The organism is Umezawaea sp., assembly GCF_057122925.1.
Genome location: NZ_DBNGPQ010000113.1, coordinates 1 through 52,596 on the forward strand (window position 1 = coordinate 1; position 52,596 = coordinate 52,596).

General features: G+C 72.3%; 35 protein-coding genes. 12 read left to right on the top strand and 23 right to left on the bottom strand.

Going from position 1 to position 52,596, the window contains the following annotated elements; all coding sequences use genetic code 11:
* Nucleotides 1-299: 299 nt before the first annotated feature.
* Together AC156L_RS26085 and AC156L_RS26090 are read right to left on the bottom strand one after the other, a co-directional pair.
* Complete coding sequence (locus tag AC156L_RS26085) at nucleotides 300-3,107, bottom strand: AfsR/SARP family transcriptional regulator (RefSeq protein ID WP_330876114.1); 2,808 nt, start codon at nucleotides 3,105-3,107, stop codon at nucleotides 300-302.
* A 79-nt stretch (nucleotides 3,108-3,186) separates the two neighbouring features.
* Nucleotides 3,187-4,119: an AraC family transcriptional regulator gene (locus tag AC156L_RS26090; RefSeq protein ID WP_330876115.1), complete on the bottom strand. Its 933-nt coding sequence runs from the start codon at nucleotides 4,117-4,119 to the stop codon at nucleotides 3,187-3,189.
* 115 nt (nucleotides 4,120-4,234) lie between these two features.
* On the opposite strand from AC156L_RS26090, the gene AC156L_RS26095 reads away from it, so the two are divergent.
* The 3 genes from AC156L_RS26095 to AC156L_RS26105 are packed head-to-tail and all read left to right on the top strand — an operon-like array spanning nucleotide 4,235 to nucleotide 7,973.
* Entirely contained in the window at nucleotides 4,235-4,756 is a 522-nt protein-coding gene (locus AC156L_RS26095) for a (2Fe-2S)-binding protein (protein WP_330876116.1), read from the top strand.
* Nucleotides 4,753-5,739, top strand: a complete 987-nt coding sequence (locus AC156L_RS26100; protein ID WP_330876117.1) for an FAD binding domain-containing protein — start codon at nucleotides 4,753-4,755, stop codon at nucleotides 5,737-5,739. The genes AC156L_RS26095 and AC156L_RS26100 overlap by 4 nt, the downstream gene beginning before the upstream one ends.
* Entirely contained in the window at nucleotides 5,736-7,973 is a 2,238-nt protein-coding gene (locus AC156L_RS26105) for a xanthine dehydrogenase family protein molybdopterin-binding subunit (protein ID WP_330876118.1), read from the top strand. Before AC156L_RS26100 ends, AC156L_RS26105 begins: the two co-directional genes overlap by 4 nt.
* A gap of 555 nt (nucleotides 7,974-8,528) precedes the next feature.
* Here AC156L_RS26105 and AC156L_RS26110 read toward each other — a convergent pair.
* The 4 genes from AC156L_RS26110 to AC156L_RS26125 all read right to left on the bottom strand — a co-directional run bounded on the left by AC156L_RS26110 (nucleotide 8,529) and on the right by AC156L_RS26125 (nucleotide 11,363).
* The gene (locus tag AC156L_RS26110; protein WP_330876119.1) at nucleotides 8,529-8,963 is read right to left on the bottom strand and encodes a VOC family protein; all 435 of its coding nucleotides are present in this window, start codon (nucleotides 8,961-8,963) and stop codon (nucleotides 8,529-8,531) included.
* Nucleotides 8,964-9,277: 314 nt separating this feature from the next.
* Entirely contained in the window at nucleotides 9,278-9,964 is a 687-nt protein-coding gene (locus tag AC156L_RS26115; RefSeq protein ID WP_330876120.1) for an SDR family NAD(P)-dependent oxidoreductase, read from the bottom strand.
* Nucleotides 9,965-10,109: 145 nt separating this feature from the next.
* Entirely contained in the window at nucleotides 10,110-10,718 is a 609-nt protein-coding gene (locus AC156L_RS26120) for a TetR/AcrR family transcriptional regulator (RefSeq protein WP_330876121.1), read from the bottom strand.
* A 9-nt stretch (nucleotides 10,719-10,727) separates the two neighbouring features.
* On the bottom strand, nucleotides 10,728-11,363 hold the full coding sequence (locus tag AC156L_RS26125; protein ID WP_330876122.1) for a TetR/AcrR family transcriptional regulator: 636 nt from the start codon (nucleotides 11,361-11,363) through the stop codon (nucleotides 10,728-10,730).
* Nucleotides 11,364-11,412: 49 nt separating this feature from the next.
* Here AC156L_RS26125 and AC156L_RS26130 point away from each other — a divergent pair, with 49 nt between their 5' ends.
* The 5 genes from AC156L_RS26130 to AC156L_RS26150 all read left to right on the top strand — a co-directional run bounded on the left by AC156L_RS26130 (nucleotide 11,413) and on the right by AC156L_RS26150 (nucleotide 17,042).
* On the top strand, nucleotides 11,413-12,369 hold the full coding sequence (locus AC156L_RS26130; protein WP_330876123.1) for a quinone oxidoreductase family protein: 957 nt from the start codon (nucleotides 11,413-11,415) through the stop codon (nucleotides 12,367-12,369).
* Between the two features lie 89 nt (nucleotides 12,370-12,458).
* Nucleotides 12,459-13,520 (top strand): hypothetical protein, encoded by a 1,062-nt coding sequence (locus tag AC156L_RS26135; protein ID WP_330876124.1) that lies wholly within the window; start codon nucleotides 12,459-12,461, stop codon nucleotides 13,518-13,520.
* A gap of 57 nt (nucleotides 13,521-13,577) precedes the next feature.
* Nucleotides 13,578-14,249 carry an AIM24 family protein gene (locus tag AC156L_RS26140; RefSeq protein WP_330876125.1) on the top strand — a complete coding sequence of 224 codons (672 nt, stop codon included), beginning with the start codon at nucleotides 13,578-13,580 and terminating at the stop codon, nucleotides 14,247-14,249.
* A 279-nt stretch (nucleotides 14,250-14,528) separates the two neighbouring features.
* The gene (locus AC156L_RS26145) at nucleotides 14,529-14,984 is read left to right on the top strand and encodes an SRPBCC family protein (RefSeq protein WP_330876126.1); all 456 of its coding nucleotides are present in this window, start codon (nucleotides 14,529-14,531) and stop codon (nucleotides 14,982-14,984) included.
* A gap of 276 nt (nucleotides 14,985-15,260) precedes the next feature.
* On the top strand, nucleotides 15,261-17,042 hold the full coding sequence (locus AC156L_RS26150) for a thiamine pyrophosphate-requiring protein (protein ID WP_330876127.1): 1,782 nt from the start codon (nucleotides 15,261-15,263) through the stop codon (nucleotides 17,040-17,042).
* A gap of 87 nt (nucleotides 17,043-17,129) precedes the next feature.
* Here the strand turns inward: AC156L_RS26150 and AC156L_RS26155 are convergent, their stop codons facing one another.
* The 15 genes from AC156L_RS26155 to AC156L_RS26225 form a co-directional block, all read right to left on the bottom strand.
* Complete coding sequence (locus AC156L_RS26155; protein ID WP_330876128.1) at nucleotides 17,130-18,386, bottom strand: glutamate synthase-related protein; 1,257 nt, start codon at nucleotides 18,384-18,386, stop codon at nucleotides 17,130-17,132.
* Nucleotides 18,383-19,366, bottom strand: coding sequence for an asparagine synthetase A (locus AC156L_RS26160; RefSeq protein ID WP_330876129.1), 984 nt, complete (start codon nucleotides 19,364-19,366; stop codon nucleotides 18,383-18,385). The genes AC156L_RS26155 and AC156L_RS26160 overlap by 4 nt, the downstream gene beginning before the upstream one ends.
* Nucleotides 19,367-19,451: 85 nt before the next feature.
* Entirely contained in the window at nucleotides 19,452-20,687 is a 1,236-nt protein-coding gene (locus AC156L_RS26165; protein WP_330876130.1) for an ATP-grasp domain-containing protein, read from the bottom strand.
* A complete protein-coding gene (locus tag AC156L_RS26170) occupies nucleotides 20,684-21,925 on the bottom strand; it encodes a methylaspartate mutase (RefSeq protein WP_330876131.1) in 1,242 nt (413 codons plus the stop codon). Before AC156L_RS26170 ends, AC156L_RS26165 begins: the two co-directional genes overlap by 4 nt.
* A 1-nt stretch (nucleotide 21,926) precedes the next feature.
* Nucleotides 21,927-23,411 (bottom strand): hypothetical protein, encoded by a 1,485-nt coding sequence (locus AC156L_RS26175; protein WP_330876132.1) that lies wholly within the window; start codon nucleotides 23,409-23,411, stop codon nucleotides 21,927-21,929.
* Nucleotides 23,408-24,643, bottom strand: coding sequence for an ATP-grasp domain-containing protein (locus AC156L_RS26180; protein WP_330876133.1), 1,236 nt, complete (start codon nucleotides 24,641-24,643; stop codon nucleotides 23,408-23,410). Before AC156L_RS26180 ends, AC156L_RS26175 begins: the two co-directional genes overlap by 4 nt.
* Entirely contained in the window at nucleotides 24,631-25,086 is a 456-nt protein-coding gene (locus AC156L_RS26185; RefSeq protein WP_330876134.1) for a cobalamin B12-binding domain-containing protein, read from the bottom strand. Before AC156L_RS26185 ends, AC156L_RS26180 begins: the two co-directional genes overlap by 13 nt.
* On the bottom strand, nucleotides 25,083-26,324 hold the full coding sequence (locus AC156L_RS26190) for an MFS transporter (RefSeq protein ID WP_330876135.1): 1,242 nt from the start codon (nucleotides 26,322-26,324) through the stop codon (nucleotides 25,083-25,085). Before AC156L_RS26190 ends, AC156L_RS26185 begins: the two co-directional genes overlap by 4 nt.
* On the bottom strand, nucleotides 26,321-27,385 hold the full coding sequence (locus tag AC156L_RS26195; protein WP_330876136.1) for an LLM class flavin-dependent oxidoreductase: 1,065 nt from the start codon (nucleotides 27,383-27,385) through the stop codon (nucleotides 26,321-26,323). Before AC156L_RS26195 ends, AC156L_RS26190 begins: the two co-directional genes overlap by 4 nt.
* Nucleotides 27,382-28,782 (bottom strand): cation:proton antiporter, encoded by a 1,401-nt coding sequence (locus tag AC156L_RS26200; protein WP_330876137.1) that lies wholly within the window; start codon nucleotides 28,780-28,782, stop codon nucleotides 27,382-27,384. The genes AC156L_RS26195 and AC156L_RS26200 overlap by 4 nt, the downstream gene beginning before the upstream one ends.
* A 37-nt stretch (nucleotides 28,783-28,819) precedes the next feature.
* Complete coding sequence (locus AC156L_RS26205; protein ID WP_330876138.1) at nucleotides 28,820-29,296, bottom strand: PaaI family thioesterase; 477 nt, start codon at nucleotides 29,294-29,296, stop codon at nucleotides 28,820-28,822.
* Complete coding sequence (locus AC156L_RS26210) at nucleotides 29,289-31,844, bottom strand: long-chain-acyl-CoA synthetase (RefSeq protein WP_330876139.1); 2,556 nt, start codon at nucleotides 31,842-31,844, stop codon at nucleotides 29,289-29,291. Before AC156L_RS26210 ends, AC156L_RS26205 begins: the two co-directional genes overlap by 8 nt.
* Nucleotides 31,835-32,743, bottom strand: a complete 909-nt coding sequence (locus AC156L_RS26215; RefSeq protein WP_330876140.1) for an SDR family oxidoreductase — start codon at nucleotides 32,741-32,743, stop codon at nucleotides 31,835-31,837. The genes AC156L_RS26210 and AC156L_RS26215 overlap by 10 nt, the downstream gene beginning before the upstream one ends.
* Before the next feature lie 14 nt (nucleotides 32,744-32,757).
* Complete coding sequence (locus AC156L_RS26220) at nucleotides 32,758-34,329, bottom strand: NAD(P)/FAD-dependent oxidoreductase (RefSeq protein WP_330876141.1); 1,572 nt, start codon at nucleotides 34,327-34,329, stop codon at nucleotides 32,758-32,760.
* Nucleotides 34,330-34,361: 32 nt separating this feature from the next.
* Complete coding sequence (locus AC156L_RS26225; protein WP_330876142.1) at nucleotides 34,362-42,803, bottom strand: SDR family NAD(P)-dependent oxidoreductase; 8,442 nt, start codon at nucleotides 42,801-42,803, stop codon at nucleotides 34,362-34,364.
* Nucleotides 42,804-43,179: 376 nt separating this feature from the next.
* Between AC156L_RS26225 and AC156L_RS26230 the strand changes: the two genes are divergently transcribed.
* The 3 genes from AC156L_RS26230 to AC156L_RS26240 all read left to right on the top strand — a co-directional run bounded on the left by AC156L_RS26230 (nucleotide 43,180) and on the right by AC156L_RS26240 (nucleotide 46,455).
* Nucleotides 43,180-43,764, top strand: coding sequence for a hypothetical protein (locus AC156L_RS26230; protein WP_330876143.1), 585 nt, complete (start codon nucleotides 43,180-43,182; stop codon nucleotides 43,762-43,764).
* A 966-nt stretch (nucleotides 43,765-44,730) separates the two neighbouring features.
* Nucleotides 44,731-45,267 carry a hypothetical protein gene (locus AC156L_RS26235; RefSeq protein WP_330876144.1) on the top strand — a complete coding sequence of 179 codons (537 nt, stop codon included), beginning with the start codon at nucleotides 44,731-44,733 and terminating at the stop codon, nucleotides 45,265-45,267.
* 21 nt (nucleotides 45,268-45,288) lie between these two features.
* A complete protein-coding gene (locus tag AC156L_RS26240) occupies nucleotides 45,289-46,455 on the top strand; it encodes a DUF6545 domain-containing protein (protein ID WP_330876145.1) in 1,167 nt (388 codons plus the stop codon).
* 115 nt (nucleotides 46,456-46,570) lie between these two features.
* Here the strand turns inward: AC156L_RS26240 and AC156L_RS26245 are convergent, their stop codons facing one another.
* Both AC156L_RS26245 and AC156L_RS26250 read right to left on the bottom strand, forming a co-directional pair.
* Nucleotides 46,571-47,674: an acetate/propionate family kinase gene (locus AC156L_RS26245; RefSeq protein ID WP_330876146.1), complete on the bottom strand. Its 1,104-nt coding sequence runs from the start codon at nucleotides 47,672-47,674 to the stop codon at nucleotides 46,571-46,573.
* On the bottom strand, nucleotides 47,671-50,004 hold the full coding sequence (locus tag AC156L_RS26250) for a phosphoketolase family protein (protein WP_330876147.1): 2,334 nt from the start codon (nucleotides 50,002-50,004) through the stop codon (nucleotides 47,671-47,673). The genes AC156L_RS26245 and AC156L_RS26250 overlap by 4 nt, the downstream gene beginning before the upstream one ends.
* A 171-nt stretch (nucleotides 50,005-50,175) precedes the next feature.
* On the opposite strand from AC156L_RS26250, the gene AC156L_RS26255 reads away from it, so the two are divergent.
* Nucleotides 50,176-51,153 (top strand): NmrA/HSCARG family protein, encoded by a 978-nt coding sequence (locus AC156L_RS26255; RefSeq protein WP_330876148.1) that lies wholly within the window; start codon nucleotides 50,176-50,178, stop codon nucleotides 51,151-51,153.
* Nucleotides 51,154-52,596 lie beyond the last annotated feature (1,443 nt).

Below are 52,596 nucleotides of genomic sequence, written 5' to 3' on the forward strand. Positions count from 1 at the left end.
CCGTCACGGACGGCTTCGGCCAGGTAGGGCTCGTCCTCCACGATCAGCACCCGCACGGGCGGATCCTAGGGAGGGCGGCGTATCGCGCGCATATGCGAGCCGGGTCGGGGGTCGTGGACCGGTCCGGGCCCGCGAACCGGGTCGACGCGCCGCCCGCCGGTCCGGATGTGCGAACCGGTGAACGGGCCGCCCACCAGCGCGGACGTGCCAACCCGCCAACCACCAGCCCGGACACGCCAACGGGTCACCGCACCACCGGCCGGTCCACGTGCACGAACCAGCCAGACCAGCCAACCCGATCACCGCACCACCGGCCGGTCCAGGTCGTCGAGCTGCCCGCGCACGCGGTCGGCGTCGGCGTCCTTGCCCTGGTCGCGGTAGAGCGCCGCCGCCTCCTCCCAGGCCGCGCGCGCCTGGTCGTGCTGTCCGAGGGCGGCGTGGGCGTGGCCCAGGTGGTCCAGGGTGCCCGCGACGTAGCGGGTGTCGCCGTGGGTGCGGAACAGGGTGAGGGCCTGCTGGTAGTGGTCGACGGCCTGCCGGTGGTCGCCGGTGCGGTGGGCGATGAGCCCGAGGCTGTCCAGGGTTTCCGCCTCCCCCACGGGGTAGTGGTGCCGCCGGTGCAGGGCGAGGGCGGCGCGGCAGTGGTCTCGGGCGGTGTCGTGGTCGCCGAGGCGGGAGGCGCACCAGCCCACCATGTTGAGCGCGTCGGCCTCCCGCACCGGGTGGTCGCCGGAGCGGAAGAGGTCGAGGGCGTGCCGCGCGTGGTCGAGGGCCTTCCGGTCGTCCCCCCGCGCTCCCCACGCGAGGGAGAGCGCCATGTGGGTGTTCGCCAGCTCGTCCGGGTCCTGGTGGCGCGCGGCCAGGTCGAGGGCCCGCTCCATGTGCTCGACGGCCTCGTCGTGCAGCCCCTGCTGGGAGCAGGCGTGGCCGAGGAACCGGTGGGTGCGGCTGAGGACGGCGGGATCGGGCAGGTGGGCGGCGGCGTCCAGCGCCAACCGCCACGAGGTGAGCGCGTCCCGCCCGTACCCCCGCCGGGCGCGGAAGAGGCCGAGCACGCGGGCGAAGTGCCACACGACGGCGTGGCGGCGCAGGGCGACCGCGGCGTGCTGGGTGGCCACGAGGGTGGGGTGCTCGGCCTCCAGCCAGGCCAGCGCGGACGCGGCGTCGGGCAGCGGGTGCGGGTGGACGCCGGGCGCGGGCGGGTCGAGCCGCACGACCTGGCGGTGGGGGTCCAGCAGCCGGTCGGCGGTGCTCGCGGTGTGCAGGTAGAAGTCCACGACCCGTGTCAGGGCGTTCTCCCGCACGTCGGCGGGCAGCTCGTGGGCGGTGGCGGCGGCGTAGTCGCGGACCAGGTCGTGCATCGCGTACCGGCCGCGCGGCCTGCGCCCGATCAGCGACGCCTCCTCCAGCGCCGACAGCGCCGTGCGCGCGCTGGTCGGGGACAACCTGGTCAGGGACACCACGGCGGGCAGGGTCGTGTCGGTGCCGGGGGCGGTGCCGAGCAGTCCGAACACGGTGCGCTGCTGGTCGGTGAGCCGGTGCAGGGACCAGGACAGCACCGCGGGCAGGCTGGTGTGGGGGTCGTCGGAGTCGAGCGCGTCCAGGCCGAACTCGCGCAGTTCGGCGGCGATGTCGTCCACGAGGCCGGGGTGGGTGCGGATGCGGGCGGCGACCAGGCCGAGGGCGAGGGGGAACCCGCCGCACAGACCGACCAGCTCGGTGATCGCCCGGTCCGCGCCGGGCGTGCGCACGCCGCCGAGCGCGGCCGTGAGCAGGGCTCGGGCCTCGGTCTCGGTGAGCACGTCGACGTGGACGGGGTGGGCGCCGTGCCGGGTGAGGAGCACGGGGAGCCGGTGGCGGCTGGTGATCAGGACGGTGCACGAGTCGCCGCCGGGCAGCAGGGGCACGACCTGGTCGGGGGTGGCGGCGTTGTCCAGCAGGACCAGCATCCGCCTGCCGGTGGTGTGGGTGCGGAAGAGCGCGGCGCGGGCGTCGAGCCCCGGCGGCTGCTGGTCGCGGTCGACGCCCAGGGCGGCGAGGAAGTCGGCGAGCACGTCGGCGGCGTGCTCGGGCTCGCTGGGGCTGAAGCCGCGCAGGTCGACCGAGAGCTGCCCGTCGGGGAAGCGGTGCAGGTTGCGGTGCGCCCAGGTGAGGGCGAGCCAGGTCTTGCCGATGCCTCCGGTGCCGCCGATCGAGGAGATCACCGCGGTCGCTCCCGCGGGCCGGGGCGAGGTGTGGTCACCAGCGCGGGCCAGGGCGCGGTCGAGTTCGGCCAGCTCGGGCACGCGGCCGGTGAACCGACCCGGTGCGCCCGGCAGCTGGGCGGGCACCACCGGCCGCCCGCCCGTCCCCGCGGCGGCCGTGGACAGGGTGGGATCGGCGGCCAGGATCCGCCGGTGCAGGTCGCGCAGCGCGGCGCCGGGCTCGGTGCCCAGCTCCTCCACGAGCCGCCGCCGCAGCAGGCGGTGGTGCTCCAGGGCGTCGGCGGTGCGCCCGGCCTGGTGGAGGGCGAGCATGTAGTGGCCCGCGACGTGCTCGTCCAGCGGGTGCTCGGCGGCCCGCGCCGCCAGTTCGGCCACCAGGTCGGCGCCGAGGCCCCTGCGCAGCCGGGCGTCGGTCAGGTCGCGCTGCACGGCGAGCCGCTCCAGGCGCAGCCGCTCGCGCTCGGCCTGCACCCACTCGCTGTCCACCCCGGTCAACGCCTGCCCGCGCCACAGCCGCAGCGCGTCCGCCAGCAGCCGCGCGACCTGCTCGTCGTCGGCGTCCGCGTCGGCCGCGGCGCGCAGGGCGCGGAAGCGGTGCACGTCCACCACCCCGGTCGCGTCGGTGATCAGGGCGTAGCCGCCGGACCGGCGCACGAGGGCCACGCCGTCCACGCCCGCCAGCGCCCGCCGCAGCCCGGAGACGTAGGTGTGCAGGGTCGACCGCGCCCGCCGCGGCGCGTCCACGCCCCAGACGCGCGTGACCAGCCGGTCCACCGGCACGGCGCGGTCCGCGTCGACCGCCAGCGCGGCCAGCACGCACCGCTGCCTGGGTGAGCCCAGGTCGACGGCGCGCCCGTCCACCTCCACGCCCACCTCGCCCAGCAGGTGCACCGCCACCGCCATGCCCGCTCCCCTCCGCGCGTGCCCACCACCAGGCATAGCAGGTCGAGGGCTCGGGCCGCGGTCGTTCGAGGTCGGGACGTCAGCGGGCCGACGCCTCCTCGCGCACGCGGTACCGGTAGCGCAGCGGCGACTCGCCGACCTCGCGCTTGAACGCGGTGCTGAAGGCGCTGTCCGAGGAGTAGCCCAGCTCGGCGGCGAGGGAGCCCACGCGGGCGTCGTCGTCGCGGAGGGCGCGCTGGGCCAGCATCATGCGCAGGCGGTTGAGGTAGGCCACCGGGGGCACGCCCGCGACGGTGCGGAAGCGCTCGGCGAACGACGTGCGCGACATCGCCGCGGCACGCGCCAGTTCGTCGAGCCCCCAGTGCCTGCCGGGCTCCGCGTGCATGAGGGCGAGCACCGGGCGCAACCGGTCGTCGGCCAGCGCCCGCAACCACCCCGGCGGCAGCGCGGCCTGGTCGAGGTAGGCCCGCACCACCTCCAGCAGCACGAGCTGGCAGTACTGCCGGATCGCGAACGCCGAGCCGATCCTGTTGCCGCTCACCTCGTCGAACAACCGGTCGAGGCTGGTGCCCAGGGCGGTCGCGGAGGCAGCCGTGCCGCGGACGTGGCCGACCGGCGGGAGCGCCTGGAGCAGCAGCGCCCGACCGGCGTCGTTGATGTCGACCCGGCCGCCGAGGACGATGTCGTCGACGTCGAGGTCGGCGCCGACGAGGGCGGCGCCGGGGTCGATCTCCTCCGGCACGAGCTCGACGGGCGGCCCGTCCCCGGTGCCGCCGCGCAGCTCCACCCACGACCGGCTGTTCAGGACCGCGACGTCACCGGGGGCGAGGTCGATCGGGCGGTCGAGGCCGTCGGTCATCAGCCGCACCCGGCCGGACACCACCGCGAGGAGCTTCAGCGAGTCCCGGATGACGCCGCGCGACACCCACGGGCCCCGCACGGCGAACCCGCCGGACAGCAGGCCGCGGACCTCGATGAGGTCGAACACCTCCGACAGCTGGTCCCCGCTCATGTTCGTACTTTCGCGCAGGAAAAGCGGACTGGCAACCATTCGGAGTACGGACCGACCGGCGCAGAGTGGGAGCAGGACGGAGACCCCTCCGCTCCCACGACCCGAAGGAGGCCGGATGGCCGGCGAGAACCCATCGATCCGGATCAACGGAACGGCGGTCGACCCGCCCGACGACCCGCGCACGTCGCTGCTGGACCTGCTGCGCGAGCGGCTCGGCCTGCACGGCACGAAGAAGGGCTGCGACCAGGGCGCGTGCGGGGCCTGCACGGTGCTGGTCGACGGCGCCCGCGTCGTGTCCTGCCTCCTGCTGGCGGCGCAGTGCGCGGGACGGGAGGTCGTCACCGTCGAGGGCCTGGCGCAGGGCGACGAGCCACACCCGCTGCAACGGGCGTTCGTGGAGCACGACGGCCTCCAGTGCGGGTACTGCACACCCGGTCAGATCTGCTCGGCGGTGGGCATGGCGGCCGAGGTGCGGCGCGGCGTGCCGAGCAGCGTCACGCGCGACCTGTCGGCGGACCGGGTCGACCTCACCCACGACGAGCTGCGCGAGCGGATGAGCGGCAACCTGTGCCGGTGCGGGGCGCACAACGGCATCGTCGCCGCCGTCGCCGCGACCTACGCGGGGGGCCGCGCGTGATCCCCTTCACCTACACCCGCGCGGACGACGCCTCGGACGCCGTCCGGTTGAGCGGGACGACGGGCGGCAAGTACCTCGGCGGCGGCACCAACCTCGTCGACCTCCTGCGGGAGACGGTCGAACGACCACCCGCGCTGATCGACGTGACGGGGTTGTCCTCGACCGTGCGGCGGCGGCCCGGCGGTGGGCTCCTGATCGGTGCGGCGGTGCGGAACACCGCGCTGGCCGAGCACCGCGACGTCCGCACCCGCTACCCCGTCCTGGCCCGCGCGGTCCTCTCGGGCGCGTCGGCGCAGATCCGCAACACCGCGACCGTCGGCGGCAACGTCCTCCAGCGGACGCGGTGCGCCTACTTCTACGACGTCGCCGGATCGCGCTGCAACAAGCGCGACCCCGGCCGGGGTTGCGACGCGATCGACGGGGTCAACCGCACGCACGCCATCCTCGGCGCGTCGGCCGCGTGCGTGGCCACCCACCCGTCGGACCTGTGCGTGGCGCTCGCCGCGCTGGACGCCGCGGTCCACGTCGAGGGGTCGGCGGGCGAGCGGACGGTCCCGTTGACGGAGCTGCACCGGCTGCCGGGGGCCCACCCGGAGGTCGAGACGGTGCTCGCGCCGGACGAGCTGATCACGGCGGTCGAGCTGCCGCCGCTGCCGGCCGCCGCCCGGTCGACCTACCGCAAGGTGCGCGACCGGTCCAGCTTCGCCTTCGCGCTGGTGTCGGTCGCGGCCGTGCTGGAGGTGCGGGACGGCGTCGTCGAAGGAGTGCGGCTGGCGCTGGGCGGTGTGGCGCCCAAGCCGTGGCGTGCTCGGGGGGCCGAGGAGGCGCTCACCGGCGGGCAGGCGACGACGCGGGCCTTCCGCGCCGCCGCGGAGGCCGAACTGGCGTCCGCGGAGCCACTGCGCGACAACGGGTTCAAGGTGGAACTCGCGATCCGCACGATCACGGCCGTGCTCGACGAGCTGGCAGGGGGAACCGCGTGAACGACAGGGGGACGACGGCGGCCGGGGGCCGGGGGTGGGTCGGCGATCCGGTGCCGCGCCTCGACGGACCGCTCAAGGTGCGCGGTGAGGCGCCGTTCGCGGCCGAGTTCGCCTACGACGGCCTGGTCCACGCCGCCCTGGTCCACAGCACGATCCCGAAGGGGCGCGTCACGGCGCTCGACACGGCCGCCGCGGAGGCCGCGCCGGGGGTCGTGCTGGTGATGACCCACCACAACGCTCCGCGGATGCGGCCGATGCCGCTGTCCGGCACGAGCGAGAAGGCGGGCGGGCCCGACGACCTGCCGGTCATGCAGGACGACCGGGTCCGCTGGAACGGCCAGACGATCGCGGTGGTGCTGGCCGAGACCCCGGAGCAGGCCGACCACGCCGCCTCGCTGGTCGGGGCCGAGTACGACGCGGAGCCCTCGACCACGTCCCTCGCGCGGGCGAAGGCCGACGGCACCCACACGGCGGTGCTGTTCGGCCACGAGCTGCACGTCGAGGTGGGCGACGCGGAAGCCGCGCTGGCGGCGGCGGACGTGGCGGTGGACGCCACCTACCGCACGCCCTACCAGAACCACAACGCGCTCGAACCGCACGCGCTCACGGTGGTGTGGCACGGCGACGACCTGGTGGTGCACGACGCCTCGCAGGTCGTCGTGCACACCGCCTGGACGCTGGCCCACATGTTCGGCATCGAGGAGGAGAGGGTCCACGTCACGGCCCCCTACGTCGGAGGGCACTTCGGCGGGAAGGGGGTGTGGAGCCACCAGCCGCTGGCCGTGGCGGCGGCGAAGCTCGCGGGCAGGCCGGTGCGGCTCGCGCTCTCGCGGAAGAGCGTGTACCGCCTCGTCGGGGGCCGCTCGCTCACCGAGCAGCGGGTGGCGATCGGCGCATCGGCGGACGGCCGCTTCGAGGCGCTCATCCACACCGGGACCTCCGCGCACACCAGGAACGACGCGCTCGTCGAGGCGTTCCCGTTCACCAGCCGGAGCGCCTACGCGACGCGCACCCTGCTGATCGACTGCCAGGGCGCGTACCAGGACATGCTCACCCCCTCCACCATGCGCGCGCCGGGCGAGGCGGTCGGCAGCTTCGCCCTGGAGAGCGCCGTGGACGAGGTGGCGGTCGCCCTCGGCCTCGACCCCGTCGAGCTGCGGATCCGCAACGAGCCCGCCGTGGACCCGACCAGCGGCAGGCCGTTCTCCTCGCGGCACGTCGTCGAGGCCTGGCGGGCGGGTGCCGAGCGGTTCGGCTGGGCGAAGCGCAACCCGGTCCCAGGCGCCGTCCGCGAGGGCGAGTGGCTCGTGGGCACGGGGTGCGCGGCGGCGTCGCACCTCTACGTCCGGCAGCCGGGCGGGCGGGCACGGCTCACGCTCACCGCCGACGGTGCCGCCACGGTGGAGATCGCCGCGCACGACGCGGGCATGGGCACCGCCACCGCGCAGACCCAGGTCGCCGCCGAGAGCCTGGCGCTGCCGCCGGACCGGGTGACGATCCGGTTCGCCGACTCGACGCTGCCCGGACTGGTGGCCGCGCTCGGGTCGAGCCAGACGGTCACCGTCGCGGCGACCGTGCTCGCGGCCCGGCGCGCGCTCGTGGCCGAGCTGCTCACACTGGTGGGGACGGGTTCGCCGCTGGCGGGTCTCACGCCGGACGAGGTCGGCCCGCACGACGCGGGCCTCGCGAGGCTCGGCGATCCGGGACGGCACGAGAGCTACGCGTCCATCCTCGCCGCGGCAGGCCGCGCCGACGTCGTCGTCGAGGCGAGCGCCCCTCCGCCGACGGAGATGGCCGAGTGGTCGATGCACTCCTACGGCGCCATGTTCTGCGAGGTGCGCGTCAGCGCCGTCACCGGCGAGGCGCGGGTGAGCCGCTTCCTCGGCTCGCTCGACTGCGGGCGCGTCGTCAACCCCACGACGGCGGGCGGCCAGTTCCGCGGCGGCATCATCATGGGCATGGGGCTCGCGCTGACCGAGCAGACGCTGGTCGACGAGCGCAACGGCCGCATCATGAACCCCGGCCTCGGCGAGTACCACATCCCGGTGCACCTGGACGTGCCGGAGATCGACGTCATCTGGACCGGCGTCCCGGACCCCCGCTCGCCGCTGGGCGCGCGCGGCATCGGTGAACTCACCATCACCGGCACGGGCGCGGCCATCGCGAACGCGATCCACAACGCGACGGGCAAGCGGGTCCGCGAACTGCCGATCACCCCGGACAAGCTGTTGTGACCGCGGGGCACGTCCAATCGGCGTCCACTGTGGACAATTGGGTCACGGGGCCGGGCACCGGTGTCGCCGCTCCGGACGAGGTCGACGTCGTACCGTTGCCCATGAGGACGTGGCGGGAGTGGTCGTCCCCAGGCAGGTGCAGGCACGCCACGATGCCTTCGAGGTGCGCCGCCTCACCCTCGGCCTGCTCACCGAGTGCGTGGCGTCCAGGCGGCTGAGCGAGCCCGGCAGGGCGGCGGCGATGGTCTCCCGGCCCGTGATCGGGGTGTCCCACCGACCGCCGCATACCACTGCTCGACACCTGTCCAACAGCGCTAGACCCGTCGACCGAGGCCCGTGTCCGAAGTGGACCCGTGCCGCGAGCGGGCCGGAAGGACACCGGCCCGCCGCACACCCACGGCCGGGAGGACGAGAGCCGGGTGGTCCTCTCCGGTCGTGTCCGGTGCCGAATCGGGTCGACCGCTCGCGCCGAGTGCGAGGTGCGCGACGGAGGAGGGCGTGAACCACCTGACGGACGACCGGGCCTCCGGCGCGTCCGCGCAGCGCGGGCGCCGGTCAGTCGAGGCAGAACTCGTTGCCCTCGACGTCCTGCATCACGATGCACGACTCGTCGACACCGTCGGCGGCCAGCAGCCGCACGCGCACCGCACCGAGCGCGACCAGCCGAGCGCACTCGGCCTCCAGGGTGGCGAGGCGCTCCGCGCCGACGAGTCCGGCACCGGCCCGCACGTCGAGGTGCACCCGGTTCTTGACGACCTTGCCCTCGGGAACGCGCTGGAAGAACAGCCGAGGACCCGCGCCCGTCGGGTCGACGCAGGCGTACGCCGCACCCCGGCGCTCAGGAGGCAGCCCCAGGTCGAACTCGGCCCAGGACGCGAACCCCTCCGGGGGCGGCGGCACGACGTACCCCAGCACCTCGCACCAGAACCGGGCGACGCGCTCGGGCTCCGCGCAGTCGAAGGTGACCTGGACCTGCTTGACCGACCCCATGGGAGCACCCTAACGGGACGGGCCGCGCGGCGAGACCCGAATTCGGCCGCGGGCGGGAACCCCGCGGTGGTGGCACCCGGCTGAACGGGCCGTCGGCGGCGGGCACCGCGCGCGGCTCGCGCACGGCCTCGACAACGGACGGACCCGCAGGTCGGCGAAGTCCCACAGGCCAGCGGAGTCCCATCAGCCGACGAAGTCCCACCAGCCAGCGAAGTCCCACCAGCCGACCAAGTCCCACCAGCCAGCGAAGTCCCGCCAGCCGACCAAGTCCCACCAGCCGGCGGGGCAGCGCGAGGACACTGCCCCCCGTTCTCCTACCAGGGCAGGAGTTCGCCCTCCTCCTGGAGGGTTCCCGTCGGACCGTCCACACCGAGGGTCGCCAGGCGCACGACGGCCCTGGCGCTCTCCTCCGCGGGCCGTCCGATGCCGAACGCGGCGGTCATGTCGGTGGCCGTGGTGCCGGGCTCCAGCGCGTTGAACTTGATGCCGGGCTGGGACTTGGCGTACTGGACCGTGAGCATGGTGGCCGCCGCCTTGGACGCGGAGTAGAGCGCGAGCGGCATCCCGAACTCCGGCCGGTCGGGGTTGGTCACCGCCCAGAACGACCCGAGGCTGCTCGACACCGTGACCACGGTGGGGTTCGAGGACTTGCGCAGCAACGGGAGCGCCGCCTCCGTGACGCGCACGATCCCCACCGCGTTGGTGTCGAAGACCCGCAGCGCCGCCGGACCGGTCGGGGGCTCGTTCCCGAGGACGCCCGCGTTGTGCACCAGGACGTCGAGCAGGCCCTCGTCCGCACCGATCGTCGCCAGCGCGGCGCTCACCGAGTCGTCGTCGGTCACGTCGAGCCGCACGAACCGCGCGCCCAGCTCCGCGGCGGCCTTCTCCCCCCGCTCGACGTCACGCGCTCCGACGTAGACGGTGTGCCCCAGCTCCACGAGCTGTTTGGCGGTCTCGAAACCGATGCCCTTGTTGGCCCCGGTGATCAGTGTGACGGTCATGCCCATCCTCTCGAAAACCCGTGCTCGAACCGTTCTCCGCGCGGGCGGTCGACGTCGAACAACAGTTCTGTAGTGATCGATGCAGAACTCGACCGTAGCACGTTCCGCATCGATCACTGCGGAAGTGGCGGACGCCCGCCGGGGATCAGGCCGGCGGCCAGGCGCGCAGGGCGGCGTCGGCCAGGTCCTGGAGTTCGTCGCGGCCGACACCGCCTGCCGCCTGCACGGCGATGCCGTAGGCCAGGGAGGTCACGTAGCGGGCGAGCAGCGCCGGATCTGCGCCCGGCGGCAGGTCTCCGTCGTCGACGGCGCGCTCGAACCGCTCCCGGACGCTGGAGTAGCCGCTGTCGCGCCACTCGACGAGCAGGTCGTGGGCTCCCCGGCCGGACTCGCCGGTGGCCAGTGCCCCCTGGACGCCCAGGCACCCGTTGGGGCCCGTCGGACTGGTGGTGGTCCGCACGACGCCCGCGAGGACCGCCGTGGCGACGCCCAGCGCGGTCGGCTCGTCCAGCGCCCGGACCAGGTACGCGCTCGGGCCCTCGGTGTAGCGCTCCAGCGCCTTGCGGAACAGTTCGTCCTTGTTGCCGAAGGCCGCGTACATGCTCGTGGTGGAGATGCCCATCGCCTCGGTGAGGATGGCCAGGCTGGCCCCCTCGTAGCCGTGCTCCCAGAACACCAGCACCGCGCGTTCGAGGGCCTCGTCGGGGTCGAACCCCCGCGGGCGGCCGGTCGGACGGGGCTTCCTGGTCTCCACCTCGGCAGCCTACTCGTTCCGCACCGATCGATGCGGAACGACGGGTCGGGCCCCGGACTGCACCGGGACCAGCAGGTGGTCGAGGCACAGGTCCAGCGCGGCCTCCAGGTGGTCCGCGGAGCCGGTGGAGAGCAGGACGCTGACACCGCCCTGGACCGCGGTGACCACGGCCGCGGCCGTGCGGTCGGCGTCGAGCGCCGGGTTCGCCTCACCGGCCGCCTGCGTGGCCTCGATGCCGAGCCGGACGGCGTCCTGCCACCGCCGGACGAGCTGCGTCGTGACGGCCCGCGCCGCCGGGCTGTACCGGCCGACGTCGGCGATCAGCACCCCGAGCGGGCAGTGCGGCCCCTGGCGGCGGCAGGTCGCGACGACGGCGTCGCGCCACCGCTCCCACGCCGCGCGCGAGGCGAGCTGACCCAGGTAGGGCTGCTGGTCGTCGAAGACGTGCCGGGCTTCGAGCTCGGTGACCGCGAGCAGGAGCTGTTCCCGCCCCTCCGGGAAGTAGTGGAACAGCTGGCTCTTGCCGGTGCCGCTGCGGCGGCACACGTCGTCGAGCGTGGTGGCGAGCGTGCCGCGCTCCCGGATCTCGGCCGCCGCGGCCTCGACGATGCGCTGACGGGTGGCGGCGCCCTTCGCGGTGGTCACGACCAGGATTGTACTTGCGGGTACATTTTGCCGACCCTACGTTCGCCGCATGAGAGCGATCGTGATCGACGAACCGGGTGGACCCGACGTGCTGCGGCCGCGCGAGCGCCCCGCACCCCGTCCGGGTCCGGGAGAGGTCCTGGTGGACGTCCGCGTGGCGGGCGTCAACTTCTTCGACACCGCCATCCGCCGGGACGGCCTGGCCGAAGTTCCGGGAGCGGAGGGCTCCGGTGTCGTGGCGGAGACCGGCGACGGCGTGCACGGGTTCGCGGTGGGCCAGCGGGTGGCGTGGATGAACACCACCGGCCACGGCGGCTACGCCGAGCAGGCGGTGCTCCCCGAGGACCGCGTCGTCGCGGTGCCCGACGCCGTGGACGACGAGACCGCCGCGGCCCTGGTGCTCCAGGGCCTGACCGCGCACCACTTCACCACCGTCTCGCACCCGGTGCGGCCGGGCGACGTGACGCTCGTGCACGCCGCCGCGGGCGGGGTCGGGATGCTGCTCACCCAGCTCGTCAAGGCCCGTGGTGGCACCGTGATCGGTCTGGTGTCGCGGCCGGAGAAGGTCGAGGTCGCCACCGCCGCGGGCGCCGACCACGTCCTGGTGTCCACCGGTGGCGCGTTCGTCGAACCGGTCGGGGAGATCACCGGCGGCGCGGGCGTGCACGCGGTGTTCGACGGCGCGGGCGCGACCACGTTCGACGCGTCGCTGGAGGTGTTGCGCACGCACGGGACGCTGGTGTTCTACGGGCCGCTGATCGGCGAGGTGCCGACCATCAGGGTGAACCGGCTACCCCGCAGCGTCCGGCTCACCTACCCCACCACCGACGACCACGTCCGCTCCCCCGGCTCGTTCGCGGCGTTCGCGACCGAGCTGTTCACGCTCGTCGAGAAGGGCGAACTGGTCGTCCGGATCGGAGGCCGCTACCCGCTGGCCGACGCGGCCCGCGCCCACACCGACATCGAATCGCGCGCCACCACCGGGAAACTGCTGCTGTTCCCCTGACCTTCGCGCCCGTTCCCCGACCAGCACCTCCTTCCCCACCACACGCCCCGGCGTCGATCAGTAGGCTGGCGCGTGGTGAGAGGAGTGCGATGAGCTATTCCACCCCCTTCCGACGCGAGGACGACGTCGTCCGCCAGAAGCGCGAGACCGACTCCTCGCTCGTCGACAGGGCGCGGAAGGCGGCGGAGCAGCTCCCCGCTCCACGGCCCGAGGACGACACCGTCGTCGCGGAGCGGCGACGCCACGACGAGAAGACCTCCGCCGCGCCACCCGTGCTCGAACTCCTGCTGTACCACGAGGAGGAGCGGGCGGCGGCGCGCGCCGCGGGCGACCAGCGGCTCGCGGCCAAGGCGCTGGTCGGGGTCGTCGGCGACCTCGACGTGCTGCTGGACGGTGCGGAGGAGCACCTGCGCCGGTCCGGCCGGGGCAGGTCGCGGCAGCGCGTGCGCGACGCCGTGCCCCGGCTCGTGGCGATCTCCGCGATCTCCGCGCTGCCCTTCGAGGCGGTGGGCGAGTTCCTCGGTCTGCCGCCCGACCGCGTCAGCGCGGTCGTGGACGCGTTGGCCGGGCACGGCGGGCTCACCCCGGCCCAGCGGCTGCGGGCGCTGGAGCAGATCACCTGGCTGCGCCAGCGGTTGCGGCAGGTGCTGGCCACCGAGGACCAGTCGCTGCTCGACCGGCTGGTGGCCTTCGTGTCCAGGTTCGTCCTGCTCGGGGCCGTCGCGCTCGCCTCGGCGGCGTCGGGCGCGTTCGCCGTGGGCGAGTCGGCGCTCAAGGAGGCCGTCAAGACGGGGGTCGTGGTGCTCGTCGCCGCCGCGCTCCAGGTGGGCGCCGACCACGTGCTGGCCGGTCGCACCGGGAGCGGGAAGCGCGCGGCCGCGGGGGAGGCGCACGCCGCGCTGCTCGCGGAGCTGTCCACCGCGAGCAGGTTGTGGGAGCCACCGGCCTACGACGGGGAGGCCGTCGTCGTGCGGACGCGGCTGGCGGTGCGCGCGTGCGCCGTGCGGGTCGCGTCGATCCCCCTGGAGTGGCCGGACAAGTGGTTCTACTGGGACCTGCTCGACGACCTGGCCGCGGCGCTGGAGGAGGACGCACCGGACGGCCTCCTGGTCGTGGCGCGGAGGATCACCGCGCTGAGCCCGCCCGCGTGAGCCCGCACCGGCGTGGCGCGGGGTGCGTTCGCCGATGATCACCTGCATCATCTGGGTATGCGCAGTTCACTGTTCAACCACGCCGAGCGGGCCGTCGAGCCCGGTAGTTTCCAGTTGCAGAACGACCGCATGCTGAAGGTGGACCTCACCGGCAGCGGCGGGTTCTTCTTCGCCAAGCAGGGGTCGATGGTGGCCTACCAGGGCGACGTCGACTTCGCCTACGAGGGCAGCGGCGGTCTCGGGAAGCTGTTCAAGAAGGCCTTCACGGGTGAGGGCATGTCGTTGATGAAGGTGTCGGGCAGCGGGGACGTGTTCCTCGCCCAGGACGCCGACGAGGTGTTCGTGCTCTACCTGGAGGACGAGGGCGTCACGGTCAACGGCAAGAACGTGCTCGCGTTCGACAGCTCGCTCACGTGGGACATCAACCGCACCGAGGGCGCGTCGATGCTCAGCGGCGGCCTGTTCAACACGACGTTCAAGGGCACGGGGGCGCTCGCCGTCACCGCCTACGGGACGCCGGTCGTGCTGAACGTGGACGTGCCGACGTTCGTCGACATGCAGTCCGCCGTCCTGTGGTCCACCTCGCTCCAGTCCTCGATCCGCAAGACGGCGAAGCTCGGTGCCGTCATCGGCCGCGGCTCGGGTGAGGCGTACCAGCTCGCGCTGTCGGGCCAGGGCATCGTCGTCGTGCAGGCGTCCGAGGGGCACCCGCAGCCCGCCGCGCAGTGACGGCCACGGCCACCGGCGGCGTCGAGCGCCGCCGGTGGCCGTCGCGTGGAGCGGGCCGCACCGGGCTGTCCATCCGGGCCGGAACCGCGAGGTCGGGTGCGTCGGTCGTGCAGGACCTCCAGTCGGTGATCACCGTGGTGCTCGGGGCGCGGCCGCCGGGAGGCTCGCGTCAAGGCGACCTGCGGGACCGGGGTGGGGGCCGGGGGGTCTCACGGGCTCGGTGGAGCGCCCCGCTCGGGCAGCCTGGAGCGAGCCGACCGAGACGCGGGAGAGACCACGATGTCCACGATCCACTTCGTCGAGAAGACCACCGCGACGCCCGAGCAGGTACTCGCCGCGCTCACCGACTTCGGACCCGGCCGCGCGCTGCTGTTCGGCAACAGCGCCGACGAGTACCTGGAGGTCCACGACAGGGGCTCCGACTGGGCCGACGTGACCGAGGGCGCGGGCGGGATCTGGGAACGCCTGCGCTACGACTGGTCGGACCCGCGCAGGGTCGTCATGACGACCACCGACTCGAACACCTGGGGCGGGCGGTCGGGCCACACGTACACGCTGACGCCGCAGCCGGACGGCACGACCGTGCTGGACGTCGTGGTGGTGCGCGAGGGCCGCAACCTCAAGGGCCGCGTGACCGGCTTCCTGCTCGGGTCGGTGGGCAGGGGTGTGCTGGGCAAGGCGCTGAAGAACACCGTCGAGGCCATCGAGGCCCGCAGCGGCGCCGTGGCCGGGTGAGCGGGCTCGCGCCTCGGCCGAGGCGCTCCCGCGCGGTTCCACGAGGTGGTCGTCGGGCGGGAGGAGCGCGGCACGGCGTCCGGTCGCGCCGTGGTCGGTCCACTTCGGACGCGCCCCTACCCACGGCCGCGGCGTTCAAACGCGGTGACCGGTCCGAAGGCGACCCCGGCTCGGCCGTTTCGGACGCCGTGTCGCGGGAAAACCCCGGCGATCGGGCTGAGGAGGACACATGCGGTTGTCGACGGGACGCGGTACGCGGAAGTGCGGGGCGGCGTGATGGCCCGCACGGTGGCGGACGCCGTGGTGGAGCGGTTGCGCACCTGGGAGGTGCCCAGGGTGTTCGGCTACGCCGGGGACGGCATCGACCCGCTGCTGGCCGCGCTGCACCGCGCCGACGGCGACCCGGAGTTCGTGCCGGTCCGGCACGAGGAGATGGCCGCGTTCATGGCGACGGGCCACGCCAAGTACGCGGGCACGCCGGGGGTGTGCGTGGCGACCCAGGGGCCTGGTGCGATCCACCTGCTCAACGGCCTCTACGACGCCAAGCTCGACCGCCGCCCGGTCGTCGCGATCGTCGGCCAGATCGTCTCCAGCGCGCTGGGCACCGGCTACCTCCAGGAGGTGGACCTGCACACGCTGTTCAAGGACGTGTGCGGCCAGTACCTCCAGACCGTGTCCGCGCCCGAGCAGCTGCCGGTGCTGCTGGACAACGCGATGCGCACGGCCATCGCGACCGGCACGCCGACGTGCCTGATCATCCCGCACGACGTGCAGCGCGCCGACGCCGTCGACGACCTGCCGCACAGCCACGGCGTCGTCCCCTCCTCCGCGGTCACCGGCACGCCGAGGCTGCTGCCGAACGAGGACGACCTGCGGCGGGCGGCCGACGTCCTGGGCAGGGGCCGCAGGGTGGCCGTGCTCGCGGGTCGCGGCGCGGCCGGGGCCGTCGCCGAGGTCGAGCGGCTCGTGGACGTGCTGGGCGCCGGGGTGACCGTGTCCCTGCTCGGGAAACCCGTGCTGTCCGAGCGGGAGCCGTGGCACACCGGCGTCATGGGCCACCTGGGCACGACCGCCAGCGCGGAACTGCTGTCCGGGTGCGACACGCTGCTGATCCTCGGGTGCAACGACCCGTGGACCGAGTTCTACCCGGAGCCGGGGCGGGCGCGGGCCGTGCAGATCGACGTCGAGGCCCGCGTGGTCGGCAGCAAGTACCCGGTGGAGGTGGCGCTGGTCGGCGACGCGGGCGAGACGCTGCGCGCACTGCTGCCGCTGCTGCCGCGCAACCCCGACCGGGCGTGGCTCGACCGGGTGGAGGGCAGCGTGCGGCGGTGGCGGGCGCTGGCCGAGCAGCGGGCGCTGGAGCCCGCGACGCCGCTCAACCCGGAGCGGGTCGTGCGCGAGCTGTCCGACCACCTGCCCGCCGACGTCCAGGTGGCCGTCGACGTCGGGTCGTCGACGTACTGGTACGCCCGCCACCTCGCCCTGCCCCCCGGCGTGCCCGCGCACACGTCGAGCTACCTGGCGTCGATGGGCTGCGCGCTGCCCTACGGGCTGGCGGCGAAGCTGCACGCCCCGGACCGGCCGGTGGTCGCGCTGGCCGGTGACGGAGCGATGCAGATGAACGGCCTGCTGGAGCTGATCACCGTGGCGGACCGGTGGCGCTCGTGGAGCGATCCTCGGTTCGTCGTGCTGGTGCTGCACAACGGCGACCTGAACGAGGTCAGCTGGGAGCAGCGGGAGATGGAGGGCGACCCGCGCTTCCCGACGTCGCAGCGGGTGCCCGACTTCCCCTACGCGCGCTACGCGGACCTGCTGGGGCTGCGCGGGATCCGGGTCGACTCCCCGGACGCGGTGGCCGAGGCGTGGCGGGAGGCGTTCGCGGCCGACCGGCCGGTGGTCGTGGAGGCGGTCGTCGACCCGGCGGTGCCCCTGCTGCCCCCGCACCTGCCCGACGAGAAGGCCGAGATGGTGCACCGGGGGTTGGCGCAGGAGCCCGACGGTGACGCCGCGCGGCGGAACGTGGAGCGGCAGCGCGAGGCGGACGCGGACGACAGGTGACCCGTGTGCGCGGGTGGATCGGGGGACGCCGCGCGGCGCGCCGGCGCCGCGGTCGTGGCAGGCGGGCCTCGGCTCCGCGCCCGGCGGTCAGGGCTGCGGCGTTCCCGGCGGCGGGTGCCCGCACGGGGCGGGCCACAGGTCCTCGCGGCCCAGGTCGGCGACCGCGTACTTGCCGAGCGCGCTGATCAGGAGCCGCAGTTCCAGCGCGAGGCACCGCACCAGGTTCACGAGGCCGTCGGCGCGGCGCTCGTGGACGGCCAGCAGCGCCGCTCGCCCGAGGCCGATCCCGGTGGCCCCCAGGGCCAGCGCCTTCGTCGCGCGGGTGCCCTCCCACATGCGACCGCTGGCCAGCAGGCTCGTCGCCGGGCGGCCGATGCGGGCCAGGCACTCACCGAGGGGGAGCCCGACGTCGAGGAAGGACGTCGGGGCCCAGCCGGTGCCCGCCTCGGCCCCGTCGACGGTGACCGCGTCCGCGCCCTCGGCCCAGGCGATGGCCGCGGCGTCGGCGACGTCGCGGCCAGGAGGCAGCTTCACCCAGATCCGGCAGCGGGGGAAGTTGTTGCGCATCAACCGGACCTGGCTGCCCAGGATGTCCGAGGTGAAGGTTCCCGGACTGCTCGACCGGTGGACCCGCGAGCCCGTCGAGGTGCCGAGCGCGTAGGTGTCGGCCAGGCGTTCCGCCGTGGCGGTGTCGACCAGCGTCATGCCGCCCAGGCCCGGCTTCGCGCCCTGGCCCACCTTCAGCTCGAACCCCAGGCGCCCGGCCTCCAGCAGCGGTGTCACGTTGGGATCGCTGTAGACGAGGTTCCACACCTCCGCGTCGGCGTCCTCGGTGCTCTGCTGCACCACGACACCGCCCAGCTCCGACCGGGACTCCTCGGCGTACGCCCGGATCCGGTCGAGCAGCATCGCCCGCCCCGCGGACTCCTCCACCCGTCCGTACCCCGTGACCGGCACGACGTTCTCGCCGACGACGAGCGGGACGCCCAACGCGCCCGCCTGCCGCGCGACGGCCAGGCCCAGGCCGTCGCTGGCCAGGCTCGTGGAGCCGAAGGCCGAGACGTACAGGGGCAGCGCCGAGCCGAAGCCGCCCAGCCGCGTGGTCAGGTCGACGTCCTCGGGCAGCGGTTCGCGCCCCAGCTCGACCAGCTTCTCCAGCCTGCGCGGCATCAGGACCGGTGGCACGATCCGCAGTGCGTCCAGCGGATCGCCGCCCGTGCCCGCCACCGAGCCGAACACGGCGCGGCCGTACTCCTCGTGCGGCGGGAAGGCCGCCGCCTCACCGCGTCGGGCGCGGTCGCGGACGGCGGTCTCCGGGAAACCCGGCGCGGACAGCGCCGTCACGGCGAGAACACCCCCGGCACCTTGGGGTACGCGCTGGCCTGCCACACCGCCGCCAAACCGGCCACGTACCGGGTGAGCCGCTCCAGGCCGATGCCGAACCCGGAGCTGGCCGGGATGCCCGCGCGGACGCAGTCCAGGTACCAGCCGTACTTCGCGGGGTTCTCACCGGTCTCGCGCATCCGCGTGACGATCCTCGCGTAGTCCGACTCCCGCTCGCTCCCGCTGGCGAGCTCGCCGTACCCCTCGGGCGCCAGCAGGTCGAAGTTGCGCAGCACACCGGGTTCGGTGCGGCTCTCGCGGTCGTAGAAGCCGCGGCTGCCCTTGGGGTAGTCGATCACGAAGAACGGCCTGGGGGCGCGCCTGGAGAGCAGTTCCTCGCCCTGCCAGTCGATCTCGGCGTGCGGGTCCTGCGGGTGGCCCGCGTCCACCAGCGCCGCCACGGCCCGCCGGTGCGGGAGCACGTCGAAGGTCTCACCGGAAACGGCCAGCGCGACGAGGTCGCGGCCGAGTTCGGCCAGCTCGCTCGCGCACCGGTCGAGGCACTCCTTCACCACGCGCGACACGAGCTGCTGCGCCAGCCGCATCACGTCCTCGCGCGTCGCGTCCGCCACCTCGACGTCGATCTGGTGGAACTCCGCCAGGTGCCGGTGCGTCACCGCGGTGTCCAGCGGCTCCAGACGCACGTTCGGCGCGATGGTGTAGATCGAGCCGAACGTCGCCAGCGTGGCCTGCTTGTACAGGATCGCGCTGGTCATGAGCCGGTAGCGCTTGCCGTAGTAGTCGACGTCGACCTGCTTGGCCCCTCGGGCGCCGGGGTCGGTCACCGGGCCGATGACCGGCAGCCTGACTTCGGTCCCCCCTTCGCCGCGCAGGAACTCCCGTGCCGCGTCGACCAGGCAGTTCTGCACCCGCAGGGCCGCCCTGGTGCGCGGAGACCTGAGGTGGTCCACCGGCGTGGGCGGTTCTGGTGTCGTGGTCACGACCGTCCTCCTGTCCGTCCGACGCGCGCGCTCGCCGCTTCGCGCGGGAAGCCGTCGGCCACCGCGATCCCCGTGCCGTCCCCGTTCACAGCAGCTCGTGCTCCAGTCCGCGCAGCAGCTCGTACGCCTTGTCGATCTCCCCCTGGTCGCGGTGCACGAAGAACGCCACGCCGGGAGAGGAGTTCAGGTCCACCGTCCGGCGGGTTCGAGCCCCGTCCGCGATCCGGAACCGCAGGCTCTCGAACGCGGGCAGCTCGGTCAGCGCGGCGCGGAACACCGCCGACGGCAGGGGGACCTCGCGCCGTGCGATCAGGTTGACGCACCGCGCCGCGGCCAGCCGCGGGTACCGTGACCGCCTGCTGGTCAGCGCCGTGGCGTCGGGTGCGTAGCACTCCAGCGTGAGGCCCACCTGGTCGGCGCCCGTGGCGCGGTCGAGAGCGGGCGGGTTGGCCAGGCCGGACACCCGTGCCGCCGTCTCCAGCAGGCACGGTCCGTCCGCCGTGAGCACCAGCTCGGTGTGCGCGGGCCCCTCCCGGATGCCGAGCGCGTCCAGCACGTCGGCGACGTAGGGCAGGATCACGTCCAGGTCGGGGTCGTCGGGCGGCAGCAGGTCCTCGTGGTCGTAGATCGCCCGCTTGTCCGCCAGCACCGCCTTGCGGCTGACCCAGGCGTCGGTGAACCAGTGCCGCCCGTCGCGGCTCACCGAGTTGACCACGAACTCCTCGCCGCACAGGTGTTCCTGGACCAGCACCGCGTCGTTGGTCCGCATCATCAGGTTGCGCTTGCCCATGGTGGTGTCGAACGCGGCCGCGATCTCCTCGTCGGTGTCGCACGTGTACACGTCGTCGGACCCGGCGCTGTCCACCGGCTTCACCACGACGCGGGCCAGCCCTTCGGCGCGCCGCCACGCCACCAGCTCCGCGACGCGCGTGCCACGCAGTTGGCGCGGGGTGCGGACCCCGCGGGCGCGCAGCACCTCCATCATGCGGGCCTTGTCGCGCCTGGCCGTGGACAGTGCGGGGTCGTTGCCGCGCAACCCCAACGCGTTCGCCAGCTCGTCGGCCACCTCCACACCGAACTCGCTGGCCGCGATCACCGCGACGGGCGCTCGTCGCGCCACCCGTCGCACCACCCCGTCCACGTCGTCGGGGTAGGTCAGGTCGTCCTCGAACAACTCCCGCGGCAGGCTCCCGGCGAACGCGGCCGGCATGTCCTGGCGAGACCTGACGTGCAGCAGCCGGTAGCGGTCCGCGGCGTGCCGCGCGAGAAGCGCGCCGGTCGAGAACGCGTCCACCAGCACCAGGACTGACCGGGGGGTCATGACGCCACCTCGCCGTCGTAGCGGCGCGCGACGTGGTTGAGCATCGCGAGCAGCCGGTCGGAGCTGAGCCGCTCGATCTCGCGCGCCGGGCCCGGCACCGGCACGTTCCCCGTCCGGCCCCACACCAGCGCACCGCGTCCGTCCACCACGCAGGTGGCGACGGCGCGGTTGTCCGGGTGGGGGCAGAACGGGATGTCCAGCACGCCGCGGGCGAACGCTCCGACGAGGGCCGACCCGATGTCCGGGTCGAGGTCGAGCACCGCGTCGACGATCGACCGGGCCTCGGAGAGGACCTCGTCGCGGAAGGCGTCCTGCACCGCGGTGGGTGGCTCCGGCGGCCCGGCGGCCTCCTCCGCGGCCAGGCGGAGCGCCGTCACGTTGTCCGCGACGCTGGGGATCTGCCACGCCTCGGAGACCGTCTTGACGATCAGGCGCTCGCAGCCGGTGTCGCGGGCCAACCGGGCGCCGGCCCGGATCAGTCCGGCCGCGCCTGCCGCGGTCCGGGGGAACTGACCCATGTAGGTGTAGAGCACGACGTGCCACGCGACGTCGCCGAGGTAGACCTCGGCGAGGGCCCGCAGTGCGCGCAGAGCCCCGCGGTCCTGCTCGTCGTGCGGGCCCTGCGCGTAGCTCAGCGACAGGTGGCGCAGGCCGTGCGCGCGGAAGTAGAGCCCCTCCAGCAACGTCGTCGCCACCAGCAGCGAGGGTGGGCACAGCTGGCCCAGCAGGCACCCGCCGAAGCTCTCGACGTGCCCGTGCTCGGTCTCCCCCGCCAGGAAGCGGCAGCTCTCCGCCCACGCCGCGACCGCCTCGGCCAGGGGGACCCGGCTGTAGGGCAGGCAGTAGGACACCGGACCGCCTTCGGTCGCGTCGAGGCCGACGCGCACCAGGCGGCGGAACACCCGTTGCGGGAGTGCCGTGCCGTGCCGCACCTGGATCGGGAACGCCGGGCCGTTCAGGCCGTCGAGCATGGTGCGGGTGGTCGCGACCGGGTGGGAGACCAGCGGGTAGCCGTTGAGCTCGTCGCCGTCGGCCAAGCGCCGCAACGGCGTCAGGTAGTCGCCGACGCGGGTGTGGCTGTCCAGCGTGATGGTGCCCACCACCGGCAGCTCCAGCGCCGCGACCGCGCGCAGGCCCTCCCGCATGGCGTGGACCTGCCCGAATCCCATGCGGGGCTGCACGACGAGCCTGTGGTGTTCCCGGTTCGCGGTCACGAACTGGTCCAGGTGGCCTCCCACGTCACCGCCCCGAGATCACTTCGGAGACGCGCTGCCCGTTCCGCGGGTCAACCGTCTGCACCCGGTGCTTGTGCGGGTCGCCCGCGCGGACGCGGGCGATCATGGACTCCTTGTCGTGGAAGTCCACCAGCGCGCTGCGGTAGAGCGTGCGCAGCCGCGCCACGCTCAGCGCCGACACGCCTTCGAGCCACGCGACGGCGTCCGGATCATCGGAATCGCCCCGCAGCACCGCGCGCAGCGCGGGCTCGTCGCCGAGACGGGCGGGATGGCACCGCTCCAGGAACGCGCGCAACCGCTCGCCCCCGTCGGTGAACGGTGAGAACACCATCGCCACCAGTGCGTCCTCCGAGAGGTCGAAGGCGTCCCCGGCGAACTCCTCGGCGATCCGCCTGCGCTCGGCCATCCCCTCCGGCGTGCCGTAGCGCCCCGTGGCGAGCCGGATCAACTCGTCCGGCATCTCCTTCATGCGCATCAACTGCTCCGCCAGCCGCAGGTACTCGGTGACGCCCTCCTCGTAGGTCCGGCCGGCGACGTACCGCGCGCGCAGCCCGCGCAGGTGGGCCATCAGGGAGGGGTTGCCGCAGTCGGACTCGGTGAAGCTGAACGCCAGGTCGTCGAACCGGAAGCCCAGGAAGTCCACGATCAGCTTCCAGTGGTCGTGGACGCGGTAGCCGACCAGGTCGTAGATGGACATGAACACCGGCTCGGAGGACGGGTCGCCCGCCGACACCTCGCGCTCGGCCAGCTCCGCCGCGCTGTCCTCGCCGAACAGCTCGCGCACGTACGCCTCGCCGATGCCGCGCAGCGCGGTCAGCACGGCCCCGAACCCCATCCCGCGCGTCGACGCCACGTCGATGCCGCACTCGACGGCCAGCCTGCGGATCCACGCCGCGTACAGCGCCTGCTCGCGCCGGGAGTCGCCGGTCATCACCGCGTCCACGCCGCCGCGCCACCACACCACGCGGCCGTAGAAGTCGGCCACCGCGAGGTTGCAGCTGTTGCAGAAGGTCGGCCTGCCGTCGCCCGCGCTGCGGTGGCCGTTCATCAGGACGTCGAGCCGGTTGACGGCACGCAGGCGATCAGGCATCGGCAGGTCGCGGCGGAACGGGCGGACCTCCGTGTGGTCGACGGTCAGCAGCTCGGCGCGTTCGTCGTCCAGCAGCCCCAGGACCCGGTAGACGCGGTCGATGTTGTCCATCACCGCCTGGGGAACGCCTGCGTGCCGCATGTTCGCCACGCGCATCACGAAGGTCCGGTCGTGGTCGAGCCGCAGTCGCAGTTGGACGGCGCGCACGAACGCGACGACGTAGGTGCTGTCCTTCCCGCCGCCGTAGGCGACCATCACCTTGTAGTCGGCCAGCTCGTCGACACCGCCCGCGGCCTGCACCAGCTTCGCGCCGATCGCGTCGACGCCCGCGAGTTCGACCTCGCTCAGGTAGCAGGCCAGGCCGTCGAAGAGTGCGCGGTCGTCCTCACGGGTGTTCACAGCGGCGTCACCTCCAGGTCGTAGTCCGCGATGATGTGGCGGATGTCGGCCTCCACGCGGTCCTCGTCGTCGCCGAGCAGGATGAACCGCCCGCTGTGCAGGGCGTCGTAGCTGCCGCCGGGTTCCAGCACGTCTCCGACGTGCGGCACCAGCTCGCGCCACACCGCGGGCACGCGCCCGGCCATCGACGAGGACCGCACCACCCGCACCGGCCGGTCGGGTTTGGGGATGATCAGCCAGCCGCCGCTGGAGTCGCGGTCCTTGACGGGCACGGGTACCGGCTCGTCGGACAGGTCGCGCAGCCAGGTCTCGTAGAGGTTGACGCCGAACAGCTTGTTCAGCAGGTGCGGCACGTCGGCGCCCGCCACCCGGCCGCCGATCTCCAGGAACACCAGCTCGTCGTCCGGCGTGACGAACAGCTCCAGGTGGAACGGCAGACGACGCATCCGCAGCACCGAGACGCAGTCGCGGGTGAACTCCTCGACCCGGTCCCGCAGCGCGGAGCGCCCGACGACCACGGACCCGAGCGGCGCGCCGGAGACGAAGTCGAGACAGTCGTTGACGTACCGGGACACGACCAGGAACGGGATGCCCGAGTCGGCGTCCGCGTACCCGTCGACGTGGAAGATCCTGCCCGGCACGAACTCCTCGATCTCGTAGCGGGCCAGGTCGACGGTCGGCAGCAGCGCGGTCAGCGCGGCCTCGTCGTCCACGCGGTGCACCCCGATGCTCCCCGCGCTGTTCACCGGCTTGAGGATCACCGGGTAGCCGTGGGCGGCGGCGAAGGCGCGGCACCGCGCGAGGTCCTCGCAGGGCTCGAACGCGGGCACCCGCACCCCCGCACCGGCGAGGACCTCCTTCATCCGGACCTTGTCCCGGTAGACCGCGACCTCCTCTGTCGTCGGCCCCGGAACGCCCAGGTCCTCACGCACCTGAGCGGCGATCTCCAGGGTGAACTCCGACAGCGCGATCAGCCGGTCCACCGGTCCGACCTCCTCCACCACCTCGGCCACCGCGTCGCGCAGGGACGTGAAGACGTTCACGTCGTCCACCAGCACCAGGTGCGCGATCTTCTCCTGGGCCACCAGGACGCCCCGCGCCCCAGGGCCGTCGACCACGTAGCTCACCCGGTGGCGGTCGTGGTCCACGAACTCCTCGTACCGGGTCAGCTCGTTGTCCCACCGCACCCCGTCGGAGAACCTGGGCCAGCGGTTGACGATCACAATGTGCACGACCGCACTCCCGTCTCGGTGGTGTCCCGCGCGCTCGGGTGGCGAACCGGCAGGCGCGCGCGCAGGAACTCCCGGAACCGGGGCACCGCGTCCTCCCCGGTGAACACCTCGGCGCACCCACGGGCCAGCAGGTCCTCGCGGACCCGGACGTTGTCCGACTCCGCGGTGGTGAGCTTCCCGCCCACCACGACGGCCACGTCCAGTCCGTCGCGGCGCAACGCCGACAGCAGCAGGCGGGCGCCGTGGTGGCCGTGGCCGTTCACGCTCGACACCACCAGCAGGTCCGGCCTGCGGCGGGCCACCGCTCGCACGACCTCGGTGATCGGCGTGCAGCAGCCGAGGTTCCGCACCCGCATCCCGTGCTCCTCCAGCAGCTTCTCCAGGTACACCAGGTTCCAGATGTGCGCGTCGGACTCCACGGTGCACACCAGGGCGCGTCTCATGCCGTGCCTCCCGCGGGAACGGGGGCGGAGGCGGCCAGCGCGCGCCGGAAACCGCGGATCGTCAGCGGCAGCAGCACCGAGCCGACCACGCACAGCAGCACCGCGAGCAAGGCCACCAGCCGCTGCGGGCCGAAGGCCGAGCCCACACCGGCCACGAGCAGGCCGCCGATCGGGTAGGACAGCAGGTTGAGCAGGTAGAAGGGGCCCATCACCTTGCCGAGGTGCGCGGAGGGGATGACCCGCACCCGCTGGGTCCGGTTGAACACGTTGAAGTAGGCGATCCCGGCCAGCGACAGCACGAACGCCGGTCCGTAGACCAGGAACGACGGCGCGACGCCCAGCACCACGAGCCCGACGCCCGCCAGCGCGAACCCGAACACGCCCAGCCCCTCCACCGGCACCTTCCGCAGCAGGAACGGGATCGCGAGCAGGTTGAGCAGACCGGTCACGCCCACGCAGGTGTTGAGCAGCGCGAAGGACGACTCCGGCGCCCGGAACACGCCGGTGATGAGCGCGGCGTTCGCGCTGAGCACCGTGGCGAAGACCAGGTTGATCGAGAAGTTCAGCGACCCGAGCAGCACCACCGGGCGGTTGGCCAGCAGCAGCGTCCAGCCGAGGCCGAGTTCGGCGAGGATCTCCCGCGCGCTGCTCCTGCCGGGGACCCGTTCCCCGCGCGGCAACGGCAGCCAACAGGCCGCCGCGACCGCGAACACGGTCGCCGCCACGACGAGCAGCCACACCTTGCCCACGACCAGCGCGGCCAGCAGCGCGAGCGCGGGCCCGAGCGCCATCGCCAGCAGCTCCATGTTCTGCACCAGCGACTGCATGGGTGCCAACCGCTCACCGCGCGCCAGCTGGGGGACCATCTTCTCGATCGACATCCGCACCGGCGCGACCAGCACGGACAGCACCACACCGCTGGTCAGCAGCGCCGCCGTGGTGAACGAGGGCGCCAGCAGGCAGATCAGCGCGACCACCGCCAGCACCACGGCACGCCCGCCGGTGACCCGCGAGAACAGCCGCGCACCGCCGTCCCTGTCGGCCAACAGCCCGGCGAACGGGTAGGCGATCAGGGCGGGCAGCCACTCCAGCGCGAACGCCAGCCCCAGGGTGCCGACGCTCCCGGTGTCCTGGAAGATCAGCAGCGGCACGGCGAACAGCACCATCTGCTCGGCGATCAGACCCAGCAGCACACCGCAGCCGAACAGGCCCCGGTGCGCGCGGGACACGGCCGTCATGACGCTCTCTCGGCGCGTTCGTGCTCGCGGACCAGCGGCAGCACGTGGGTGTAGAAGATCCGCATCTCGTCGCGGGTGGGCCACCCGGAGAAGATGAACTCGCTGACCCCCGACGCCTTGTACCGGTAGAGGTAGTCGGCGACCTCCTGGTAGCTGCCGACGACGCACAGCGCCGGACCGCCCCGGTAGGCGACCGCGCCGGAGTACAGCATCGGGGACAACCAGTCGTCGCCCGCCGCACCGGCCAGCCGGAAGGACGTCTTCACCGCCTCGGAGTCGGACTTCGCCACGAAGTCGTGGACCCACTTCCGGTGCTGCTCGTCCGGGTCGCGCATCATGTCCTCCAGCGCGAGCAGCGCCTCGGCCCTGCTCTCCCGCGCCAGCACGTGCATCCGGATGCCGACCGAGCAGCCCTGCGCCAGCACGGGCGCGGCGGCCCGCGCGATGCCCTCGGGGGTGTCGCCGTAGCGCAGCCAGCAGTCGCCGTGCTCGATCGCGGTCGCCTGCGCCACACCGGAGGCCCCGCTGATGTAGATCCTGGGGCGGCCACCACCCTTGTAGCCCAGGCCGAGTTGGGCCTCCTCGATGCGGTAGTGCGTTCCGTCGTGGGTCAGCGGCGACTCCCCCCGCCAGAAGCGGTGCAGCACGTCGAGGAACTCGTTCGACCGCGCGTAGCGGTCGTCGTGGGCGAGGAAGTCGCCGTAGTACGCCTGTTCGACGGGCGAGATGCCCGCGACCAGGTTCAGCGAGATCCGGCCGTCGGACATCCACGAGATGGTGTTCACCACCTGGACGAAGAGCGTCGGCGAGAGCAGGCCGGGCCGGTAGGCGAGGATGAACGTGGCTCGATCGGTCTCGCGGACCAGCGCGCCGATCATCGGCAGCGGATCGGGCATGTGGTAGCTGATCCCCATCAGCAGGGAATCCACGCCGAGGTCGTCCGCCTCCCGCGCGAAGTCGACGATCCCGTCGAAGTCGAGTTCACCGGTCTGGTACTTCTCGCTGGCCTTCTTCTGCCCGCTGTCCAGGGGAGAGCACCAGTGGAACCTCAACCCGCTCACTTCTGCCCCCTCGTCGGCCGCAGAGCACCACCGGCCGCGTCGTCGCGAGAACCCTCCGCCGCTTCCCCGGACGTCCGGGCCTCCTCGCCGGAGGACCCGAAGACGATGCCCCTCTTCCACCCGCTTCGCTCGAACACCCGCATGACCGGTGTGGCCGCGAAGGTGGTGATGATCGTCATCAGGGCGAGGACCGTGTAGAGCTGGTTGGTGATCAGGCCCGCGGAGAGGCCGATGTTGAGGAGGATCAGCTCCATCAACCCGCGGGCGTTGGCGAGCGCGCCCATCGCGCCCGCCTCGCGCCAACTCATCCCCTGCCACCGGGCCACCAGTCCGATGGCGCCGAACTTGCCCACGAACGACACGACCAGCACGACGACCGTCACCAGCAGCACCCGCGGATCGAGGATCAGGCTGAGTTCGGTGTTGAGCCCCGAGTAGATGAAGAAGGCCGGGAGGAGGAGGTAGGCGACCAGTGGCTCGAACCGCTCACGGATGGCGTCGAGGAACGCGCCGCGCGGCATCACCGCGCCCGCCACGAACGCACCGAAGACCGAGTAGATGCCGACGTAGTCGGTGAACCAGCTCGCCAGCAGCACGACGAGCAGCACCACCGTGAGCGGAGCGACGGGCAGGCCACCGCTGCGTTCCCGGTCGTCGTCGCCCGGCGTCCAGGTGTTCAGCCGCTTCAGGAGGGGGCGTGCGACGAAGGTCATGAAGGCCAGGTAGGCCAGGCCCCCGCCGATCGCGAGGAGGGCGCCCGCCATGCTCGCCTTCGTCGTGGCGACGACCGTCGCCAGCAGCACCCAGGCGCAGGCGTCGTCGACGGCCGCGCACGACAGCGACATCGTGCCGAGCCGGGTGTTCAGCAGACCGGAGGCGTGGACGATCCAGGCCAGCATCGGGAACGCGGTGATCGCGACCGCCGCCGCCAGGAACAGCCCGCCCTGCCAACTGCTGACCTTGTCGGTGAAGTAGTCGCCCTGGCCCACCAGCCACACGCCGACCACGCCCCCCAGCAGCAGGGGGAAGACGATGCCCGCGGCCGACGTGGCCCCGGCCTTTCCCAGGTGCGACCGGAGGATCTCCAGCTTGAACGACGCACCCACCAGGAACATGTACAGCACGAGCCCGATCTGGCCCACGACGTAGATGGCGGTCAGGTTCGGGTGCGTCACCGTCGCCCCGCCGACGTCCAGCGCGGTGGGGAAGAGCCATTCCTGTCCGGAGGGCCAGACCCAGCCGAACACCGTGGGCCCCAGCACGAAGCCGGCGGCCATGATCGCCACCACCTGGACCTGGCCGAGCCGCCGGAACACCGGCCAGAGCAGGCGGCAGGTCACGAGAATGACCGCGACCTGTAGGAAGAAGTGCGTCGTGACCTCTAGTAATGAGGGCATGCATCAGCCTCGCCTAGATCAGGAGTCGACAGGTCCCCTAGGGGGTCGGCATCGCTATGACGTGCACCGTGGACATCGCTGTCGCCACCAGCTTGCCACCACCGCCGTAGGCCTCCGCGGCGATGTAGATGGCCGTTCGCCCGGCTTTGCGGACCTCGGCGATCAACCTCAGCTCGTCTCCGGGAACCACCGCGCGCAGGAAGTGGGTCGACAGTTCCAGCGTCGTCGTCGGTCCGCGCGCGGTGAGGTAGCTGAGAGGCCCGATGAGGTTGTCGAACATCGCGGACAGGAACCCGCCCTGCAACAGGCCCACGGCGTTCGCGTGCTGCGGCGACACCCGCACCACCGCCGTCAACGACCGGGCGGGAACGTACTCCTCGTACCGGATGTCGAACACCTTCACCGACGGCGGGGGGAGGGCGAGGGTGACCCCTGGCGGGGCGACGCCGCGGAACAGCTCGAAGGTGAGCTCCTGGATCTCGTCGTGCCCGCGAACCGTCGCGTCGTCACTCATGGGTGGCTCCTGCCTCGCCGCGGCGGTGTTCCGCCTCGGTCAGAAATTTCTCCAGGACCGGGTTGAACCCCGGCGCGTGCTGGACGGCGTGCCCCGCTCCGGGCAGGCGGACCCGCTGCCCGTCGAGCCGGGTGGCGAGGGCGTCGCACAGCCGCTCCAGCGCGGGGTGGTGCTCCCCCGAGACGACCAGCGTCGGCGTGCCCGCCCCGGTGATCACGTCGAACCGGGGCCGCGCCTCCCGCGGCGAACGGAGTTCGCGCCACAGCGCCATCGCGTGGCGGACGTCGGCGTCCTGCCCGACCAGCATGGTCCGGTCCACGCCCGCGACGGCGTAGAACTCGCTCTCGGCCTGCGCGTCGTCCGCGCTCGCGGCGAACCGGTCGGCCAGGGCCGCCAACTCCTCGACGAACTCGTCGTCCCCGGCCGCGGTCCACAGCGGCACCTCGATCAGGGTCAGCGACCGGACCCGGTCCGGCAGCCGCTCGGCCGCGAGGAACGCCCCCAAGCCGCCGTAGGAGAACCCGACCAGGTGGACGCCGCCGGGCTCCCCCGCGATGAGGTCCACCAGGTCGTCGGCGTCGACGAGGAAGTCCTGCAACGACGCGGCCGGACTGGGCGGGTAGCCCCGACGGCTCGGAACGATGAGCGACCACCGGGCTTCGAGCTCGTGCTGACCGGCCCACGTCACCTTCGGCGGCAGCCCGCCGTGCACCAGCACGACCGGCGGCCCGGTTCCCGACCTGTGCACGAACAGGGGCGCCGAGGACGGCGAGCCCACCTGGTCGGACGTTCCCTTCAGAGTCATAGCCCTCTCCTCGCCCCGAACGACGGCGTCGTAGCGTTCCGGCGTGAGTTCCTGGTAGGTGGGGTCCCCCGCGTCGCGTACGTAGAGCGGCTCGCCTTCCCCTGGGGCGAAACCCTGGCGCTGGAGCGACGACTTGGTCAGTTTCAGCGTCGCCGTCGTCTCCAGCGAGGGCAGCACGCGGATGAAGACGGGCTGCGCGTAGCGCGGCAGCGCCGAATCGAGGTGCGCGGCGAGCGCCGCGCCGTCGAACCGAGCGCCGTCGGCCAGGACGACGGCCGCCATCCCGGCGCGGCCCTCGCGTCCCGGTACCGGCACGCCGTAGACGTTGGCCGCGGCGATGCCCGGCCACCGCACGAGCTGTTCCTGCACCTCGGTGGTCGACACGTTCTCGCCCCGGTAGCGGAAGGTGTCGCCCAACCGGTCGACGAAGAACAGGTTGTTCCGCTCGTCGAGGCGGAAGACGTCGCCCGTGTCGTACAGCGCGTCCCCGTCGCGGAAGGCATTCGTGACGATCTTCGCGCGGGTGGCCCCTTCGTCCCGGTAGCCGCCGAAGGGCGTTCGCTTCCGGATGGGTCCGAGCAGGACGCCGGTCTCCCCCGGCCCGCACCGCACCAGCCGCCCGCCCTCGCGGACGAAGTCGTCGCGCTCGAAGTCCCACTTCGCCAGTGTGCCGCCGAGGCGCAGCTTGCCGACCGACCCGACCTCCCCCGTCAGGTTGATCGTGGCGATGTTGCCCTCGGTGGACGCGTACAACTCGACGATCCGCGGTACCTCGAACCGGTCCCGCAGGGCGGTCCAGACGTCGGCCTGCAACCCCTGGCCGACGATGACGCGCACCCGGTGCCCGCGGTCGTGGTCGCCGGGCGGCGTGTTGACCAGGTACCGGCACATCTCGCCGACGTAGTTGAAGCCCGTCGCCCGGTAGCGGTGGACGTCGCGCCAGAACCCACCGGCCGAGAACCGGCGTGCGAGCGCCAGCGCGGCCCCGTGCGCGAGGACGCTCGACAGGGCGATCACCAGAGCGTTGGTGTGGAACAGCGGAAGGCAGTTGTAGACCACGTCCCCCGGCTGGAAACGCCACCCCAGGGCGCCGGTCACCCGTCCGACGGTGGTCAACCGCTGGTAGCTCATGACGGCGGCCTTGGGCAGCCCGGTCGTCCCGCTCGTGAAGATGTAGGCGCCGGTGTCACCGAGGGTGTGCCCGGCCGTCTCGGGCGGGTCGGTGGACGTCCCGCTCGGCACGAACCGCGCGAGGCCCGCGGTACCGGGCGCCGTCCCGTCCTCGTCCACCAGGCAGTGGGCGATCAGGTCGTCCGCCACGCGGTCCCGGACCGCCAGGAACGCGGGCAGGCACTCCGAACCGACGATCAGGTGGGTCGCCCCGCACACGGACAGGGCGTGCGCGAGCCCGTCGCCACGCGCCCGCGTGTTGACCAGTGCCACGACGACGCCGAGCTTCCCCGCCGCGAGGTAGTGCCAGACGAACTCGGGGCGGTTCTCCATGAGCAGGGCGAGGACGTCGCCCTTGCGCAGGCCGTTCGCCCGGTACGCGTGCGCGGTGCGGTTGACGAGCCGGTTGGCCTGCGCGTAGGTGAACCGCTCGTCCTCGTGGAGCAGGAAGGCGCTCGCCCCGTGCCTGCTCCTGCGCTCGAGTTCGAGCGCCAGCGTGCGGTTCGAGCGCGCACCTTCGAGCAGGCCCCGTGCGAGGACCCGGTGCGACCGGATTCGCTGCGTCAGTGCCACTGTGCGCCCTTCGCCGCGTCGACGGCCGTCATGGCGGCGAAGTACTTCTCGCGCGCCTCGTCCGCGAGGCGGTCCCAGCGGTCCCACGTCATCGGAGCCGGTTCCCGATCGGGCACGAACCGGTACCGGGACAGGTCGTCGATCCCCTTGAGGCGCTGGAGGATCTCCGCGTCGAGCAGGGTGCTCCCGGTGTGCTCCGCCGGGTCCTGTTCGAGCACCGCCATCATGGCGTCGACGACGACGTCCTCGCGCCGCCAGTCCTCGGGGGCGCCGATGCCGAGGTTCCGCGTCGCCGCCGTCCCGATGAGCGTCTGCGTCCACACCGAGTTGCAGGCGATGCCGGTCCCCGCCAACTCCTCGGCCAGGCCGAGCGTCAGCAGCGTGGCGTTGAGCTTGGACGCCATGTAGGCGACCTTCCCCCTGACGTGGTCGAGCACGTCGAGGCCGATCGGCGGGCTCATGTTCACGATGTGGCCCCAGTTCCGCCGCCGCATGTGGGGAAGGCAGTGGTGCGCGAGCAGGAACGGCGCGCGGGAGTTGACGTCCATCATCAGGTCGAACCGCTTCGGCGGCGTGGCCTCGACCCCCTGGAGCCACATGGCGCCCGCGTTGTTCAGCAGGATGTCCACGCGGCCGAACCGCTCGACGGCCTGGTCGACGACGTTCTTCAGGTCCGCCTCGTCGCGGACGTCGCACCGCACCCCCAAGGCCGAGCCACCGCGCGCCTCGACCTCCCGGACGGTCTCCGGGACGCTTCCCGGCAGCCTGCCGCCGCTCTCCATCGTCTTGGCCGCGACCACCACCGCCGTTCCCCGGCTCGCCAGCGCGAGCGCCATCGCCCTGCCGATGCCGCGGCTGCCGCCGGTGATGATCGCCACCCTGCCGTCGAAGCTGGTCACGTCCCCTCCACCGGTCACCGGCCCGCCACCACCGCGACCGGTTCGTCGCGCGGCAGGTCGCACTCCTTGGCGATCTCCCGCTCGAACGCGTCCGCCCAGGCCTCCAACCGGTCGACGTTGTTCCGCATGTCGCGGAAGGTCTGGTCGGCGGTCTTCTCGGTGAGCAGGTCCAGGTGCAGCTCGGCGCAGATGGGCACCTTGCTGTACTCGACGAACAGGTACCTGTCCGGTTGGGCCGCCTGCGCGGCGAAGGCGCGCAGGTTCGCCTGCATGCGTTTCTGGATGGGCAGGAACCTCGCCGCGATGGGGTGGAACTCGGCGGCGGCGTCCTCGCTCTTGAACAGACCGCGGAACAGCATCTGCGAGGGGAGCGACCAGTAGTACGACGTGTCCCACATGACCTTCGTGAACATGGCAGGCGCGTGCCCGAAGATGCCGTAGCTGTCCTGGTACACCTGGAGGTAGTTCGGCCAGAGGTCGTCGAGCAGCAACCGGTTGTACCGCTGGGCGACGTCGGCGGTCAGGCGGCCCGCGCGGTCGAGTTCGACGAGCCGCGTCGTGATGGTGTTCGTGTAGGCGATGAAGTCCGTTCCAGGGCTGTAGAACGCGTCGAGGAAGACCGCCGCCTCACCGACGCAGGACCACCGGTCGTGCGAGAAGGCCTGCTCGGACCCGTGGCTCACGTTCCGCAGCTTCAAGAAGTCGAGGACCTCGGCGTGCTCCACGAACGCCGCGAGCGTCGGCTCGTGCTCGGCGAGCCACTGGCGCGCCCTCGGTTCCGTCGCGTACGTCTTGAAGGGGTGGATGCGCTCGTCGGTGACGATGCCGACGCTCGTGTTCCCCGACGCCAGCGGGATCATCCACACCCAGTAGCCGCGACCCATCAGGTGGTTGGTGGAGAACCACCTGCGCTCCTGCGTCTTCGGCGTCCACGTCGGGCTCGTGGCCGCCGCCATCCGCTCGACGTCGTACTCGCCGCGGAAGCGCCACCACGCCGCGTTGATCTCGTGCGGGCTGGGGGTGCCCAGGCCGAGCTTGCGCTGCAGCAGCCGGTGGCGACCGGACGCGTCGGCGACGAAGCGCGCCCTGACCTCGCGCTCGCCGCCCTCACCCGGCACCTGGTAGTGGACGACGTGGTCGTCGCCGGTGGAGGAGAGGTCGACGTCGATCACCTTGGCGCCCTCGACGAGGTCGACACCGAGCTCGTGGCTGCCCTTCCGCAGATCGCGTTCGAGGATGCCCCGGTCGATCTGGTAGGACGGCACGCGCGCGAACCGCCGCGCACCGATCTCCGGTCGCGCCTCGAACGGTCCGTGCGGATCGCCGAAGAACATGCGCAGGCCCAGCTTGTGCAGGTGCCGCGTGTTGAAGTAGCCGGTGAGGCCGAGCTGCTCGGTGAGGTAGTTCGCACCCCCCTCGACCGTGGCCTCCCCGACCTTGTGGGCACCGTCCGGGATGTCCCCCGAGGTCCGTTCGAGCACCAGCACCGCGAGGTCCGGCATGGTCCGCTTGAGCTGCCTCGACAGCGTCAACCCTGCCAGGCCGCCGCCGCACACCACGACGTCGTAACGTTCGACTGCTTCCATGATTCCGCTCCGTCCGAGTCGGTCCGCGCCGGTCAGAGATTCGTGAACATCGGGTACGCGTCCTTGACGGACAGCTCGCGGGCGATCGTGTCCATCACCTCCGGACCGGGGTTCTGGATGAACAGGTGGCCGCCGGGGACCGTGGTCAGCGAGAACCCGCCGCTGGTCAACTTCCCCCACGCCTGGAGCTGGTACTCCTCGAACAGCGGGTCGTCGACGCCGTGCAGGACCGTGATCGGGGCGCGCAGCAGGACCCCGTCGTCGAACCGGTAGTCGCCGAGCATCCTGAGGTCCGCCCGCACCGCGGGCATCAGCGGCTTGATCGACGCTTCGTCGGCGATCGGTCCCATGAGCAGACCGTTGTCCCGCAACACCTCCAGGACCCGGTCGTCGGATTCGCCGCCGACGATGCTGCCGTTCCGGAGGTGCTTCAGGCCGCGCACGTAGTCCTCGACGTACGTCGCCGACGGCCAGCCCCCGATGATGAGCTTCGTCGGAACCTCGGCGAACTGCTGTTCGAGGTACTTCGTGAGCTCGTACGCGAGCAGCCCGCCCATGCTGTGCCCGTAGATGGCGAAGGACCTGTCGAGGTGGGGCAGCATGGCGTCCGCCAGCTCCGCGATGAAGGCGGGCATCGAGTCGATCGGTGTCTCGGCGATCCGGTCCTCGCGGCCGGGGGCCTGGAGCGCCACGACCTCGATCGAGTCGGGCAGGTAGCCGGGCCAGGGTGCGAAGACCGAGGCCGCGCCGCCGACGAAGGGCAGCGTGAACACGCGCAGCGACGCCGAGTTGGACCGGCCTTCCACCGTGTGGATCCACCGCTCCGGACCGGAGACCCGTACGACCGCCTCGGGCCGGGCCCCGGCCGCGTCGCCGAGGACCTGGGCGAGGACGTCCTTGGCGAACTCGGTGATGGTCGGCCCGCGCATCAGGCCCATGGTCGGGAAGTCGATCTCCAGGTGCTTGGCGAGCGCGTTGCGGATCTGGCCCGCCATCAGCGAGTCCATCCCGAGGTCGGTCAGCGAGGCGTCGTGGACGAGGCGGTCGACCGGCATGTCGAAGATCCGGGCGATCTGCTCGGAGAGCGCCTGGACGAGCCGCGGTTCCCGCGCGTCCTCCGGGAGTTGGAGCAGCTCGGCGCGCAGACCCTCCGCACCGCCCGCCGACGCGGACCCCGTCGCGCCTTCCAGCGCCAGGTGAGCGAGCCGTGACGAGCTGCGGAACGACGGCATGACCTGGCTCATCTTCGCGAAGTCCACCCCGAACACGCTCGCGCGGCCGACGCCCTGCGCCAGGCACCGCCCGACGAAGCCGAGCGCCTGGTCCGGTGAGATCGCCGTCCACCCCATCCGGGCGAGCGTGTCGACCTTGTTGCGCGCGATGAAGCCGACCTCGCCGATGGCGCCCCAGTTGATCGTCAACGCGGGCAGTCCCCTGTCGTGGCGGTACGCCGCCAGCGCTTCGAGGAACCCGTTCGCCGCCGAGTAGTTGGCCTGCCCCGGCGTGCCGATGTACCAGCTCATCGACGAGTACATGACGAAGGCGTCCAGGTCGAGGTCGAGGGTGTGGTTGTGCAGGTGCCACGCACCGTCGACCTTCGGCCGCACGGCCCTGAGGAACTGCCGCTCCGTCATGTCCGCGAGCGACGTGTCGTCGAGCACCATCGCCGCGTGGAAGACGCCCCGCAGCGGCGGCAGTGGCGAGATCCGCGTGAGCAGCGCCTCGACCTCGTCCTCCACGGACACGTCGGCCCGTTCGAGCATGACGGTGGCGCCCAGCGCCCGCATGGCGTCGATAGCCGCCTCGTTCTCGGCGTCCACCGCCGCCCTGCGCCCGACCAGCACCACGGTGCCCGCGCCCTGCTCGACCAGCCACTGGGCGGTCCGCAGGCCGAACCCCGTGTACCCGCCCGTGACCAGGTAGGTGCCGTCGGCGTCGAACGTCTCGTCCCCACCGGGTGTCGGTCGGACGAGCAGCTCGGTGTCCGGGTCGAACTCGACGACGACCTTGCCGATCTGCTTCGCGTTCGCCATGTACCGGAACGCGGACACCACCTCGGCCGCACCGAAGTCCGTGCGGGGGAGCGCGGGGAGCGTGCCCGACGCGACGCGGTCGAGGACCTCGGTCATGACCCGCCCGCACAGCGCCGGGTCTTCGAGCAGCAGCCGGTCGACGTCGATCGCCGAGTAGCTCAGGTTGTTGCCGAACGGCTTGAGGCCGAGCTGGTAGTTCTCGTAGATGTCCTTCTTGCCGATCTCCAGGAACCGGCCGCGCGGGCGGAGCAGTTCGAGGCTCTTCGGGATGGTCTCGCCCTGGAGGGAGTTCAGCACGACGTCCACGCCGTCGCAGCGCCGGGCGATCTCCTCCGCGAACGCGGGCGAACGGGAGTCGTACACCTCCTCCACGCCCAGTGATCGGAGGTGGTCCCGCTTCTCCTCGCTCCCCGCCGTGGCGAGGACCGTCGCGCCGAGCGCCTGCGCGACGTGGACGGCGGCGAGCCCGACGCCACCCGCGGCGGCGTGGATGAGCACGCGCTCGCCCGAGCGCAGCCTGCCCACCTCCACCAGCGAGTACCACGCGGTCAGGTACGCCATCGGCAGCGTCGCGGCCTCGACGTCCGAGAGGGTGGAGGGGGTCGCGAAGACCAGCCGGGCATCGGTGGTCACCAGGGAGCCGAAGCACCCGCGGGCGAACGCCACGACGCGGTCGCCGGGGGCGAACCCGTCGACGTCGGCGCCGACCCGCGTGACGACGCCCGCGCACTCCACCCCGAGGTCGTCGCCGTAGAACCCGCTGAAGGTGGCTCCCTCGGCGAGCAGCCCGAGGGTGAGCATGACGTCCCGGAAGTTCAGGCCGGTGGCGAGCGGCCGGATCGCGACCTCACCGGGGCCGGGGGCGGGCAGTGCTCGTCCCTCGTACCGGAGCTGGTCGATCGCGTGCTCGCTCGGAACGGTCAAGCAGAAGGGCGTTCCGTCCGACACGCGGGTCGGTTTCGCGACCGACGCCTCGAACTCGGCGACCGAGACGTGGTCGAGGCGGTCGACGAACCGCCCGTCCCCGCGGAAGGCGACCTCCTCGTCGGCCGTCCGCACGTGCAGCAGCTCGTCGAGGAGCTGGGACGCCCGGCGCGCGGCGTCCGACGACGGGTCGAAGTCGATGATCTTCGCGGGCAGGCTGATCTGCTCGTTCAACAGCACCCGGTGGATGCCCCAGCTCGGCAGCTGCGCGGGCGCGACGCGCTCGCCCCGGTCGAGGACCTGCGCCCCCGCGGTCGCCACCCAGAACCGCGGCGTCGTGGCGGGCTCCGCCCGCCCGACCGCCTGCACCAGCGCGACGACGCTGTACGCGCCCTGGCTCTCGATCTCGGGCAGCGACTCGGTGGTGAGCTCCGATCCCGCGAAGTCCAGGTTCCACAGGTGCAGCACGCCCGCCGCGCCGCCGACGTGCTCCAGCACGCGCCGCAGGTCATCGGCGCTGGTCGGGCGCACCCGGAAGCTGCGGGCGTCGACCTGTTCGAACGCCTCACCGCGGGTGACGAGAACGCTGCCGGACGCGGCCTCCCCCAGCAGGTCGAGGTAGCTCTCGCCGACACCGCCCGCGTCCGCCAGCACGACCCACGGCCCCCGCTCCGCCCCCGGCTGGTGGGGATCGAGGTCCACGGTCCGCCCGCGCGCCACGACGACCGAGTTGCCGGACTCCTCCGGCGTGGTCTTGTCGGAGAGCACCTGGACGTGCTCGAAGCCCGCGGTGGGCAGGAAGTCGAGCCACTGCGCCTCGGTCAGCACCGGGTAGCTCGGCCGGACGTCCGTGTCGGTGAACTTCCACCACCCCTCGGTCATCCCGAAGGTCAGGTCGACCCAGTGCGGTGGCACCGTGGCCTCCATGATCAGGAGCATTCCGCGTGAGGTCATCAGCCGCTGGACTCCGGCGAGGGTGTCCCGCAGGCTCGGGGTGGCGTGCAGGACGTTCGACGCCACCACGATGTCGTAGTAGTGCGGGTCGAACCCCTGGGCCTCGACGTCCTGCTCGACGTCGAGGACCCGGTAGTCCACGAAGTCGTACTCGGCGAACCGGTCGCGCGCCTTGGCGAGGAAGAGCTGGCCGATGTCGGAGTACACGTACTCCGCGCGGTCCGCGGGCAGCTCGGACAGCACGAACCCGGTCGTGCCGCCCGTGCCCGCGCCGATCTCCAGCACGCGCACCGGCCGGTCGCTCGGCAGCGACCGCACGCACTCCGCGACGACACCGCCGATGATGCGGTTCGTCTTCTCGAACGAGAACGAGGTCGAGTACAGGTCGACGACCGACTGGAACTCGTGCTCGGGGAAGATGAGCTCGACCGGGTTGACCTCGTCGCGGAGGACGGCGGCCAACTCCCCGCCGCAGCGCTCCAGCACGGCGTACTCGGACTCGCACTCGGGATGCTCGCGGCGCAGCCTCGCGAGGTCCGACGCGGTGTCGACGCGCGCGGGCGTGCGCGCCAACCGCCACGTGCCCGCGTCCTCCTCGACGATCCCGTGCAGCGACAGCAGTTCCAGCAGCCTGCCGAAGTAGCGCCGGTGCTTGTCGTGCACCCCCAGCTCCGCCACGACCTCGTCGGGGGTGAAGCGGCGGCCCTCCGACAGGTCCATGCCGAGTTCGTGCAGCGCCTCGGTGGTGTAGCCGATGCACAGCTGGTTCATCGCGTCCTCGGTCACGGCGTGGTAGCCGCGGTTGACCGGCCAGTTCCGCAACTCGTCGAGCAGGGGTTCCACGGCCGTCCGCACGGCCGTGTCCGAGGGCAGGAAGTCGGCGGGCATCCGCGACTTGCGGCGCACCGGGGCCGGTTGCCAGCGGAAGTCGTAGAACCAGTTCGCGAGCACGTCGCCGTCATCAGCGCTTCGGGTGATGGACTTGAACCTCAGGTCGACGAACTCGGCGACCACCGTTCCGTCGTCGTTGACGATCCAGAAGTCGCCCGAGCTGTACATCGGGTCGTCGGTCACGTGCGCCTGCGCGTAGACGTGCAGGCGGCCTCGCGGCCTCGTGTAGAAGCTGAGCCGTTCGACCTCGACCGGCAGGTAGAGCATCTTGGCCTGCTGGTCGACGACGTCGCCCTTGAGCACGTCGCCGTACGCGACGGGGAGCGTCGTGATGCACGAGTCGAGCAGACCGGGGTGGATCGCGTGGCGCGGCGCCTCGTCCGCGCTGGCGGCGGGGGTTTCGAGCCGCGCGAGGCACTTGCGGTCGGAGCGGTTGAACGCGACGGCCGCCCGGAAGGTGGTGCCCAGGGCCAAGCCGTTGCGGCCGAGCACGGCGTAGAGATCGGCGGGGTCGATCTCCACGGGGCACTCCGCCTCCAGTTCCGAGAGCGGTCGGGGGAGCGCGGCGGTGGGGGCTCCACGCCGAAGCGTCCCGACGGAGTGCAAGGTCCAGTCGGCGTCGCCGTCCTGACGGCTGTACACGGAGAAGTGCATCGCCTGCGTCAGGACCACCTGGACGGTGGGGGCCGGGCGGTCGTCGAACACGAAGAGCGCGCGGCGGAACTCGACGTCCTCCAGTGAGAGGGGACCGGCGCCGAACGCGTCCTCCGCGCAGCCCAACACCATGTCGAGGTAGCCGGCCGCCGGGAAGACGATGGGTCCCTGGACGCGGTGGTCCTCCAGCCACGGGAACCGGACCGGGTCGAGCACCAGTTCCCACACGCGCTTGCCCGGCTCGTCCGCGGCGCGGTTCTCGACCCCGACGAGCGGGTGGTTCAGCGGTGGGAAGCGCCTGCCGCGCGACGCGGGCGCCTCCAGCCAGTACCTCTCCCGCTGCCACGGGTAGAACGGCACCCGCACGCGCTCGGAGCCCCCGTCGAACACGGCGGCCCAGTCCGGGTCCGAACCGGCCGCGTAGAGCGAGGCCAGGGAGTTCAGCAGGGTGTGGCGGTCGCCGTGCTCGCGCCGCAGCGAGGCGACGACGAGTCCCTCGGCTCCACGCCGGTCGAGCAGTTCCGCGATGGCCGTCGCGTGGATGGGGTGGGGACCCAACTCGACGAACGCCGGGTGTCCCGCCTCGACGAGGCGATCGACGGTGGGTGCGAACAGCACCGGCTCGCGAACGTTGCGCCACCAGTACCCGGCGTCGAGCGCGCCGGTGGGGACGACGTCCGCCATGACGGTCGAGTACATCGGGATCGAGGACGGGCCCGAGGTGATCCCGGCCAGCGAGGAGAGCAGCTCGTCCCTCAGCGGGTCCATGTGGTGGCTGTGGAAGGCCACGCTGACCTGGAGGACGCGGCAGAAGACCCCGTCCTGGCGGAGATCGCGCTCGATCTCCTCCAGCGCGTCCGGATCGCCCGCGAGGACGACCGACTCCGGGCCGTTCAGCGCCGCGACCTCCACCCGTCCGCGGTGCGCGGCGATCCGGCCCTCCACGTCGCCGTGCCGCAGGCCGACCGCGAGCATCTTGCCCCTGCCGGACGCCTTCTGCTGCACCCGGCTGCGGTGGAAGATGACCCGGACCGCGTCCTCGAACGACAGCGCCCCGGACACGCGGGCGGCGGCGACCTCGCCGATGCTGTGGCCGATGACGGCCGAGGGGGTGATGCCCCAGCTCCGCCACAGGTTCGCCAGCCCGAGCTGCACCGCGAAGACCGCGGGCTGGGCGATGAACGTCTCACCGATGCGGCTGGTCGCCTCGTCGCGACGAAGTTCCTCCACGACGGACCAGTCGGCGTACCCGCCCAGTTCGGCGTCGACGCGCTCGACGGTCCGCCGGAACACCTCGCTCTCCGCGAGCAGCTCACGCGCCATGCCCCACCACTGCGGGCCCTGGCCCGAGAAGACGAAGACCGTGCTGGGAGCCGTGGACGCCTTCACGCCGCGGCGGACCGCGTCGGGTGACGAGCCCTCCGCCACCTCGCGCAGGGTGGCGCGCAGCTCGTCCGCGGACGAGCAGACCACGGCGAGACGGTGGTCGTAGTGCGAACGCGCCAGGGCCTGCGTGGACGCGACGGCGGGCAGCGCCGCCGCGTTCCTCGGCTCGTCCAGGAAGTCGGCGTAGCCGTCGGCGTACGCGCGGAGCGCGTCCTCGGTCTTGGCGCTCAGGGAGAACAGGACCGGTTCGTGCGCCGTGGGTTCCGCCGCCCCGTCCGGGTGCTCCTCCCGCGCGCCGTCCGGGGAGCCCTCCAGGATCACGTGGGCGTTGGACCCGCCGAACCCGAAGGAGTTCACCCCCGCCAGGCGCGGCCCGTCCCCCGGCCACGGTTGGCGGGCCGTGGCCAGCCGCAGGCCCAGGTCCTCGAAGGGGATCGCGGGGTTCGGCTGGTCGGCGTGGATGTTCGCGGGGATCTCACCCCTGCTCACGACCAGGCACGCCTTGATCATTCCGGCGATCCCGGCCGCGGGCTCCAGGTGGCCTATGTTCGACTTCACCGCGCCGACGACGCACGGCTCGTGCCCGTCGCGTCCGGACCCCAGCGCCCTTCCGAGCGCACGCGCCTCGATCGGGTCGCCGACGGGCGTTCCCGTCCCGTGCGCTTCGACGTAGCCGATGCTGGACGGGGCGACGCCCGCATCGCGGCAGGCGTCCAGGATCATCTGCGTCTGGGCTTCCTCGCTGGGCACGGAGATGCCGTTGGTGCGGCCGTCCGAGTTCGTCGCGGTGCCCCGGATCACCGCGTAGACGCGGTCGCCGTCGGCGATGGCAGCGGACAGCGGCTTCAGGACGACGGTGCCCGACCCCTCACTGCGCACGTAACCGTCGGCCGACCCGCTGAACGACTTGGACCGGCCTTCGGGGGACAGGAACGTCCCCTGGCTGAACGCGATGGTCGTCTCGGGGATGAGGAGCGCACCGACCCCGCCGGCGATCGCCATCGTCGCCTCGCCGGAGCGGATGCTGCGGCACGCGAGGTGGACGGCGACCAACGAGGACGAGCACGCCGTGTCCACGATCATGCTGGGGCCGCGGAGGTCGAGCAGGTAGGAGACGCGGTTGGCCACGATGCAGTTCGTCACGCCCGCCATCGTGTGGCCGCCGAGCAGGTAGCGGTTCTCGGGGTTGAGCTGGATGATGCCGTAGTCGTGGCCGGAGACCCCCGCGTAGACGGCGGTCTTCGTGCCCGCGAGCAGCTCGGGGACGATTCCCGCGTCCTGCAACGCTTCCCACGTCGTTTCGAGGAAGAGGCGCTGCTGCGGGTCCATCCGCACGGCCTCGGTCGGCGTGATGCCGAAGAAGTGCGCGTCGAAGGACGTGACGTCGTCGACGTACCCGCCCGCCTGCGTGCGGAGGTGGCCGGGCCGGGCCGCGTCGCGGTCGAAGAAGGCGGCGCCCGTCCACCGGTCCTCCGGGACGGCTCGAACGGCGTCCTCCTCCTCGACGAGGAGCCGCCAGAAGTCGTCGACGCTGGAGACGTGCCGCGGGAACCGACAGCCGATCCCCACGACGGCAATGCCCTCGTGCACGCTCGACTCGGTGTCGATCGAGGAACTGGACACAGAATTCATCGCATTACCCTCGTTTTGTCAGCATGCATAAATCGCGGGCGACAAGCCGACGGGCCGTTCAGCGCACGCGACGCCACGCCGTCGGGGAGTCGTTCCGACCGCGCCAGACCTCACCAAGATCATCGGTGCCCCCACCTCTGGCGTGCAGACCGCACTCCAGGACTCGAACATAACGACCACGTTCGCACATGTCAACGCATCGGTGGGCATGCGTGTGCATAGTAGCGACCCAACATGCACAACTTGGCGATCACGCACGTCACCGCGCCAAGATGGACGAGTAGCGCTTCCTCATATGGGACGGAAAACCACGCATAAGGGCAATAAACGCGCATGGATGAACACCTGCGCACAGCGTGGTGGTACGATCCGGCGCATGGCCAACGAGAGGGACGTCACGGAGGCCGCGGAGCGGAACGGGGTCGAGTCCGCCGGGCAGCGGTTCGGGCGGCTGGTGAAAGCGTTTCGACAGCGAAACCTCCCGGACCAACTGGTGACGCACCAGCTCATCCACGATCTGGGCGGCCCTACCCGGAATGTTCAGTCCCGCATCGAAAGCGGGCAGGTCGACACCATCAGCGCCACCACCGAGGCGAAGTACAACCGCGCGCTGGAAGCCCTGGGACTGCCTGCCGGGAGCGTGACCGCGGCTCTTCACCACGGTGGCGCGCTTGGTCCGCCCGCCGAAGAGAAATCCACCGCCGCGGCAGTGGAGGACGATGTCGAGAACGGCGTGAACGCGTTGCAGAACCTGACTCGCAATCACCGGTCCGTCGCAAATCTCGTGACCGAACTCGACCGGCTCGGCATCGAGTTGAAGCGAGCCCGCAGCCATACCGAGGGCTATCAGCTGGTCTTCCCCAAAACGGCGGTAGACCGATTGCTGCACACACTGAAGAACGCCGCCAAACCCGCGTTTCCGGAGGACGGGTCCGACCGGGACGACACCCCGGAGAAGTAGTCGCCGTCTCGGTGGCGAACCACGGGTGATCGGCCCGCCGACGCGGGATCCGCGACCACCGCGACCGTGCGGACCCGACGACCGGGGCAGCACCCGGCGCGTTCCCCGCGACCCGGCCACCTCCGTCGCGCACGGCGGTCGGCGAGCACGTCCCGGTCGACGCGGAGTGCGCCGGCGCGGTGCTCCCCCACCCCGGAGGCCGGTCTTCGCCGAGGCGCCTCACCCGAACGGCCGCGAACCGTTCGCGCGCCACCTCGGGGAACCCGTGGCGACCCGCCGGATCGTCGACGCGACCGCACCCGCCGAGACTGCGGGGTGCCGAACGACTCGGCCGGTGCTCGCGCAGTACGCTTGCGGGAAACGAACCGCCCGCCGGGGGAACGACGGGCCCGCACCTCACCGCGTCGATCACGTCGTTCGGCGCCGTGCCGCAGGCGCTGGTCCGCACCGGCAGCGGCGCGCGATCAGCCGGTGTCCGGCCGGTGCGGCCCGAGGTTCCTCGACCACCCGCGTCCGCCGCACGACCGCGGCGGGCACGCTCGCAATGCGCGAGATGCCGTCCCGGTCTCCACTCCACGATTATTCCACGAACGCGATCGAGGCCTGCCCGGTTGCGTCGAAGCCGCAACACGGCACAGAGGTGACGGGTAAGCTGCAAAGCGAACCCGAAATCCGACGACGACGAGTCGTCCTATGTTTGCCAGCTGGTCAGGAAAGGCAATCGGGCGATGGCCGCCATCGTCCACGATGACCCGGTGATTCCGTTGGAAAAATCAACAATCCTGCGTCAGCGGCACCAAAACCGTGTTACCCGGTAAGCAAGATCAGATCTCCAAGGTCCTCGGGGGAGGAAACCTCAGGTGCATTCGATCTCCGTTCCACCGACTGCGACGCGGCAGCTCTTACCAGCGACGAGTCCTACACCGCGGGCGCGCACCGCCTCACTCGAACGAGGGGGCAGCTGACGTGCTGGACCAGTTCAGAAGCAGGGTTTCCGCGCTCGCGTGGAAACCGAGCAGGGGCAGGACGTCCACGCGAGCCCGTCTGCAAGCCCTCATCGACCGCCTCGACCTCCCCCCGGACTGGACCATCGCGGAGTTCATCGCGTCCATCGAGCACCTGCGCGGACGGCGCATCGTGCCGTTGCCGTTGCCGTTGACCGCTCCGGTGGAGCTGTGCGGGCTGTGGCTGGCGTGCCAGGACCACGACGTCATCTTCCTCCGCCGGTCGTCCGACTCCGGTGTGGAACTGCACGTGGCCCTGCACGAGGTCGGCCACATGCTGCTCGGCCACGGGCAGGACACCTCGCTCGTCACCGAGGAGTGGGCGGCGCTGACGACCGGGTTGGCGCTCGGCCACGGAACCGATCCGACCACGGTCCGCGCCCGCGGGGTGTCCAACTACGCCTCCACCGAGGAGTACGAGGCCGAGCTCCTGGCGACGCTGATCAGCTTCCGCGCCCGCACCGGACCACGCCGCAACCCGATGTTGAAAGAGCTGTAGCGCATGTGGCCGCACTACCAGATGCCAGGTTGGATCACCATCTCCGCGACGGCGTTCATCGTCGCCATCGCGGTCGTCCGACTCGTCCTGGTGCGGCACACGACGGTCTACGGCCGCCTGATCAACACCTTGCTGGGCCTCGACGCGGCGGCGGCCCTCCTGCGCGAACCGGTCGTCGCCCGCCACGTCGCAGGCGCCGTACCCGGTGGTCTGCCGACCGTGTTCGACGCGTGGCACTGGCTGACCGTGATGGCCTGGGCGTGCGGGCTGGGGCTGGCGCTGGTGCACAGGCACGACGTGCCGCACTACCAAACCCGGTTCAGGGTGGTGCTCGGGCTGGCGGCGGCGGTGGGCATCGCGTTCCTGACCCTGAGCGATCCGGCCCGAGCGCGGGGGCTGGCGTCCGTAGCCGACCACGGGGGCTGGCGCTACGGCGTCTACGTCCTCCTGTACTCGGCGGTGCCGCTGGCCGTGTCGTCCTACTACTACGCGATGAGCCGCAGCGTCGGCGTGTGGCGGACGACCACCCTGCGGGAGCGCGTCATGGTGGCCGCCCTGGTCAGCTTCGGTGTCGCCAGCTCGCTCCCCACCTGCGTGGTCGCGGCCTCCGCGGCCCTGGACGCCGCGGGGCTCAGCGACGGGTTCGCGCGGGACGTCTTCACCGTGGTGTCCGAAGGGCTCACCTCGGGGGAGCCCGGACTGTTCGTCTTCGCCGCCGTGGTCGTCGTGTTCGTCCCCTCCTCGGCGCAGGCCGTCATGCGGTTGCTGCGCCTGGACCGCGAATCCCGCGCCGCGCGCCGGACGTACCCGCTGTGGCGGGACCTGACGCGCGCGGCACCCCAGGTCGTCTTCGAGCTGAAGCCCGCGGACAACTGGAAGGTCTCACCGCAGGAGTGCCTGCACCGTCGACGGATCGAGATCCACGACGCCGCCGAACTCGTCGCCCGGTACGTCCAGCCCCTTCCGCCCGTCGTCGACGAACTGATCGAGAACACCGCGCGCGAGGAGGACCAGGAGCACATCCGGCTGGTCGCCGAGATGGTCCTGGCGGCCGAGCGGCTGGCCGACAACAGGGGCGAGCCCGCCGTGGGTGAGGCCTACGTGCCCGACGAGCGAACGCTGCTCCGCTTCTGGCAGCCCGCGAAGTCCCTCGTCCGCGCGGCCGACCACACCGCGGAACGCCGCTAGCCCTGGTTCGGCGTGACCGGGTCGGGCGTGAGGTCGACCGCATCCCCGATCGACCCACCGCGCCACCCCGGTCCGGGCGTCCCCGGTCGATCCCGTCGAACGGGCTGGAGCCGGGTCAGTCCAGCGGCAGCGCGGTCACGGTGTCGCGGCACAGCTGGAGCTCCTCACGCGGACGCACCACCAGCACCGGCACGGCCGCGCCGGGCGGGCTGACCACGCCGTCGTGCTCCACGTCCGCCACGAGGTCGCGCGGAACGCCGAGCAGTCCGAGGCCCGCCACGACGTCGGCGCGGACCTCGGGCTGGTCCCAGCCGATCTCGCCGGTGAACACCAGCGCGTCGACCCGGTCCAGCGACGTGGCCGCGGCGGCCAGTTCGCGACGCACGCGGTGGGCGAAGACGCTCAGCGCCAGTGCCGCCGCCGGATCGTCGTCCGCCGCGGCGACGAGGTCTCGCGTGTCGCCCGAACGCCCGCCGGACAGGCCGAGCAGACCGGACTCGTGGTTGAGGCCGTGGTCGAGGGCGTCGAGGTCGAGGTCGCCCCGGCGCAGCAGCCACAGCAGCATCCCCGGATCGACGCTGCCGGAGCGCGTGGACATGGGCACGCCCTCCAGCGGGGTGAAGCCCATCGAGGTGTCGACGCTGCGGCCGTCGCGCACCGCGCACACCGAGCAGCCGCCGCCCAGGTGCGCCAGGAGCGCGCTCACGCCGTCCGACGGCCTGTCCAGCAGCTCCGCGGTGCGGTCGAGCGCCCACCGGTAGGACAGGCCGTGGAAGCCGTAGCGGCGCAACCCGTGCCGCTCGCGCCACGCGGCGGGCAGCGGGTAGGTCGTGGCGACCTCGGGCAGGTCGGCGTGGAAGGCGGTGTCCGGGCACAGCACGTGCGGCACGTCGGGCAGCCGTCCGCGCAGCACGTCGAGCAGCGCCAGCGCGGGTGGGACGTGCAGCGGGGCCAGGTCCTCGGCGCGGCGGGCGGCGGCGAGGACCTCGTCGTCGACCACGGCTGGTGCCCGCAGGTCGGGCCCGCCGTGCACCAGCCGGTGGCCGACCGCGTCGACGCCGTCCGCGTCGCCCAGCAGGTCGTCCAGCGCGCGGCGGGCCTCGTCGGAGCCGGGCGGTCCCTGGACCTCGGCCGCGCCGAGCACCTCCTCGGAACCGGGGTCGACCAGGTGCGCCTTGAGGCTGTTGGACCCGGCGTTGACGGTGAGGACGGCGTTCACGCGGACCACCGCCAGCCGGTGATCTCCTCGGGGTCCACGCCGTCGCGGTACGCCGAGGCGCGCAGCTCGTCGCGTTCGACGAGCACGCGTGCGGCCACGTCGTCGTGGCCCGCGCGGCGCAGCGCGTCGGCGGCCAGGTCGTGGCGGCTCATGCCGTTGCCGACCAGCAGGTCGAACGGGGTGGTCGTGGTGCCCTCCTCCTGGTAGCCGTGGACGTGGAACCGCTCGGTCTCGGGCCTGCCGTGCAGGGTCTCGTGGACGGCGGACGGGTAGCCGTGGAAGCCGAACACGACGGGCACGCCGTCCCCGAAGCACGCGGCGAACTCCTCGTCGGACAGCCCGTGCGGGTGCCGCGACGCCGGGGCGAGCGCGAACAGGTCGACCACGTTGACCACCCGGACGGTCAGGTCGGGCGCGCGGTCGCGCAGGATCGACGCCGCCGCCAGCACCTCGACGGTCGGGGTGCCGCCCGCGCACGCCAGCACCACGTCCGGCTCCCCGTCGCCGTGGCAGGCCCACTCCCACACGCCCGCGCCCGCCGCGCAGTGCCGTTCGGCGGTCTCCAGGTCCAGCCACTGCGCGCCCTCGTTCTTGCTCGCCACCACGAGGTTGATCAGGTCGGTCGAGGCCAGGCAGTCGCGCAGCACCACCAGCAGGGTGTTGGCGTCGGCGGGCAGGTAGACCCTGGTCACCGACGCCTTCTTCGTCAGCAGGTTGTTGAGGAAGCCGGGCCCCTGGTGGCTGTAGCCGTTGTGCTCCTGCCGCCAGCCCTCGCTGGTCAGCAGGTAGTTCAGGCTGGCGACGGACGCGCGCCACGGGACCTCGCCCGCCGCCTTGAGGAACTTGGCGTACTGGTTGACCATGCTGTCCACGATGGAGGCGAACGCCTCGTAGCACGGGAAGAGGCCGTGCCGCCCGGTCAGCAGGTAGCCCTGGAGCCAGCCCTGGCACAGGTGCTCCGACAGCACCTCCATCACCCGCCCGCCGGGCGCGACGTGCTCGGCGGTGTCGGGCAGCGGCCAGGTGAACGCCCGGTCGGTGGCGTCGAGCAGCGCGCCGAGCTTGTTCGACTCCAGTTCGTCGGGGCAGACCACGCGGAAGTCGCGGCGGTCCTCGGTGGCCCGCACCAGCTCCGCCAGCCACTCCCCCGCCGTGCCCGTCGGGCTCGCCGACGCGCCGCCGGGCTCCGGCACGTCCACGGCGAACCGCGCGAGGTCCGGCAGCGGCAGGTCGCGGCGCAGCGCTCCGCCGTTGGCCTCCGGCACGCGTCCCAGCCGCAGCGGCTCCGGCGGCAGCTCGGCCAGCAGGTCGGCGTGCGGGCTGCCGTCGACGTCGAACAGCTCCTCCGGCCGGTAGGACCGCAGCCACAGCTCCAGCAGCGCGAACTCCGCGTCGTCCTCGTGCACGGCGCCCAGCGGCACCTGGTGGGCGCGGAACGTGCCCTCCAGCGGCTTGCCCGCGGTGTCGTGCTCGGGCAAGCCCCACCCCTTGGGGGAGCGCAGCACCAGCATCGGCCGCACCGCCCGCTCACCGGGCCGCCACCGCTCGCGCAGCGCGGCGGTCTCGGCGTGCGCCAGGTCCAGCGCCTCGGCCAGCGCCGCGTCCGGGTCGTCGGCGCGCGTCACGTCGACCACGTGCGGCGACCAGCCCGCGCCGCTGAAGCACGCCACCAGCTCCTCGTCGTCCATGGTGCCGTGAATGGTGGGCGAGGAGATCTTGTAGCCGTTGACGTGCAGCACCGGCAGGACCGCGCCGTCGGTGCGCGGGTCGAGGTACTTGCCCGCGTGCCACGACCCGGCCGTCGGTCCGGTCTCGGCCTCCCCGTCGCCGACCAGGCACGCCACCAGCAGGTCCGGCTTGTCCAGGGCCGCACCGAACGCGGTGGCCAGCGCGTAGCCCAGCTCCCCTCCCTCGTGGATGACACCCGGCACCTCCGGGGACAGGTGGCTGGGGAAGCCGCCCGGCCAGGAGAAGCGGCGGACCAGCTCCGCGAGGCCCCCGCCGTCGAGGCTGAGCGCCGGGTCCGACAGCGCGTGCGTGCCCTCCAGCCACAGGTTCGCGTGCACCGCGGGAGCGCCGTGGCCGGGGCCGGTGACCAGCAGGGTCCGCTGCCCGGTCCGCCGCACCAGCCCGTTGAGGCCGCTGTAGAGCAGCGTGATGCCGGGGCACGTGCCCCAGTGGCCCAGCAGCCGGGGCTTGAGGTGCTCGCGTCGCAACGGCTCGCGCAGCAGCACGTTGTCCTTGAGGTAGATCATCGCGGCCGCGGCGTAGTCGCACGCCCGCCGGTAGCGCTGAGCTGCCTCGGTCGCACGTGCCTGCGTGGTCGTCATGCAACCGGGCTACCCGTGATCACGCCCGGTACACCCGCTGGCCCCCTCCGCCGGGCCACCATCCCCCGCGGTGGGTACCCACGACAGGGGAAGGCGTGCGTCCCGATCCGGGGTGATGGTGGTGGTGCGGAACGAGAACCACTGCCCGAGAGGGCGCAGAGGAGAACCGGCATGTCCGAGAAGAAGATCATCGCCGTTGTCGGCGCCACCGGTGCGCAGGGCGGGGGCCTGGCGCGCGCGATCCTGGCCGACCCCGACGGTCCGTTCGCCCTGCGGGCGCTCACCAGGAACCCTGGGTCGCCCGCGGCGCGGGAACTCGCCGCCCGCGGCGCCGAGGTGGTCGAGGCGGACCTGGACGACGAGTCGAGCGTCCGCAAGGCGTTCGACGGCGCGCACGGCGCGTTCGTGGTCACGAACTTCTGGGCGCCGCGCACGCCCGAGGAGGAGGCGGGGAGCACGCGCGCCGAGAGGGAGGTGCGCCAGGCCTCCACCGCGGCGCGGGTCGCGAAGGACGCGGGTCTGCGGCACGTGGTGTGGTCCACGCTGGAGGACACCCGGCCGCACTTCGCCCGGCTCGGCAGCGACGTCCCCGACCTGCCGGGCGGCTACAAGGTGCCGCACTTCGACGCGAAGGGCGAGGCGAACGCGGTGTTCACCGCGCTCGGCGTGCCCACCACGTTCCTCCAGACCACGTTCTACTACGAGGCGTTCGCCGGCGGCGGCCAGGGACCGCGCCGCGACGAGCGGGGTCGGCTGGTGCTGACCCTCCCGATGGCCGACGCCCGCATGGCGCTCATCGCCGCCGAGGACATCGGCCGCACCGCCCTCGGGATCTTCCGCCGCGGCGAGGAGTTCGTCGGGCGGACGGTCGGCGTCGCGGGCACGCACGCGACCGGCGTCGAACTGGCCGCGGCGTTCACCGCCGCGCTCGGCGAGGAGGTCGTGTACCGGCCCGCCACCCCCGACGAGGTCCGCGCGGCCGGGTACCCCGGCGCGGAGGAGATCGCCGCCACGTTCCAGTTCTTCGCCGAGGCGTCGGAGTACTTCACCGGTGCGCGGGACCTCGACCTGGTCCGCGAGCTGAACCCCGACCTCGTGCCGCTCGACGCGTGGCTGGCCGAGCACGCGCACGAGGTCCCGCTGGGCTGACCACGGCCGCCCTCCTCGGGACGCGAGCGCCCCGAGGAGGGCCCCGAGCCCTTACCGCGCGGTCACGGGCTCCTCCGGTCGAGGTGGTGGCCGTGGAGCCGGTCCACCGACGTGAGCGTGGGCAGCCCGCGGCAGGGGAACGGCGGGTCCCGGAACGGACGGGGGTCCGGTGCGCGCGCGAGGCCTATCACGGCGATCGGGGTGGGCCCGTTCCCGCCGTCCGGAGTCGCGGTCGAGTCGTGTTCGCACGCGGCGTTCACCGGTCGCGCTCCGACGCGCGTGCTCTGCTCCGACCGTCGAGGACGCGGGTCGTCGAACGCCCCCGCGGCGACGGGTGAATATAATCGCGGTGGTTTTCGGGCTTTCCGGCCGCGCGATCCGCCCGCCGCGCCGGTTCCACCTTTTCCCCACTCTGCCGAAGCACCTGCCGCCCCCTTCGACCTGCCGGATCGACCCAGCACCCAGGACCACGCCTTTCCCGGTCCGCCAGAGCGGGAGTCGACGTGCCGCCGGGTACGACCGCCCGATCGGCATCGGCATCAGACGATTCCCGCGATGGCGCGCGAAACCCAGGACACAGGCGTCGGGACACACCGAAACAAAGCCACGTGTTCACCGTCCGGAGGTACCGACTTCCGGACTCCCGAGTTTTCACAGCACACCGGGATGCCACATGCGTGAACATCGCATGAACCCGACCCTCACCGCGTCGGATCGCTGGTGCCCCACCGCTCAGCGAACGACTAAGCGCCGACCAACAACCCGGTCGCGCTCGGCTCAGCAGACCCCGCACTGGACGGCTTCACGGCCGCTACCAGCGGGTTAAGACGCAGAAGGCCGCGATTGACGTGACACAGGAATCCACAGCGCGCCTTTCTCGAAACGTGGTGCGGGCCACTCTTCGATTCCCGCGCGGGACATGGGGAATCGCAGCCGAAAACCAAGCTACGGCATGGTTTGGGGAAAGTCATCAGGAGACACCGGGTCGGCGTACTTCTGCCATTGCCGAACGCCACCAGTTGAGACGCTATTCCGTGATCTGCACCACTTGGTCACGTGTGGGCAATAACATTTTCCTAGGACAACGCCGCACATCGATCGAGATGTCCGATATCCGCCAAGCCTCCGACGAACACCGAGAACCCGAACAGCCCAACGACTCGAACTCTCTGTCATGCTGTGCCGCCGAACGGGGCCGACTCATGACATCCCGGACGTTCCCGGTGATCCGGGGCAATGACGACACGTGGTTAGGTCTGCATTCGCCACCTCGGCACAGCGAGCAACAAGGAAGAGAGGCACTCCATGGCGCGTGCACGGGATGTCGGTTCACCGGACTCAGGAATCCGCTTTGGGATATTCGGCCCAACGGAGGCTTTTCTCAACGGCGTGGAGATACCGGTGCCTGCCGCTCAGCAACGCACCATCCTGGCCGGTCTGCTG

Bases quoted from the DNA above. Each gene is read 5' to 3' on its own strand.
- AC156L_RS26085 (WP_330876114.1), bottom strand. From the start codon at position 3,107: ATGGCGGTGGCGGTGCACCTGCTGGGCGAGGTGGGCGTGGAGGTGGAC.
- AC156L_RS26090 (WP_330876115.1), bottom strand. From the start codon at position 4,119: ATGAGCGGGGACCAGCTGTCGGAGGTGTTCGACCTCATCGAGGTCCGC.
- AC156L_RS26095 (WP_330876116.1), top strand. From the start codon at position 4,235: ATGGCCGGCGAGAACCCATCGATCCGGATCAACGGAACGGCGGTCGAC.
- AC156L_RS26110 (WP_330876119.1), bottom strand. From the start codon at position 8,963: ATGGGGTCGGTCAAGCAGGTCCAGGTCACCTTCGACTGCGCGGAGCCC.
- AC156L_RS26115 (WP_330876120.1), bottom strand. From the start codon at position 9,964: ATGACCGTCACACTGATCACCGGGGCCAACAAGGGCATCGGTTTCGAG.
- AC156L_RS26130 (WP_330876123.1), top strand. From the start codon at position 11,413: ATGAGAGCGATCGTGATCGACGAACCGGGTGGACCCGACGTGCTGCGG.
- AC156L_RS26135 (WP_330876124.1), top strand. From the start codon at position 12,459: ATGAGCTATTCCACCCCCTTCCGACGCGAGGACGACGTCGTCCGCCAG.
- AC156L_RS26140 (WP_330876125.1), top strand. From the start codon at position 13,578: ATGCGCAGTTCACTGTTCAACCACGCCGAGCGGGCCGTCGAGCCCGGT.
- AC156L_RS26145 (WP_330876126.1), top strand. From the start codon at position 14,529: ATGTCCACGATCCACTTCGTCGAGAAGACCACCGCGACGCCCGAGCAG.
- AC156L_RS26150 (WP_330876127.1), top strand. From the start codon at position 15,261: ATGGCCCGCACGGTGGCGGACGCCGTGGTGGAGCGGTTGCGCACCTGG.
- AC156L_RS26165 (WP_330876130.1), bottom strand. From the start codon at position 20,687: ATGACCCCCCGGTCAGTCCTGGTGCTGGTGGACGCGTTCTCGACCGGC.
- AC156L_RS26185 (WP_330876134.1), bottom strand. From the start codon at position 25,086: ATGAGACGCGCCCTGGTGTGCACCGTGGAGTCCGACGCGCACATCTGG.
- AC156L_RS26190 (WP_330876135.1), bottom strand. From the start codon at position 26,324: ATGACGGCCGTGTCCCGCGCGCACCGGGGCCTGTTCGGCTGCGGTGTG.
- AC156L_RS26200 (WP_330876137.1), bottom strand. From the start codon at position 28,782: ATGCCCTCATTACTAGAGGTCACGACGCACTTCTTCCTACAGGTCGCG.
- AC156L_RS26205 (WP_330876138.1), bottom strand. From the start codon at position 29,296: ATGAGTGACGACGCGACGGTTCGCGGGCACGACGAGATCCAGGAGCTC.
- AC156L_RS26220 (WP_330876141.1), bottom strand. From the start codon at position 34,329: ATGGAAGCAGTCGAACGTTACGACGTCGTGGTGTGCGGCGGCGGCCTG.
- AC156L_RS26225 (WP_330876142.1), bottom strand. From the start codon at position 42,803: ATGAATTCTGTGTCCAGTTCCTCGATCGACACCGAGTCGAGCGTGCAC.
- AC156L_RS26230 (WP_330876143.1), top strand. From the start codon at position 43,180: ATGGCCAACGAGAGGGACGTCACGGAGGCCGCGGAGCGGAACGGGGTC.
- AC156L_RS26240 (WP_330876145.1), top strand. From the start codon at position 45,289: ATGCCAGGTTGGATCACCATCTCCGCGACGGCGTTCATCGTCGCCATC.
- AC156L_RS26250 (WP_330876147.1), bottom strand. From the start codon at position 50,004: ATGACGACCACGCAGGCACGTGCGACCGAGGCAGCTCAGCGCTACCGG.
- AC156L_RS26255 (WP_330876148.1), top strand. From the start codon at position 50,176: ATGTCCGAGAAGAAGATCATCGCCGTTGTCGGCGCCACCGGTGCGCAG.